The 57,671-nt window shown below is 64.8% G+C and carries 39 protein-coding genes and 1 tRNA gene (2 of these 40 only partly in view); 24 read left to right on the forward strand and 16 right to left on the reverse strand.

Annotation, left to right across the window (positions count from 1 at the left end; translation table 11 throughout):
- The 10 genes from nifJ to DVU_RS14270 form a co-directional block, all read left to right on the forward strand.
- Window positions 1-1,626: the 3' portion of a pyruvate:ferredoxin (flavodoxin) oxidoreductase gene (gene nifJ / locus DVU_RS14225; protein WP_010940284.1), read on the forward strand. Its footprint begins 2,022 nt before the window's first position; 1,626 of the gene's 3,648 nt are visible here — the last part of the coding sequence; the start codon falls outside the window, past its left edge; the stop codon is at window positions 1,624-1,626.
- A gap of 105 nt (window positions 1,627-1,731) precedes the next feature.
- Window positions 1,732-3,444 carry an L-lactate permease gene (locus DVU_RS14230; protein WP_010940285.1) on the forward strand — a complete coding sequence of 571 codons (1,713 nt, stop codon included), beginning with the start codon at window positions 1,732-1,734 and terminating at the stop codon, window positions 3,442-3,444.
- 174 nt (window positions 3,445-3,618) lie between these two features.
- On the forward strand, window positions 3,619-5,004 hold the full coding sequence (locus DVU_RS14235; RefSeq protein ID WP_010940286.1) for an FAD-binding oxidoreductase: 1,386 nt from the start codon (window positions 3,619-3,621) through the stop codon (window positions 5,002-5,004).
- Between the two features lie 4 nt (window positions 5,005-5,008).
- Window positions 5,009-6,304 (forward strand): (Fe-S)-binding protein, encoded by a 1,296-nt coding sequence (locus DVU_RS14240; RefSeq protein WP_011791554.1) that lies wholly within the window; start codon window positions 5,009-5,011, stop codon window positions 6,302-6,304.
- A 123-nt stretch (window positions 6,305-6,427) separates the two neighbouring features.
- Window positions 6,428-8,542 (forward strand): phosphate acetyltransferase, encoded by a 2,115-nt coding sequence (gene pta / locus DVU_RS14245; RefSeq protein WP_010940288.1) that lies wholly within the window; start codon window positions 6,428-6,430, stop codon window positions 8,540-8,542.
- Between the two features lie 25 nt (window positions 8,543-8,567).
- Window positions 8,568-9,776 (forward strand): acetate kinase, encoded by a 1,209-nt coding sequence (locus DVU_RS14250; protein ID WP_010940289.1) that lies wholly within the window; start codon window positions 8,568-8,570, stop codon window positions 9,774-9,776.
- Window positions 9,777-9,875: 99 nt separating this feature from the next.
- Window positions 9,876-10,967, forward strand: coding sequence for a phosphotransacetylase family protein (locus tag DVU_RS14255; protein WP_010940290.1), 1,092 nt, complete (start codon window positions 9,876-9,878; stop codon window positions 10,965-10,967).
- On the forward strand, window positions 10,964-11,593 hold the full coding sequence (locus DVU_RS14260; RefSeq protein WP_010940291.1) for a lactate utilization protein: 630 nt from the start codon (window positions 10,964-10,966) through the stop codon (window positions 11,591-11,593). Before DVU_RS14255 ends, DVU_RS14260 begins: the two co-directional genes overlap by 4 nt.
- A 3-nt stretch (window positions 11,594-11,596) precedes the next feature.
- On the forward strand, window positions 11,597-13,750 hold the full coding sequence (gene ldhH / locus DVU_RS14265; protein ID WP_010940292.1) for an L-lactate dehydrogenase (quinone) large subunit LdhH: 2,154 nt from the start codon (window positions 11,597-11,599) through the stop codon (window positions 13,748-13,750).
- A 191-nt stretch (window positions 13,751-13,941) separates the two neighbouring features.
- Entirely contained in the window at window positions 13,942-15,753 is a 1,812-nt protein-coding gene (locus tag DVU_RS14270) for a methyl-accepting chemotaxis protein (RefSeq protein WP_010940294.1), read from the forward strand.
- A gap of 182 nt (window positions 15,754-15,935) precedes the next feature.
- On the opposite strand, the gene DVU_RS14275 is transcribed toward DVU_RS14270, so the two are convergent.
- Both DVU_RS14275 and DVU_RS14280 read right to left on the reverse strand, forming a co-directional pair.
- The gene (locus DVU_RS14275) at window positions 15,936-17,015 is read right to left on the reverse strand and encodes a DUF362 domain-containing protein (protein WP_223295114.1); all 1,080 of its coding nucleotides are present in this window, start codon (window positions 17,013-17,015) and stop codon (window positions 15,936-15,938) included.
- Between the two features lie 13 nt (window positions 17,016-17,028).
- Window positions 17,029-17,901: a rhodanese-like domain-containing protein gene (locus DVU_RS14280; RefSeq protein WP_010940296.1), complete on the reverse strand. Its 873-nt coding sequence runs from the start codon at window positions 17,899-17,901 to the stop codon at window positions 17,029-17,031.
- A gap of 142 nt (window positions 17,902-18,043) precedes the next feature.
- Here DVU_RS14280 and DVU_RS14285 point away from each other — a divergent pair.
- Window positions 18,044-18,120: transfer RNA gene (locus DVU_RS14285), tRNA-Pro, on the forward strand.
- Window positions 18,121-18,354: 234 nt separating this feature from the next.
- On the opposite strand, the gene DVU_RS14290 is transcribed toward DVU_RS14285, so the two are convergent.
- Complete coding sequence (locus tag DVU_RS14290) at window positions 18,355-19,080, reverse strand: substrate-binding periplasmic protein (RefSeq protein ID WP_010940298.1); 726 nt, start codon at window positions 19,078-19,080, stop codon at window positions 18,355-18,357.
- A 354-nt stretch (window positions 19,081-19,434) separates the two neighbouring features.
- On the opposite strand from DVU_RS14290, the gene DVU_RS14295 reads away from it, so the two are divergent.
- The 5 genes from DVU_RS14295 to DVU_RS14315 all read left to right on the forward strand — a co-directional run bounded on the left by DVU_RS14295 (window position 19,435) and on the right by DVU_RS14315 (window position 25,422).
- On the forward strand, window positions 19,435-19,725 hold the full coding sequence (locus DVU_RS14295) for a c-type cytochrome (RefSeq protein ID WP_014524604.1): 291 nt from the start codon (window positions 19,435-19,437) through the stop codon (window positions 19,723-19,725).
- Between the two features lie 39 nt (window positions 19,726-19,764).
- Complete coding sequence (locus tag DVU_RS14300) at window positions 19,765-20,001, forward strand: YgdI/YgdR family lipoprotein (RefSeq protein ID WP_010940301.1); 237 nt, start codon at window positions 19,765-19,767, stop codon at window positions 19,999-20,001.
- Between the two features lie 228 nt (window positions 20,002-20,229).
- Complete coding sequence (locus DVU_RS14305; protein WP_010940302.1) at window positions 20,230-21,261, forward strand: hypothetical protein; 1,032 nt, start codon at window positions 20,230-20,232, stop codon at window positions 21,259-21,261.
- 131 nt (window positions 21,262-21,392) lie between these two features.
- The gene (locus tag DVU_RS16730; RefSeq protein ID WP_014524605.1) at window positions 21,393-22,094 is read left to right on the forward strand and encodes a tetratricopeptide repeat protein; all 702 of its coding nucleotides are present in this window, start codon (window positions 21,393-21,395) and stop codon (window positions 22,092-22,094) included.
- 466 nt (window positions 22,095-22,560) lie between these two features.
- Complete coding sequence (locus DVU_RS14315) at window positions 22,561-25,422, forward strand: ATP-binding protein (RefSeq protein ID WP_014524606.1); 2,862 nt, start codon at window positions 22,561-22,563, stop codon at window positions 25,420-25,422.
- A 216-nt stretch (window positions 25,423-25,638) separates the two neighbouring features.
- Here DVU_RS14315 and DVU_RS14320 read toward each other — a convergent pair whose 3' ends face one another.
- The 8 genes from DVU_RS14320 to DVU_RS14355 form a co-directional block, all read right to left on the reverse strand.
- Window positions 25,639-26,745, reverse strand: a complete 1,107-nt coding sequence (locus DVU_RS14320; RefSeq protein ID WP_010940305.1) for a glycosyltransferase family 4 protein — start codon at window positions 26,743-26,745, stop codon at window positions 25,639-25,641.
- Between the two features lie 469 nt (window positions 26,746-27,214).
- The gene (locus tag DVU_RS14325; protein ID WP_010940306.1) at window positions 27,215-28,162 is read right to left on the reverse strand and encodes an aminotransferase class IV; all 948 of its coding nucleotides are present in this window, start codon (window positions 28,160-28,162) and stop codon (window positions 27,215-27,217) included.
- Between the two features lie 258 nt (window positions 28,163-28,420).
- Window positions 28,421-29,470, reverse strand: coding sequence for an aspartate-semialdehyde dehydrogenase (locus tag DVU_RS14330; RefSeq protein ID WP_010940307.1), 1,050 nt, complete (start codon window positions 29,468-29,470; stop codon window positions 28,421-28,423).
- A 46-nt stretch (window positions 29,471-29,516) separates the two neighbouring features.
- The gene (locus DVU_RS14335; RefSeq protein ID WP_010940308.1) at window positions 29,517-29,930 is read right to left on the reverse strand and encodes a hemerythrin family protein; all 414 of its coding nucleotides are present in this window, start codon (window positions 29,928-29,930) and stop codon (window positions 29,517-29,519) included.
- A 123-nt stretch (window positions 29,931-30,053) separates the two neighbouring features.
- On the reverse strand, window positions 30,054-30,488 hold the full coding sequence (locus tag DVU_RS14340) for a DMT family transporter (RefSeq protein WP_010940309.1): 435 nt from the start codon (window positions 30,486-30,488) through the stop codon (window positions 30,054-30,056).
- A gap of 221 nt (window positions 30,489-30,709) precedes the next feature.
- Window positions 30,710-31,099: a (deoxy)nucleoside triphosphate pyrophosphohydrolase gene (locus DVU_RS14345; protein ID WP_010940310.1), complete on the reverse strand. Its 390-nt coding sequence runs from the start codon at window positions 31,097-31,099 to the stop codon at window positions 30,710-30,712.
- Window positions 31,099-33,078: an ABC-F family ATP-binding cassette domain-containing protein gene (locus DVU_RS14350; RefSeq protein WP_010940311.1), complete on the reverse strand. Its 1,980-nt coding sequence runs from the start codon at window positions 33,076-33,078 to the stop codon at window positions 31,099-31,101. Before DVU_RS14350 ends, DVU_RS14345 begins: the two co-directional genes overlap by 1 nt.
- A 234-nt stretch (window positions 33,079-33,312) precedes the next feature.
- Window positions 33,313-34,206, reverse strand: a complete 894-nt coding sequence (locus DVU_RS14355) for a tRNA (adenine-N1)-methyltransferase (protein ID WP_010940312.1) — start codon at window positions 34,204-34,206, stop codon at window positions 33,313-33,315.
- A 370-nt stretch (window positions 34,207-34,576) separates the two neighbouring features.
- Between DVU_RS14355 and DVU_RS14360 the strand changes: the two genes are divergently transcribed.
- The 5 genes from DVU_RS14360 to DVU_RS14380 are packed head-to-tail and all read left to right on the forward strand — an operon-like array spanning window position 34,577 to window position 43,048.
- On the forward strand, window positions 34,577-35,671 hold the full coding sequence (locus DVU_RS14360) for a radical SAM protein (RefSeq protein ID WP_010940313.1): 1,095 nt from the start codon (window positions 34,577-34,579) through the stop codon (window positions 35,669-35,671).
- Window positions 35,672-35,716: 45 nt separating this feature from the next.
- On the forward strand, window positions 35,717-37,186 hold the full coding sequence (locus tag DVU_RS14365) for an Rne/Rng family ribonuclease (protein WP_010940314.1): 1,470 nt from the start codon (window positions 35,717-35,719) through the stop codon (window positions 37,184-37,186).
- 2 nt (window positions 37,187-37,188) lie between these two features.
- Window positions 37,189-37,842: an epoxyqueuosine reductase QueH gene (locus tag DVU_RS14370; RefSeq protein ID WP_010940315.1), complete on the forward strand. Its 654-nt coding sequence runs from the start codon at window positions 37,189-37,191 to the stop codon at window positions 37,840-37,842.
- Window positions 37,843-37,886: 44 nt separating this feature from the next.
- Entirely contained in the window at window positions 37,887-39,380 is a 1,494-nt protein-coding gene (gene hemW / locus DVU_RS14375) for a radical SAM family heme chaperone HemW (protein WP_010940316.1), read from the forward strand.
- Complete coding sequence (locus DVU_RS14380) at window positions 39,377-43,048, forward strand: ATP-binding protein (protein ID WP_010940317.1); 3,672 nt, start codon at window positions 39,377-39,379, stop codon at window positions 43,046-43,048. Before hemW ends, DVU_RS14380 begins: the two co-directional genes overlap by 4 nt.
- A 184-nt stretch (window positions 43,049-43,232) precedes the next feature.
- On the opposite strand, the gene ftsY is transcribed toward DVU_RS14380, so the two are convergent.
- On the reverse strand, window positions 43,233-44,699 hold the full coding sequence (gene ftsY, locus DVU_RS14385) for a signal recognition particle-docking protein FtsY (protein WP_010940318.1): 1,467 nt from the start codon (window positions 44,697-44,699) through the stop codon (window positions 43,233-43,235).
- A 184-nt stretch (window positions 44,700-44,883) separates the two neighbouring features.
- On the opposite strand from ftsY, the gene DVU_RS14390 reads away from it, so the two are divergent.
- The gene (locus tag DVU_RS14390; protein WP_010940320.1) at window positions 44,884-47,178 is read left to right on the forward strand and encodes an ATP-binding protein; all 2,295 of its coding nucleotides are present in this window, start codon (window positions 44,884-44,886) and stop codon (window positions 47,176-47,178) included.
- Window positions 47,179-47,533: 355 nt separating this feature from the next.
- Here the strand turns inward: DVU_RS14390 and DVU_RS14395 are convergent, their stop codons facing one another.
- Together DVU_RS14395 and murJ are read right to left on the reverse strand one after the other, a co-directional pair.
- Window positions 47,534-50,776 carry an ATP-binding protein gene (locus tag DVU_RS14395; protein WP_010940321.1) on the reverse strand — a complete coding sequence of 1,081 codons (3,243 nt, stop codon included), beginning with the start codon at window positions 50,774-50,776 and terminating at the stop codon, window positions 47,534-47,536.
- A gap of 121 nt (window positions 50,777-50,897) precedes the next feature.
- Window positions 50,898-52,691 (reverse strand): murein biosynthesis integral membrane protein MurJ, encoded by a 1,794-nt coding sequence (murJ, locus tag DVU_RS14400; RefSeq protein ID WP_223295115.1) that lies wholly within the window; start codon window positions 52,689-52,691, stop codon window positions 50,898-50,900.
- Window positions 52,692-52,927: 236 nt separating this feature from the next.
- Between murJ and DVU_RS14405 the strand changes: the two genes are divergently transcribed.
- Entirely contained in the window at window positions 52,928-54,682 is a 1,755-nt protein-coding gene (locus DVU_RS14405) for a putative bifunctional diguanylate cyclase/phosphodiesterase (RefSeq protein ID WP_014524607.1), read from the forward strand.
- A gap of 127 nt (window positions 54,683-54,809) precedes the next feature.
- Here the strand turns inward: DVU_RS14405 and DVU_RS14410 are convergent, their stop codons facing one another.
- Entirely contained in the window at window positions 54,810-56,462 is a 1,653-nt protein-coding gene (locus tag DVU_RS14410; protein WP_010940324.1) for an AMP-binding protein, read from the reverse strand.
- Between the two features lie 14 nt (window positions 56,463-56,476).
- Window positions 56,477-57,046 (reverse strand): helix-turn-helix domain-containing protein, encoded by a 570-nt coding sequence (locus tag DVU_RS14415; protein WP_010940325.1) that lies wholly within the window; start codon window positions 57,044-57,046, stop codon window positions 56,477-56,479.
- A 253-nt stretch (window positions 57,047-57,299) separates the two neighbouring features.
- On the opposite strand from DVU_RS14415, the gene hypF reads away from it, so the two are divergent.
- Window positions 57,300-57,671, forward strand: the 5' end (the start) of a protein-coding gene (gene hypF, locus DVU_RS14420) for a carbamoyltransferase HypF (RefSeq protein WP_041722829.1). Its footprint extends 1,989 nt past the window's final position; 372 of the gene's 2,361 nt are visible here — the first part of the coding sequence; its start codon is at window positions 57,300-57,302; the stop codon falls past the right edge of the window.

Raw genomic sequence — 57,671 nt, forward strand, 5'->3', positions numbered from 1 at the left:
GGTGTTGCCATCAACGTGCCCGAATGGCTGTCCGAGAACTGCATCCAGTGCAACCAGTGCTCGTTCGTGTGCCCGCACGCCGCCATCCGCCCCGTGCTCGCCACCACCGAGGAACTGGAAGGCGCTCCGGCCTCTTTCGTGACCATCGACGCCAAGGGCAAGGAACTGAACGGTCTCAAGTACCGCATTCAGGTCTTCGCTCAGGACTGCCTCGGCTGCGGTTCGTGCGCCGAAGTGTGCCCCGCCAAGAACAAGGCACTGGTCATGAAGCCCATCGAGACCCAGCTCGACGCACAGGTGCCCAACCTCGCCTTCGCCGAAGAGAACATCGCCATCAAGGACGACCTGATGGGCCGCGATTCCCTCAAGGGTTCGCAGTTCCAGCAGCCCCTGATGGAGTTCTCCGGCGCCTGCGCAGGCTGCGGCGAAACCCCCTACGTCAAGCTGCTCACCCAGATGTTCGGCGAGCGCATGATCGTGGCCAACGCCACGGGCTGCTCCTCCATCTGGGGTGCCTCTGCACCGACCACGCCTTACTGCACCAACAAGGACGGCCACGGCCCCGCATGGGGTAACTCGCTGTTCGAAGACGCCGCCGAATTCGGCTACGGCATGGGCATGGCCTTCAACCAGCGCCGCGCCAAGCTCGCCGACCTCGTGAAGGAAGCCCTCGAACTCGACATCCCCGCCGAACTGCGCGCCGCCTTCGAAGGCTGGCTCGCCGGCAAGGACGACGCCGAAGCCTCGCGCAAGTACGGCGACGAGATCCTCGCCCTGCTCGGCACCGCCGACGACCATCCGGTGCTGCACGAGATGTGGCACATGAGCGACCTGTTCACCAAGAAGTCCGTCTGGATCTTCGGCGGTGACGGCTGGGCCTACGACATCGGCTACGGCGGCGTCGACCACGTGCTCGCCTCCGGCGAGGACATCAACATCCTCGTCATGGACACCGAAGTGTACTCCAACACCGGTGGCCAGTCCTCCAAGGCGACCCCGCTCGGCTCCATCGCCAAGTTCGCCGCCTCGGGCAAGAAGACCGGCAAGAAGGACCTCGGCCGCATGGCCATGACCTACGGCTACGTGTACGTCGCCTCCATCTCCATGGGCGCGAACAAGCAGCAGGTTCTCAAGGCCTTCAAGGAAGCCGAAGCCTACAAGGGTCCCTCGCTCATCATCGCCTACGCTCCCTGCATCAACCAGGGCATCCGCAAGGGCATGGGCAAGTCGATGGAAGAAGGCAAGCTGGCCGTGGAATCCGGCTACTGGCCCCTCTACCGCTTCAACCCCGAACTGGCCGACCAGGGCAAGAACCCCTTCGTGCTCGAATCCAAGGCACCCGACGGCACCATGCAGGACTTCCTTGCCGGTGAGAACCGTTACGCGCTGCTCGAGAAGATCGCGCCCGAAGAGTCCAAGCGCCTGCGCGCCCAGATCGAGAAGGAATACGTCGAGCGCTACTCCATGCTGAAGCAGATGGCTGAAGCGCCCGCCGTCACCGCCGCCCCCGGCGCCCCCGTGGCCGCCGCTGGCGAAGCCGGTGAGAACTGCACCGTCTCTGAAACCCCCGAACACGCTCGCACCAACGGCGGTTCCGCCTGCGACGACGGTCGTTCCGGGAAGTAAACGGCTTATGCGGAACCGGAGAGGCGTTGCGGCCGCCTCTCCGGTCTCCCTACCACAAGCGGGCGGATCGGGACCGCCCGCCAACCACTACTCCGAGGAGTGTCCATGTCTCTCGAACTTCTAGCTCTCGTAGCCCTGCTGCCCATCCTGGTGGCACTGGTGCTCATGGTCGGCATGCGCTGGCCCGCCACCAAAGCCATGCCCCTGTCATGGCTCGTCTGCGTTCTCGGCGCCATCGGCGTCTGGAACCTGCCCGCCGGCTATGTGACCGCCCTTACCCTGCAGGGCATCGTCACCGCCATCGGCGTTCTGATCATCGTCTTCGGCGCCATCATCATCCTGTACACGCTGCAATACAGCGGCGGCATGGAGACCATCCAGTACGGGATGCAGAACGTCAGCCGTGACAAGCGCATCCAGGCCATCATCATCGGCTACATGTTCGCCGCCTTCATCGAAGGTGCCGCGGGCTTCGGTACGCCAGCAGCCCTCGCTGCGCCGCTGCTGCTCTCGCTGGGCTTCCCCCCGCTCGCCGCAGCCGTCATCTGCCTTGTCTTCAACTCGTTCTGCGTCTCCTTCGGCGCGGTGGGCACCCCCATTCTCATCGGCCTCAAGTTCCTCGCCCCGCTGGTGAAGGACGCCGTGACCGCTGGTACCCCCGGCCTCAACTTCACCGACTTCGGCTCCTTCGCCAAGGTCATCGGCCAGTGGGCGACCATCATGCACGGTTTCATGATCGTCATCCTGCCCATCTTCATGCTCGGCTTCCTCACCCGCTTCTACGGCCAGAACAAGTCGTGGAGCGAAGGCTTCAAGGCGTGGAAGTTCTGCGTGTTCGCCGCCGTCTCCTTTGCGGTGCCCTACTTCATCTTCGCATGGTTCGTCGGCCCCGAGTTCCCCTCTCTGATCGGTGGTCTGGTGGGTCTCGGCATCATCGTCGCCGGTGCCAAGCGCGGCTTCTGCGTGCCTGAAGAGACCTGGGACTTCGGCCCCCAGTCGACCTGGGACCCCGAATGGACCGGCACCATCAAGACCGCTGCCAAGACCGAGTTCAAGGCTCACATGAGCCAGTTCAAGGCATGGCTGCCCTACATCCTCATCGGTGCCATCCTCGTGGTCACCCGCGTGCCCAGCCTCGGCCTCAAGGGCTTCCTGTCCGCCCAGAAGATTCCCTTCGACAACATCCTCGGCTTCAAGGGCGTCTCCGCCTCCATCGACTACCTGTACCTGCCCGGCACCATTCCCTTCACCCTCGTGGCGCTGCTCACCATCCTGCTGCACGGCATGAGCGGTGACGCGGTGAAGCGTGCGTGGAGCGAATCGTTCGCCAAGATGAAGGCCCCCACCATCGCGCTCTTCTTCGCCGTGGCGCTGGTCTCCATCTTCCGCGGTTCGGGCGTCGCCGACGTGGCCCTCAACCCCAACAACTACCCGTCCATGCCGCTGGCCATGGCCAAGGCCGTCGCCGCGCTCGCCGGCAACGCGTGGCCCATGCTGGCCTCGTACGTGGGCGGTCTCGGTGCGTTCATCACCGGTTCCAACACCGTCTCCGACCTGCTCTTCGCCGAATTCCAGTGGGGTGTTGCGGCTCAGCTCGAGTTGCCCCGCCAGATCATCGTCGCTGCGCAGGTCGTGGGTGGCGCCATGGGCAACATGGTGTGCATCCACAACATCGTGGCAGTGTGCGCCGTGGTCGGCCTTGCCGGCCGCGAGGGCATGATCCTCAAGCGCACCTTCTGGCCCTTCATGCTGTACGGTCTGGTTGTGGGCATCATCGCGTCGCTCATGTGCTTCGTGTTCCTGCCCAACCTGTTCTAGTACACACATCGCCTGACATGGGGGGCGGCAGCCGCGGCCGCCCCCCATTTGCATATTGCTGTATGGCTGTGTAACCAGCCAGCAAGACACGGAGCACGGCTCCGGAACATACCTCCGCCACTGCGCCCCTTGACGGCTCCGGGGCGGAGCAACCCGAGACGCGAGGAACGAACCATGCCCAGCGCATCGCTCATCAAGGAATTCGAAGCCATCATCGGCAAAGAGAACGTCTTCACCAGCGAACCCGACCGCCAGAGCTACGCCTACGACTCGGCCGTGCTCGATCAGGTCGTGCCCGCACTCGTGCTGCGTCCCACCGAGACCGAACAGCTCGGCAAGCTCGTGAAGCTCTGCTACGAGAACGACCACCCCATCACCGTGCGCGGTGCTGGCACCAATCTTTCCGGCGGCACCATCCCCGACAAGCGCGAAGGTATCGTCATCCTCACCAACAGCCTGAACAAGATCATCGAGATCAACGAGCAGGACCTGTACGCCGTTGTCGAACCCGGTGTGGTCACCGCCAAGTTCGCCGCCGAAGTCGCCAAGCGCGGCCTCTTCTACCCCCCCGACCCGGGTTCACAGGCCGTCTCCACCCTCGGCGGCAACGTTGCCGAGAACGCCGGTGGCCTTCGCGGTCTGAAGTACGGGGTGACCAAGGACTACGTCATGGGCATCGAGTTCTTCGATGTGAACGGCGGTCTGGTGAAGACCGGTTCGCGCACCGTCAAGTGCGTCACCGGCTACAACCTCGCCGGTCTCATGGCCGCCTCCGAAGGCACGCTCGGCGTGTTCAGCCAGATCACCCTCAAGCTCGTGCCGCCGCCCAAGGCCTCCAAGGCCATGATGGCCGTGTTCGACGACGTCAACAAGGCGTCCGAGGCCGTTGCCGCCATCATCGCCGCCCACGTGGTTCCCTGCACCCTCGAATTCATGGACAAGTCGTCCATCAACTACGTGGAAGACTTCACCAAGGCAGGCCTGCCGCGTGAAGCCGCCGCCATCCTGCTCATCGAAGTGGACGGCCACCCGGCACAGGTCGAAGACGACGCCGCCACCGTGGTGAAGGCCCTCAACGCCTCCGGCGCCACCGAAGTGCACGTGGCCAAGGACGCCGCAGAGAAGTTCAAGCTGTGGGAAGCCCGCCGCAACGCCCTGCCCGCCCTTGCCCGCGCCCGCGCCACCACCGTGCTTGAAGACGCCACCGTGCCGCGCTCGCAGATTCCTGCCATGGTCAAGGCCATCAACGACATCGCCAAGAAGCACAACATCGCCATCGGCACCTTCGGTCACGCGGGCGACGGCAACCTGCACCCGACCATCCTGTGCGACCGCCGCGACAAGCACGAGTTCGAGCGCGTCGAGAGCGCCGTCGACGAGATCTTCGACGTGGCCCTTTCGCTGCACGGCACCCTCTCCGGCGAGCACGGCATCGGCCTCGCCAAGTCCAAGTGGATGGAGAAGGAGACCTCGAAGGCCACCATCGAGTACTCGCGCAACATGAAGCGCGCCATCGACCCGAAGTACATCCTCAACCCCGGCAAGATCATCGGAGCCTAGAGACATGGCCGACCTTACCAAGCTCGCAAAGATGCTTCAGGAGCTGGACGACCACATGGTCGCCTGCATGAAGTGCGGCATGTGTCAGGCAGTCTGCCCGGTGTTCGCCGAGACCATGAAGGAAGCGGACGTCACCCGCGGCAAGATCGCCCTGCTCGAGAACCTCGCCAAGGAGATGGTCTCCGACCCCGAAGGCGTTCAGGAGAAGCTGAACAAGTGCCTCCTGTGCGGTTCGTGCGGCGCCAACTGTCCCTCCGGCGTCAAGATCATGGACATCTTCCTGCGCGCACGCTGCATCGTGAACTCCTACATGGGCCTTTCGCCCGTGAAGAAGGCCATCCTGCGCGGGATGCTGACCAACCCCAAGCTGTTCAACGCCCTGCTCGACATGGGCTCGGTGTTCCAGGGGCTGTTCACCACCAAGGTGAACGACCTGCTCGGCTCGTCCTGCTCGAAGATACTCTCGCCCATCATCGGCGACCGTCACTTCGTGGGTCTGGCCTCCAAGTCGCTGCACAGCCGCATCAAGTCGCTGGACACCCCGGCTGGCAAGAGCGGCGTGAAGGTGGCCTTCTTCCCCGGCTGCCTCGGCGACAAGATGTTCACCAGCGTGGCCGACGCCTGCCTCAAGGTGTTCAGCCACCACGGCGTGGGCGTCTACATGCCCGAGGGAATGGCCTGCTGCGGCATTCCTTCGCTGGCTTCCGGCGACAGGGTCTCGTATGATAAGCTGGTGAAGCTGAACCTCGACCTCTTCGCCAAGGGCAAGTTCGACTACCTGGTGACGCCGTGCGCGACCTGCACCGCCACCATCAAGGAGATCTGGCCCAAGATGATGGGCGACTACCCCTTCGAGATGCGCAAGCAGATCGAGGAACTGGAGAAGAAGACCATGGACGTGAACGCCTTCGTGGTGGATGTGCTGGGTGTGACCCCGGCCGCCGACGCGCCGAAGGGCAACGTCAAGGTCACGTTCCACGACTCGTGCCACATGAAGAAGTCGCTCGGCGTCACGGCCCAGCCGCGCAACCTCATCCGCATGAACCCCAAGTACGACCTTGTGGAGATGGCGGAATGCGACCGCTGCTGCGGTTCGGGTGGCAGCTTCAACCTGTACCACTACGACCTGTCGAAGCAGATTGGCGAGCGCAAGCGTCAGAACATCGTGGACTCGGGCGCACAGGTGGTATCCACCGGTTGCCCCGCCTGCATGCTCCAGATGACCGACATGCTCTCGCAGCACGGCGACCGCGTGGCGGTGAAGCACTGCATCGAGATATACGCCGATTCGCTCGGTTAGGATTAGCGCAGCACACGTAGCATCCATCGTCCCGCGAGGGACGTGAAGACTGCCGCCGGAGACGGTCCGGCGGCAGTCCATAGAGACCGGTGTCACCGGTACCCAAGGGAAAAGGAGACAGGTATGTCCAACAATCTGTACATCACCGCGACAGAGTCGAAGAGCGGCAAGTCCGCGGTGGTGCTAGGCATGATGCAACTGCTGCTGCGCGACGTCCGCAAGGTGGCCTTCTTCAGGCCCATCATCAATCAGGCGTCCACCGACGTCCGCGACCACGACATCAATCTCATCCTGCGTCACTTCGGGCTCGACATCGCCTACGAGGACACCTACGCGTACTCGCTGCAGGACGCCCGCGAACTGATCAACAACGGTCAGCACGCCACCCTTCTGGACAACATCCTCAAGAAGTACAAGAAGCTCGAAGACGCCTACGATTTCGTGCTCTGCGAGGGCACCGACTTTCTCGGCAAGGATGCCGCGTTCGAGTTCGAACTCAACGCCGACATCGCCGCCAACCTCGGCTGCCCCGTCATGGTGGTGGCCAACGGCCAGCAGAAGGCCGCCCGTGAGCTCATCGCCTCGACGCAGCTGACCATCGACCTTCTCGACGAGAAGGGCCTCGACGTGGTCACGGCGGTCATCAACCGCGCCACCGTCACCGAAGCCGAGCGCGAAGAGATCATCAAGAGCCTCGAGTGCAAGGTCAACTGCTCGAACCCGCTCGCCGTGTACGTGCTCCCCGAAGAGTCCACCCTCGGCAAGCCCACCATGAACGACGTCAAGAAGTGGCTCGGCGCACAGGTGCTCTACGGGCACGGTCGCCTCGACACGCTGGTGGACGACTACATCATCGCCGCCATGCAGATCGGCAACTTCCTCGACTACGTCTCGCAGGGCTGCCTCGTCATCACTCCCGGCGACCGTTCCGACATCATCCTCTCGAGCCTCGCCTCGCGTCTTTCCACGGCCTATCCCGACATCTCGGGCCTGCTGCTCACCGGCGGCCTCGAGCCCGCAGCCAACGTCCATCGCCTCATCGAAGGCTGGACGGGCGTGCCCATCCCCATCCTGTCGGTGAAGGACCACACCTACAAGACCATCCAGACGCTGAACGAACTGTACGGCAAGATCGAGCCGGACAACGACCGCAAGATCAACACGGCCCTCGCCCTGTTCGAGCGTCATATCGACAGCAGCGAACTCGGCTCGCGCCTGATCAACCGCAAGTCCAGCCGCATCACGCCCAAGATGTTCGAATTCAACCTCATCGAGAAGGCCAAGCGCAACCGTATGCGCATCGTCCTTCCCGAAGGGGCCGAAGAGCGCATCCTGCGTGCCGCCGACATCCTCGTGCGCCGCGAAGTGGCCGACATCATCCTGCTGGGCGATGCCAACACCGTAGGCTCGCGCATCGGCGACCTCGGCCTCGACATGGACGGCGTGCAGATTGTCCAGCCGAACCTCTCGCCCAAGTTCGACGAGTACGTCGCAGCCTACCACGAGTGCCGCAAGAAGAAGGGCATCAGCATGGAGCAGGCGCGCGACATGATGAACGACCCCACCTACTTCGGCACTATGATGGTGCACAAGGGCGATGCCGACGGCATGGTCTCCGGCGCCATCAACACCACCGCACACACCATCCGCCCGGCCTTCGAGTTCATCAAGACCAAGCCCGGCGTGTCCATCGTGTCGAGCGTGTTCCTGATGTGCCTCAAGGACCGCGTGCTGGTCTTCGGCGACTGCGCAGTGAACCCCAACCCCACTGCCGAACAGCTGGCCGAAATCGCCATCAGCGCCTCGCACACCGCCCGTATCTTCGGCGTCGACCCGCGCGTGGCCATGCTCTCGTACTCCACCGGCAGTTCCGGCAAGGGTGCCGACGTGGAGAAGGTCATCGAGGCCACCCGCATCGCCAAGGAGCGCGCCCCCGAACTGCTGCTGGAAGGCCCGCTGCAGTACGACGCCGCCATCGACATGGATGTGGCACGCACCAAGCTGCCCGGCAGCACTGTCGCCGGTCAGGCCACCGTGTTCATCTTCCCCGACCTGAACACCGGCAACAACACCTACAAGGCGGTGCAGCGCGCCGCCGGTGCCGTGGCCATCGGCCCGGTGCTCCAGGGCCTCAACAAGCCCGTCAACGACCTCTCCCGCGGCTGCACGGTGGCTGACATCGTGAACACCGTCGCGATCACGGCCATACAGGCCCAGGCCGAAAAGGGCCTGATCTAAAGCCTTCGCAAGGACAAGGACTACCATGAACGTACTGGTCATCAATTCCGGCAGCTCGTCCATCAAGTACCAGCTCATCGACATGGAGCGCGAGGTACCTCTGTGCTCCGGTCTCGTCGAGCGCATCGGCGAGCCCATGGGCAAGCTCACCCACAAGATACGCCCCGATGCCGAAGGTGAGGAGAAGCTGACCTTCGAGCAGCCCTTCACCAACCATGTGGAAGGCATGAAGCGCGTCGTGGAACTGATCACCGACGCCGACAAGGGCGTGATCAAGGACAAGTCCGAGATCGGTGCCATCGGACACCGCGTGCTGCTCGGCGGCGAGGAGATCAAGCAGTCGGTGCGCATCGACGACTGGGCCAAGGGCGTCATCCGCGACTACATTCCGCTGGGTCCGCTGCACAACCCCGCCAACCTCGCCGGCATCGAAGTGGCTGAAGAACTCTTCCCCGGTCTGCCCAACGTGGGCGTGTTCGACACCGAGTTCCACCAGTCCATGCCCGCCAAGGCATACCTGTACCCGCTGCCCATCGAGCTGTACGAAGAGCTGAAGATCCGTCGCTACGGCTTCCACGGCACCTCGCACCGCTACATCACCAAGCGTACGGCGCAGTACCTCGGCAAGCCCCTCGACGAGCTGAACATCATCACCTGTCACCTTGGCAACGGCTGTTCCATGGCCGCCGTCAAGAACGGCAAGTGCGTGGACACCACCATGGGCATCACGCCTCTCGAAGGCCTGATGATGGGTACCCGTTGCGGCGACATCGACCCCGCCATCGTGCCCTTCCTCATGGAGAAGAAGAACCTCTCGCCCGCCGAAGCCGACACGCTGATGAACAAGCAGTCGGGTCTCAAGGGCATGTGCGGCATGAACGACATGCGCGACCTGCACGCCGCCCGTGAGAACGGCAACGAACGCGCGCAGCTTGCCTTCGAGATGTTCACCTACCGCATCAAGAAGTACATCGGTGCCTACTACGCCGTTCTCGGTCGTGTCGACGCCGTGGTCTTCACCGCCGGCATCGGCGAGAACGACGACTTCGTGCGCGCCGAAGTGTGCGCCGGTCTCGACTCGCTGGGCATCGCCGTCGACCCCGCACGCAACGCCGTGCGCAACGGTCAGCCCCGCCACATCAGCCCCGACGGCAGCCGCGTCGCCGTTCTCGTGGTCCCCACCAACGAAGAACTGGAAATCGCACAGGCGACCCTCGACGTGCTCAAGGGCTAGGTTCACACAGGCTAACGCATCAGCCACGGACGGGGCGCGGCAACGCCGCGCCCCGCACCGTGCTTTCCGGGCGCGACGCGTCCGGCAACGGGAGACGGCATGGTCGGCATCTACATAGGCTCCACGGCAGCGGCAGCAGGCAAGAACCTCGCCTGCATGGCCCTCGGGCTCGTACTCGGGCGCGACGGACGTTCCGTGGGCTACATGAAGCCCTACGGTCAGCGCCCCCGCATGGTCGACGACCGCACGGGCGACATCGACGCCATGCTCGTCCAGGAGGTGCTGGGCCAGAACGCCGACCCCGAAGTGGTCACCCCCGTCGTCGAACCCGCCAACATCCGCGCCATGTCGCTACGCGGCGGCAACGCGCTCGAACGTGTGGGCGCAGCCTACACCGCACTCGCCCGAGGGCGCGACGTCATGCTCGTCGGCGGTACAGGTTCGCTGTTCCACACCGGACGCGCCCGCGGGCTTGACGGCCTCGCACTGGTGCGCCGTCTCGACCTGCGGGTGGTGCTCGTCGAACGTTACCACCCGCACCCCGAAGGCGGAGGCATCGACCACGACGCCATCCTCTACGCCGCCGACGTGCTCGGTGACAGGCTGGCGGGCGTGCTGCTGAACGACCTTCCCGAATCGTACCAGCGCGACGCCGAAGAGGTGCTCGTGCCCTATCTCGCGGAACACGGCGTCCGCGTACTCGGCCTTGTGCCGCACGACCCGTTGCTGCACGCCATTCGTGCCTCCGACCTCGCCGTGAGGCTCGGGGGCAGGCTCGTGTGCGGCGGCAAGGGCTCGCAACGCCTCGTGGAAGGCTTTCTCATCGGCACCATGCAGGTCGAGAACTTCATGAGCCACTTCCGCCGTCACGCAAACACCGCCACCATCGTCGGCGGCGACCGCACGGACCTGCAACTCGTGGCCCTGGAAGGACAGTGCCCGTGTCTCGTCCTCACCGGGAACATGCCGCCCGATGAACTCATACGACAGCGATCGGAACAACACGGGGCTCCGGTGATCGTGGTCCGCGAAGACACGTACACCGTCGCCCGCAAGATGGAAGAAATCCTCAACAGCCAGAAGCTGCGCGACCTTGTCACCATACGTCGCGGCGCGGACATCGTCGCGGGTGCGCTCGATCGTGCGGCACTGCTGGCGCAAACTGGCATCCCCAAGGGAGAGAACCGATGAGTGGTAACCAGGACCTCGCCCGGCTCATGCGTGAGAAAGCCGAGGCGATCGCCGCGACCGTCGTAGAACTGAAGGACATCAACGAAGCCTTCGCCTACGCCCTGGACATCTGTGAGAAGAAGGAAGCCTGCCAGTTGCTCATCTCCGGCTGTGAAGAGAAGCTTTCGGACAACGCCGAAGCCCTCTGCGAGATGAAGCAGAAGAAGATCATCGCCGCGCCCAACCTCAGCGACAAGGAATACGATGCCTTCGCGAAGCTCTGCGAAGAGCGTGGCATCGCCTGCGTGCGCGAAGGTCTGCGCAAGCACCTTGCGGGCATCGACATCGGCTTCACCCATGTGACCATGGGCATCGCCGAGACCGGCACCTGCGTGGTCAGCTCCAACAGCGAAGAACTGCGCCTTGCCTCCATGATCAGCGAGTTCCATGTGGCCGTGCTGCCCAAGTCGAAGATCGTCGCCACCTCGTACGATGCCGAGGCGACCCTCAACGAGTTGATGGGCACCGGCAAGCCCCACTACACCGCCTTCATCTCCGGCCCCAGCCGTACCGCCGACATCGAGCGCGTGCTCTCACTCGGCGTACACGGGCCCCTCGAACTGCATCTCATCCTGGTGGAGGGCTAAACCATGCAGAACAGCAAGACGCTGAAGGAATACCGCAAGGAACTGCAGGAGTCGCTGGACAACGAATTCCTGCGCAACGCCATGGACAAGTTCGCCGTGGCCTACCGCGCCAGCCGCGCCAACGCCTTCAAGGACATCGACGAGAAGGCCATCATCGCCGAAGTGGCCGACGCGAAGGACCACGCCGCCAAGAACATGGACACCCTCTACGCCCAGTTCAAGGCCGAGGCCGAGAAGCGCGGCGTGAAGGTGCACCTTGCACGCACCGCCGCCGAAGCCAACGAGATCATCGCCCGCATCGCGCGTGACAACAACTGCAAGAAGGCCATCAAGTCCAAGTCGATGACGGCGGAAGAGACCCACCTCAACCACCGCCTCGAAGAGGACAACGTCGAAGTCATCGAGACCGACCTTGGCGAATGGATCATCCAGATGCGCCATGAAGGCCCCTCGCACATGGTCATGCCCGCCATCCACCTGTCGCGTTATCAGGTGGCCGACCTGTTCAGCGAAGTGACCAAGCAGAAGCAGGAAGTCGACATCCAGCGTCTGGTGAAGGTGGCACGCCGTGAACTGCGCACCCACTTCGCCACCGCCGACATGGGCATCTCCGGCGCCAATTTCGCCGTGGCAGAGACCGGCACCATCGGCCTCGTCACCAACGAAGGCAACGCCCGTCTCGTCACCACCCTGCCCCGCGTGCACGTGGCCCTTGCCGGTCTCGACAAGCTGGTGCCCACCCTGCACGACGCCCTGCGCTCGCTGAAGGTGCTGCCCCGCAACGCCACCGGTCAGGCCATCACCTCCTATGTGACGTGGATCGGCGGCGCCAACGAGTGCGAAGCCTGTGTCGACGGTCGCAAGGAGATGCACATCGTGTTCCTCGACAACGGTCGCCGTGCCCTCGCCGAAGACCCGTTGTTCTCGCAGGTACTGCGCTGCGTGCGCTGCGGCGCATGCGCCAACGTGTGCCCGGTCTACCGTCTGGTTGGCGGCCACAAGATGGGCCACATCTACATCGGCGCCATCGGCCTCATCCTCACCTACTTCTTCCATGGTCGCGACAAGGCCCGCAACCTGGTGCAGAACTGCATCAACTGCGAGTCGTGCAAGCACATCTGCGCCGGTGGCATCGACCTGCCGCGCCTGATCAAGGAAATCCGCGCCCGCCTGAACGAAGAGGAGGGCATGCCCGTCGAGACCACGTTGATGGGCAAGATGCTGAAGAACCGCAAGCTGTTCCACACCTTGCTGCGCTTCGCCAAGTGGGCGCAGAAGCCCGTCACGGGCGGTACCCCCTACATCCGCCACCTGCCGCAGATATTCGCCAAGGACCATGGCTTCAAGGCGCTGCCCGCCATCGCCGACAAGCCCTTCCGTGACGAATGGGAGACCGTGCGCCCGCGCATCGCCAAGCCCAAGCTGCGCATCGCGCTGTTCTCGGGTTGCGTGCAGGACTTCGTCTACCCCGAGCAGATGAAGGCCGCCGTGAAGGTCATCGCCAGCCAGAACGTGGACATCGACTTCCCCATGGACCAGAGCTGCTGCGGCCTGCCCGTGCAGATGATGGGCGAGCGCGAAGCCACCATCGAAGTGGCCCGCCAGAACGTCATGGCCTTCGACGCGGCACGGTACGACTACATCGTCACCCTGTGCGCCTCGTGTGCCTCGCACCTGAAGGAGACCTACCCCAAGCTGCTCACAGGGCATCCCGAGATGACCACCCGCGTGCGCCAGTTCTCCAACAAGATCATCGACTTCAGCTCGTTCGTCCATGACGTGCTCGGCATGAAGTCCGATGCCTTCAAGGGCGGCTCCAACGAGAAGGTCGCCTACCACAGCTCGTGCCACCTGTGCCGTGGTCTTGGTGTGGTGGAACAGCCCCGCAACCTCATCGCCGCCTCCGGCGCGACCTACTGCAAGGCCGAAGAAGAGGACGTGTGCTGCGGCTTCGGCGGGACGTTCTCCGCCAAGTTCCCCGAACTCTCGGCGGAACTCCTGCGCAAGAAACTCGACAACGTCGAAGCCACAGGCGCAGGTCGCCTCGTGGCCGACTGCCCCGGGTGCATCATGCAGCTTCGCGGCGGCATGGAGAAGCGCGGCGGCAAGGTCAAGGTCGGCCACGTTGCCGAACTGCTGGCCGAGAACCTGAAATAGCACGACATCGACCAACGGGGGGCCGTCGCGACGGCCCCCTTTTTTTTCGTCATGCGCCAGCAGCCCTCAACTTCATCGCCTATGTGACGAATGACAGACTAACGGCCTTGCATCCATACGCCGTTGTGTCAGGCTGGTCATGAGGGCATCATGTCCTGCACTATCAACATGCATACCACCCCGGGGTACCCATGCTGCGTAACTATTCCATCGCCACGCGCGTCATTGCGCTACTGGTATTCATGGTCCTGTTCGTCGGCGGCGTCATGGCCGCCTACCATCACACCATCGACAAGGTCTCGGGCCTGGGCGTCGAAGAGACGCAGAAGGTCATGCTCGAACAGGAGAAGATGAAACTCCAGGTGGCCACGCATTCCGCCAGCCTCGCCCTTGGCGAACTCACGGCGCACCTCACCGATGACGAGGCGAAGGTGGCGGCCATCCGCAAGGCCATCGACGGCATCCGCTTCGAGAAGGACAAGTCGGGCTACTTCTTCGTCTACAGGGGCACGGTCAACGTCGCGCTACCGACCAAGAAGGAAGTGCAGGGCAAGGACCTTGGCGGTGCCAAGGACAAGAACAACGTGTTCTACGTCCGCGAACTTTCCCAGCGCGCCGCACAGGGCGGCGGATTCGTCGAGTACGTCTTCGACAAGCCCGGCAAGGGCGACCAGCCCAAGCTTGCCTACGCCGAAGCCATTCCCGGCACCGACTACTGGATAGGCACGGGCGTCTACATCGACAACATCGACGCCACCAAGACCGCCATCAGCAAGGACATGGGCGACGTGGTCGCAGACGAAGTCACGCGCCTGTTCCTCATCATCGCAGCCGTCCTCGTGCTTGGCGTCATTCCGCTGTGTGTGCTCATCATCACTGGTATCGTGCGCCCGTTGCGCGAGGCCACGGGCGCGGCGCAGGGGGTCGCCGCCGGCAACCTCGACATCCGCATCGTGGAACAGGGTCGCGACGAAGTGGCCCAACTTCAGAAGGCCCTCAACAGCATGGTCGCCACACTGCGCACCAACATGGACGACATCAAGGCCAAGGAGGCCGAAGCCAACAGGCAGGCCGATGTCGCCCGTGACGCGGCCCGTCAGGCCGACGAGGCGCGCATGAAGGCCGCAGCAGCCACCAGAGAGGGCATGCTGACAGCGGCGTCACGTCTCGAAGGTGTTGTGAAGCGCATCAACGGTGCAACCAGCGACCTCGAACGCAGGGCCGGAGACATCGACCGCGGCACGGACAACCAGCTTGCCCGCATCGGCGAGACGGCCACCGCCATGGAAGAGATGAACGCCACCGTGCTTGAAGTGGCCCGCAACGCAGGCCGCGCCGCCGAACAGACCGACTCTTCGCGTGCACAGGCCGAGAACGGCGCCGAGATGGTGAGCCGCACCGTGAAGGCCATGGAGGACCTGAAGCAGCTTGCCACGGGGCTGAAGGACAACATGCACCGCCTCGGGCAGCAGTCGGAGGCCATCGGGCATGTCATGAACGTCATCAACGACATCGCCGACCAGACCAACCTGCTGGCCCTCAACGCCGCCATCGAAGCGGCCCGTGCGGGTGAAGCGGGACGCGGCTTCGCCGTCGTGGCCGATGAAGTCCGCAAGCTTGCCGAAAAGACCATGGGTGCGACCAAGGAGGTGGGCGACTCCATCCGCGCCATACAGGGACTGGCCCGCACCAACGTCGACTCCATGGACGAAGCCGTCTCCGCCATCGACGGGGCAGCGCGCCTGTCTTCCTCCTCCGGCGACCTGCTGAAGGAAATCGTCCGCACGGCCCATGACGCCGCAGGGCAGGTACAGGCCATCGTCGCCGCCGCTGAAGAGCAGTCCGCCGCCAGCGAGGAAATCACCCGCAGCGTGGAGGACATCAACCGCATCGCCCGTGACAGCGGCGAACTCATACGCGCCGCCAACAACGACATCCGCGACCTTGCGGAACAGGCCGAAGAGTTGCATCAGCTCATCAACGCACTCAAGAACGACGCATGACGGAACGGCGCACGGCTTGCCGGGGGGTGGCCGTACGCCAGCATGGGGGACGGGGTGAGGCGCACGCCATGCCCACACTCCGGAATGATGAAGAACAGGCGGCGAGGGTGGCGACACCTTCGCCGCCTTCTCGTGTCAGGGGAACGAGGGAGGGACGGGACACGCACCCCGCGCCGATGCCGTCACCCGCGCAACGACGACAGGACACGGCGGCACAGGCTGCGCAGCAGCACGCCGGGGGCGAAGCTCACATCCTTGAGCACACCGGGCACCACGAAGCCCCTCCCGTCGAACGCAGAAGGCCCCTCAAGCGGATAGTCCATGTCGGCGGGGTCTGTACCGGGAAACCCTCTGCGGCGCATCTCGCCCCACAGGGGCACCACAGACGGGTCGAGGCCGATGACCGAACAGCACACGGCATCCAGTGCCGCAGGCGACACCGAGGCCCCCATAAGGCCCAGGCCGAAGGGTTCGCCCCCCGCAGGGCCGGTGACATGCATGCAGGTGACAGCATCGCACAAGGCCGCCACAGGGGGCAATGCCGCGAAGATGTCCGCCACAAGGCCGCCGAAGACCCGCGTATCCGCACCGTGGGTGGTATGCGCCAACGCCTTGCGCACGCCGCACACGCAACCGAAGAGGTTCTTCACCGCGCATGTCACGCGCATCTGGCAATGGGCCTTGAGGCGAGGGACCGAAAGGATGGCGTCTGCGTCCAGTGCGTGTCGCGAGACGCCTATGGTGGTCGTTCCTCCGCCGCCGTCCGCCACCTCGACCTGTCGCGGCCCATCAAGCTGGATGACGGCAAGCCCGAGGGGGGCCAGCGCGTCAGCAAGGCCGATGCGCGCCGCAACGCCCTGCGCCGTCCCGAAGGCCGGAGAATCGCCCACGGTCACGTGCACGCCATGGGCCTGCAACCAGACACAGGCGGCGCGCACCACTTCAGGATGCGTGCAACACAGCCCGCTGGGCTGAAACCGCAACAGATTGGGCTTGACCAGCACCCGGGCACCGCAGGCCGGTCGCCATCCCGATGCGTCGAGCACGGCACTCACGGCAGCCTCGACCGCGAGGCGGTCATAGCCTGAACACCGGGCAAGGGCGACCACGGCACGGGCAGCATCCCCTTGCAGTCCGCGTGTCCCCGGCGATGCATCCTGCACGCCGTCTGTCACGCCCTCCGCCGGAGGGCATGAACCCGTGGGGGCAGCCGTCGCCGCCTCCGCCCGTCGCCCGTCATCGGGTCGGACTCCACTTGCCATGGGATGACTGCAATCAGGCCGTGGCATCCGCCCCTTCCTCACCGAAACGGGCCATGGCGGCGACGATCATGCGGGCGTGGGCCTTCTCTTGCGAGGCGAGGTCGAGAAAGACGCGCGCGGCATCCTCGCCCAGCCCGCTGCCCTGCACCGCCTCGTCCGCGAGGGTGCGGTAGAGGTCGTATGCGGCGAACTCCAGTTCAAGCGCGAGGTCGGCCACTTCATGGCAATCGCCCGTCGAGGCGGAACGTATCCACGGTTCCAGTTCATCCACGCTGCGTCCGCCTTCGAGGACTCGTCCTTCCAGTGTCTCGAAGAGCGTCTCGAAGGGAGGCAACTCACCGTCTGCGGCAGCCCACCACTTGCGCAATTCGCGGTAGATGACACGGGCGTGTGCCACCTCGACGCCCACCAGCCTGTCCATGAGTTCGCACACCACGGGCCTGCCGCTGGCGGCGCGCACCCGCGTGTAAAGGCCGTGGACAGCCTTCTCCATGTCGATGGCACGCAGCAGCAGACTGCGCATGTCGCTGACGTGGGCGAAGGTCGCAAGGCGTGGTTCGTCGGGCACGGTATGGCCGTCCCAAGCCAGAATCCCCCCCGCAAGGTCGTACAACGGGCCGAGGGTGAGGCCCGATTCCACCGCGAAGGTCAACGCCGCGCGTGAACGCGCCCCGCTTCGGCAGTAGAAGATATGCGTCCTGCCGGGAACAAGCTCATCGAGACGCGCCTCGACCTCGCCCACAGGAATATGTTTTGCCCCGGGCAGATGCCCCTGACGGTATTCGGCCGGTTCGCGCACGTCGACGATCTCATAGTCCGCCTCGTCATGCGTTGCCGTAAGACGCCGTAATTCCTCCGGCGTCATGGTCTCGTAGCCTGCTTTCATGGCTCCCCCCTTCGGGCATCAGCCCATTATGGAACTATGGCGCAACTGGGCGGTCATCGCAATATTCCATCTTTTTTTCGGGGGCAGTGTTTTTTCATGTTGACACCATCGGGCCATAGGGCTAAACACCCTTCTCGCACGTCGGGATGTAGCGCAGCCTGGGAGCGCACTTGAATGGGGTTCAAGGGGTCGAAGGTTCAAATCCTTTCATCCCGACCATTTTGCAAAAAGCACGAGATTACCCCAAGGGGACCAACGCAAGTTGGTCCCCTTTCTCGTTGATGAAGCGAAATGCAAACGGGCAGCCGGGGCTACCCGTTCCGAAACGACTGTTCTGCCAGAATAACGCCTGCCGCCCCTGCACCGGTGCATCTTGCACCATGGTACAGGACGTCAACCGCCCGTCTCCCCCGCAGCAGCCTGCCGCGCTGCCGGATTTCAGTCCCTGCCCCTCTACAATCGGTCAGATGCCATGCCCAATCGGCCCTTCTGCCCGACAATGACGCGGTGCAACGTGCCGTCGCGGCGCATCCTGTCGATGATGGCGTCGACCCGCGGAAGCAGGTGCGCATACCGCCGGTGCAGCACAAGACTCACCGGCACCTTGCGCTTGAAGGTATAGACCACTTCGAACGCATCGCGGGGCAAGTTCAGACGCTCCCCCCAGTACCGGGCTTCAAGGATGTTGACGATGGCGGCGTCCAGCCTCCCGGCAGACAGCTTGCGAAGCATGAGGTCGGTACCGGGCGTGTCCTCGCGCTGCATGTTGCCGTGCGCGAAGGCATCGTCGAAGCCATCGGCGTAGACGTAACCCGGCAGCGTTCCCACCCGGCAACCGGCCACGCAGTCGGGCCCTCCGGGCCTTCGCACCGCGCCCTTGCGCGCCAGCACCACATTCTCCATTTCGAGGATGGGCTTGGAGAAGACCACATGGTCACGCACAGGGCTCATCCATTCGGCCGAAGAGCACGGCAGCATATCCGCACTGCCACGCTCGAACTCCAGCAGGAAACGGGGCTTGCTCCGTTCGACCACCGTGGGATGCCTGCCAAGTTCGCGAGCGACATGCAGTGCCACCTCCATGCACATCCCCTGAGGCGTCCCAAGCACATCGAGCGAAGAGAAAGGGGGCATCGCACTGGTCACGATACGGAATTCCCCCGACATTCCGTCGGGCATGGAACCTGCGCCGCCGCCCGACTCGGCAGTGAGGCCGGGTTGGCGTTCGGCATGGGGTGTTTTGAAACCGGTGTCACCGGCACGATGCCCCTCGTCACTCCGTGCCACACCCGATAAAGATGTCACCAGCGCCAGACAGAAGAGACAGGCCGCCAGCAGTAGGCGCACTTGCGACGCGCGGCCACCGGGAATGCGGCTTGCGCACCCCCCGTTCCGTCGGCGTGTACCGCCTCCGCCACGACGCTCCGTGATTTTTGAAACCATAGAAAAATGCATGGGAGTACGGTATAGCAACCACAGAGTGTGAGCAACGGCTTGCGCCAAGTACGCCGCCCATCGACAAGGAGGCCCACCATGCGTTTCATGCGCCTCATCATTGCAGCATCATTGATCCTTCTCGCCGCCTCGCCCGGTATGGCCGCCGACGGCAAGGCGCTCTTCAATGCCGTGTGTGCCCGCTGCCATGGAACCGACGGCAGCTTCAAACTCAAGGGCAAGACGGCAGTGCAGGTAGAGACGGCCCTTGAGGGCTACAGGCAGGGCACCTACGGAGGGCCGCAGAAGGCGACCATGCAACAGCAGGCCGCCCGCCTCTCTCCCGAGGACATCAAGGCCCTCGCAGCCCATATCGCCACCTTCCAGTGACATAGAACGCTCCCTCATACTCAAGACAAGGAGTCGACCATGATGCAACGTCACCTTTGCCTCACCTTCCTCGTCCTCATCCTGTGCTCAACCCTGCTGGCTGGCTGCGGCTCGAACCGCTACGTTCTCGTGACGAGCGACTATGGCATCCATGTCGCGTCGGGCAAGCCTCGCCTCGACCCCAAGAACGACACGTATTCCTTCCGTGACGAGACCGGCAGCGAAGTGGTCATCCCGCGCGCCGACCTCAAGCAGATGCGCGAGATTCGCGACTGACACCCCCGGCAGGCACGCGCCTTCTGCACTCGGCCGCTGCGTTCACGCCTGACTGAAGGCACCAGCCGGACGCCGCAAGATGCCGTGACGACACCGCACGAGACCCTCCGCACGACGGAGGGTCTTGCCTTCCACCACAGAGGCTTGCCTCCTGTCCGTGCCGCACCGAACCGATTCCGGCACCGCACATACCGGAGGGGTTCCGTTCGGCTTGGCAGGCGTGGCACCATGCCGTACACATCCCGCATGACCACAACCGCCATGACGCCGCCCTCCGCCCCTGCCGCCTGCACGCACGATTCAGGCACACAGCCCATCCATGCAGTGCCCGCCGCTGACAAGCCCGCCGCTGACACGCCCGCACACCCCGCGACTGACGGGGCGTACCGCCTGCTGGTCATGGGTCTTGCCGCAGGATACCACTACGGCGATGTGCGCCCTTTCGTCGCCTCGCTACGCGAAACGGGCTTCGCGGGGGACTGTACCCTTTTCGTCAGTCCCACCACCCGCGACCTTGACCGCATCGCCGCGCATGATGTGGACTGCCGCACCATCGACCGGCAGACCGACTACGAAGCCTTGTCCCATCTGCCTTGGAACGCCTTGCGGTTCTTCATCTACAGGGACCATCTACGGCGTCTGCCCTCCCTTCCGGATGCCGTATTGCTCTGTGATGTGCGCGACATCATCTTCCAGTCCGACCCGGCTGCCCGGTTGTGGGGTACCGGTCTCTGCTGCACGCTGGAAGACAGACGCATGACCGTGGGCGACTGCCCCTACATGCGGCGCTGGATGTGCGGACACCTTGGCGAACCTGCATGGAACGCCATCGCGCACCACAACATCTCGTGTTCCGGCACGGTCGCCGGGGGTGCCAGCGCGGTGCTGTGCTACCTTGACGCCATGTGCGACGCGCTGCTTCCCTTCATGCCCGGCCCCGGCATGGCGGGGTATGACCAGGGGGTGCACAATCACCTGCTGCGCAATGGCGCACTCGGCATCGCACGCCTCACCGACAACAGCAGCGGGCCCATCCTCACCCTCGGGTACAAGACGACCATGCCGGAACGGGACAACGACGGCCGCATTCTGTGCGACGACGGCACGCCCGCGGTCATCGTGCACCAGTACGACAGAATGCCCGGACTCTTCGCAGACGTACGCGCACGCTATGCGCCGCCGCGACGCCCGCGCGAGACCCGGCGACCGCGCAAGACCGACCGGCAACGCCGCAGCGCACACGGCGACACCTCGGCCTGACGCCCCCCGGACGAAAGCCCCCTGTCATCTGTCAACCCCTTGTCACCGGACAGGCATTCTGCTGCAATGCCGCCAAGCCATGATGCAGCGCCCTTGCATCATGGCAGGGACACATTCGGGGGACACACTCAATGGGCACACTCACTGACCGCCTTGCCACGTTGCGCGTGGCGGGCATCTTTTCGACGTCCGGCAACAAGGTGAACAGCCGGGGGACGTCGCGACATCAGGCCGGACGCATCTATCACGGCGCCCGTACCGTCGCTGCCGGGGTTCTTGAGATATGCACCCTTGTGGACGACATGCCCTACTCGGGCCCCATGCTCGAGGCACGGCGCATGGAGGCTCAACGGTTTCTCGCCGTGGCCATGCCCGAACCAGCCTACCTGCTGCACCGCACCCTCCCGCGCCTTGACGACAGGCCCGAAGTGCAGGGCTATCCACGCACACGCGAGGACGTGGTGCGCGGTGCCTGCGGTCAGGCCCTGCTGTTCCTTGCCCACGGACGGGCGGATGCGGCACTGGCCCTGTATGATTTCCTGCTTGCCGAAGGCTGCGCCATCGAAGGCCAGAAGAGAATCATCAACGCCCTCGCCATGGAACTCCGCAAAGACGGCGAACCAGCCAAGGCACTGGCCTGTTTCGAGACATTGCGCGACATCTTCGGCACCGACGAGAATCTGCACTGCAACATGGCACGCTGCTGCCTCGAAACGGGAGACCGGGCCGCCTGTTCCGTCCATGTGGCAGAGGCTTTGCGCATCAACCCCTACTGCGTGCCGGCCCTCCGTTTTGCGGAGTACCTGCGCACGCAGCGGTTCAGACAGGGCTGAACAGGTCCCCGCAACGCCCTGCGGACTCCTTGCCGCAAAGGCAAAGTGCCGTAGGCCCCGGCCTGAAGGGCGGTCTGCATCAAGATGCAGACGCCGCGCCCCCTCACATATCGTGCATGGTTGATGACACGCACAGAAAGGGCACCGCAAAGCGGTGCCCTTTCTGGCGGTTGCCAATACCCGGCAGCCATTCTTCCCAACTGACGGTGCCCACTCCCCAGCCCTACTCGAATATGCTGAAAAGCCCGGTCGCTACCATTCACGCGAGGCCGCGATGAGCACAAGCGCAAGCGCGAATGCCACAAAAAACCACAACATGCTTCCCCCCTCCATAAAAACACGATAGAACATCGCACTGTCGCGTGGAATGGGGGTTTTCCCTACCATCGGCTTCGCACAGGGCTGAATATTTTCATCGTGCCTCTGGCGCTCGAATCGCGGGCGATGTATTCTGGACGGTATGGAGATGCGCACCCCGAAAAACCCCGGCGAAGGCCTCGCCCACCAGTCGTTGCTTCGTCTCGCACCGGGTGGCCCCATACTGGGCCCGGTGCTTTCGGCAATACGTATCCCGGCTTTCACGCTCGACAGCGACGGACTGGTCGTCTTCATGAACGACCCCTTCCTCGACCTTGTGCTACGCCCTGCGGCAGACCTTCTCGGCAAGCCACTCTCCGTCGTCGTGCCCGCCATACATGCCCCTCTCGTGGCTCGGGCCGCGGCAGACATCCTTGCGGGAACGTGCGACGACCTTCTCCTGCCCGTCTCGGGGCAAGGCGGCACCGCCCTGCCCGTCCGTTTCAGGACGGTTCACGCCGTCGATGCCGAAGGGGCCCCTGTCTGCCACGCATTCGCCACCCATGCGCTGCCCAGACGGCATGACGAGAGCCTCCGCTATGCCGAATTGTTCCATCTCTGCCCCGTACCACTGTGGCAACAGGACGTGACAGAGGCACAGCAGGCCATCGACACACTGCGCACATCGGGCGTCCACGACCTGCGGGCCTATTTCGAGGCCCACCCCCACGTGCTTGCCGAATTCGCGCGGCGCATCCGCATCGTCGATGCCAACGAAACCGCCTCCGGGCTCTTCGCCGGATGCCGTGAAGACCTGCTCGACCCCGACCTTTTCATGCGCCTCGGCATGCGCCAGTTCGTCATGGAACTACTTGTGATGCTCGCCTCGGGGGCTGACAGGCTTTCTGTGGAAGCGGCTTGCCGCGCCCTCGACGGTGGAGAACGCGCCCTGCAAATCGAAGCCCGCCTCATGCCCGGCTTCGGCCTGACTGGCATGAGAGTCATCGCCTGCGGCACCGACATCACCGAACGCAACCGCTCGCAGGCGGCCCTTGCCGACTTCCGCAACCTCGTCGAGGCCATGTCGGACAACATGATCGACATGCTCTGGGCCAAGGACACGGAATGCCGCTATATCTTCGCCAACCGTGCCATCCGTGAGAACCTGCTGCACAGCGATGACGAAAGGGTGCTCGGCAGGACCGACCTCCACTTCGCCGAACGCCAGAGGCATCTCGGGCACGAGCACACCTTCGGCGAACTCTGCATCGACAGCGACAGGGTGGTTCTGCAGACCCGCACCTCCGGAAGGTTTCGTGAGGACGGCAAGGTGCAGGGGCGCTACCTCATGCTCGACGTGCAGAAATCGCCACTCTACGACAGGCAGGGCAAACTGTTGGGCACCGTGGGCACGGGACGCGACATCACCCTGCTCAAGGCGCAGGAAGACGCCTTGCTACGCAGCCAGCAACTGCTCAAGTGGACGGTGGAGGCATCCACCGACACCATCTGGCAGTACGACGTGGTGCACGACCGGTTCCTGTGCAACAACAGGTGCCCCGGTCTGCTGGCGCTCTCCGACGCGGAAGATGAGTGCCACTGTCGCCACAGGGCCGACCCGGCCGACGCGGAACTGCTGCTGCACAACCTGCGTAACGGGCAGGGCGGGGACAAGGGTTTCAGCATGGAACTACGCCTTCGCGACGACGAAGGCGTGTGGCACTGGATGTATTGCCGTGGCAAGGTGGTGGAATACGATGAGGAAGGCAGGCCCACGCTGGTCGTGGGAGCCAACACCGACATCACGGAGCGCAAACGGTTCGAGACCGAATTGCGACAGGCCCGCGATGATGCCGAAGCCGCCAACAAGGCCAAGAGCATCTTCCTCGCCAACATGAGCCACGAGATTCGCACTCCGCTGAACGGCGTGCTGGGCATGCTCCAGCTTCTTGAGGACGCCCCGCTCACTTCCGACCAGCAGGAGTTGCTGCATGTGGCAAGCCAGTCCAGCCGCAACCTGCTCACCGTCATCAACGACATTCTCGACTTCACCCGCCTTGGTTCGGTGGCCCCCTCCTTCGCCTCCGACCCCTTCGACGCAGCTGGCGCCCTGTACACCGTGCGCGACACCCTCGCCACGGGCGCGAAGGACAAGGACATCCGGATTGAGACAGACATATCGCCCAATGTGCCCCCCCTGCTCATCGGCGATGTGACCCGCTTCAGGCAGATTCTCTTCAATCTTGTGGGCAATGCGGTGAAATTCACCCAGCAGGGAACCGTGCGCATCTCGCTGCACGGTCTCGAACGGCACAGCCCCGCCGGGGCGTTGCGAATGCTGCTCATGGTGGAGGATTCGGGGATAGGCATCCCGCAAGACATGCTGGGCAACGTCTTCGAACCGTTCTTCCAGGTCGACGGCTCATACCGCCGCCGCTACCCCGGTACCGGTCTGGGCCTTGGCATCGTCCGCAGCCTCGTGCACGGCATGGGTGGCACCATCGCCATCGACAGCGAAGAGGGGGCGGGTACGACCATCGCCTGTACGCTCATGTTCGGACGTATCGAGAAGACGCCGGAAGGTGTGACAGAGGGATTCGAGACCGGGGCTGGACTGAAGGTGCTTGTCGTCGAAGACGACCACATCAGCAGGGTCGCCGCCAGCCGGATGCTCGAACGGCTGGGACATTACCCCGTCGTGGCATCATCGGCGGTGGAAGGCATCGCCATGCTGCGACAGCAGACGTTCGACTGCGTCCTCATGGACATCCAGATGCCGGAGATGGACGGCCTCGAACTGACTGAAGCCCTGCGTTCGGGGCTCGTGCCGGGAGTGGAGGACATCCCCGTGCTGGCGCTCACCGCCCACGTTCTCACCGAGGAACGGCGCGACTTCATGAGTCGGGGGATTTCGGGCTATCTGGCGAAGCCGCTGGAGATGGACATCCTCGCCAAGGCGCTGACGCAGATACCCCCCGGCGGCAAGGGACACGCCGCCATCATAGCAAGGGCCGACACATCGCCCATCTGACGTCTCCGGACACGCGACCCTGAGCGCACAACCACCTCGCATGTCGAGACGGACGCGCTGACGTATGGTCACACGCGCGTGGCGCATGGCCTTCCTTTCGCCCGCATGTTCCGGGGCTGGTGCCCGTCTCAGGTGTGCCGCAGCAGGCGTCCGCCCTGCGCGCTCTTCTGCAGGGTTGCGACCGGCATACACCACGGCCCGAAGTCGGCGCGGTGTTCAGACCCCGGCAGATTGCAGGCTACGACGCACCGCCCCCGCCTGCTCACGATAGATGTCGAGGTGGGCAGCCGCCAGCCGTTCCGGTGTACGCCGCAGGACCTCGGCACGACCTCCCGCCACAAGCCCCGCAGCCATCGCGCCGTCTCCGGCGACATCACGCGCAAGACGCGCCATGACCGCAGCCAGTGCATCGGCGTCCCCCACGGGAACCAGCAAGCCGGTCTCGTCATGCCGCACCATGCCCGTATGCACATCAAGAGACGAGGCGACGGCAGGAAGCCCCACACACCATGCGGCACGTATGGCATCGGCCCCATGCTCACCGTCCAGCGACGGGGCCAGCAGCACGTCGGCATCAGGCAGGATGCGCCGTTCGTCCTGCGTTCCCAGCATGGCGAGATGCGTGTCCACCCCCGTCTGCCGTGCCGTAGCGAGCAGGGACGCAAAGTCGGGGCCATCGCCCACCAGCCTCACCTCCCACTCCGGCAAGCCCGGCATGGTCGCAAGCAGACGCATGGCCGCAAGCACGATGCCGTGGCCCGATGACGCCGCAAGCGGCGCATCGACCACGAAGACGCAACGACCATCGCCCCTCGGACGTCGAGGGGCGTAGTGCCCGGCGTCCACGGCAGGGGAGACGGCAAACAGACGCGAACGTGGCACACCGTGCCGTTCGAGGCGGTCGCAGACCATCTCGCCGTGGCACAGCACGGCGTCAGCATGACGGCAGACCCGTTCGACATGACGCGCCGCATCCCCGCCCACCACGCGCCATGTCTGCACCGTGCGGCAACGCCCCCCGGACAGCCGTTTCAGTTGACGAACCAGTGCGGCAGACGCGGTGTCGCAGCAGTGCAGCACAAAGGCCTCGCGACTCCGGACGGCACGCACGAGACGCATCAGCGTCAGGGGCTTGCCCGTCAGGCCGCCCACGGGCAACACGGGCACATCGACACTCCGGGCCTCGCGTTCGAGAAATCCCCCGGCGGTGCAGACGAGCGTCACATCTCCGGCCGTCCCTGCAGAGAGATCACGGGCCAGAAGGAACGTCTGCCGCACACTGGCGGGGCAGGATTCGTCGAAATGGAACAACAGGATGTGCATTGGGATGCCACCGCCTCAAGAACTTCATTGCGCCGACGATACGGTGCTGCCCGTCGCCAAGCGTTACACGGCGTACGCAGGCCCGACCGGCAGACCCGGCAGTCACGGCCGACAAGCATCACTGACCGGCCCATGTCACAGGCCGGCGAACATCGGCACGAACACCCCATGCCGCCCATATGCCACAGGGATTCCGCCAGCCTTTGCTCCATCTCCGACACCCTTCACAGGGCACACCACACATGAACGCCCCCAAGGCCGCCTCTTTCGGGACAGGCGAAGCAGCCCTGGAGTTGCCCCCCCCGGAATGATACGACCGGGAAGCGCAGCCCCATGATGGAGCCCCCCGGCTAACAGGTGTCGGCCCACGGGCCCGCGGGTACAGAGCCCCGTATTACGGCCCCGGACGATGGTTCCGGGTACGACCAGCCGGGGCACCCGGCGGCATCCCGGACGCATTCCCACCCCTTCAGCCGAGGAACGGTGTGCCGCTGGCCAGAAGGTCGGCCTGCAACAGCGCTCGCAACCGGGCCGAAACCGGGCCGGGTCTGCCGTCGCCCACCGGTCGCCCTTCGAACGCCACCACACCCACGCAATCGCTGCTGGTTCCAAGCACCAGCACCTCACGTGCAGCGTACAGGTCGTCTTCGCGCACCTTGCGAAACGTCACGGGCATCTCGCCCTGTGCCAGTTCCATGGCCCGCAGTACCGTCGTACCAGCGAGCGCGTTGCTGAACTCCGGCACCACCAGCGCGCCCTGCGCGTCGACCAGCGCCACGTTGGCGATGGCGGCCTCGGCGAGGAACCCCTCCTCGTCGAAGCTGAACGCCACATCCATGCCGCGCTGATGCGCCTCGCGGGTCATGAACACGTTGGGCAGATAGTTGGCGTTCTTGATGCGGGCCAGATACCCCTGCTTGGCCGGAATGGCGCTACGGAAGGCAGTGAGCCCCTTGGCGTACCATGCCTCGTCCTTGGGGGTGAACTTGTAGGCCGCCACATACAGGCTGGCTTCGGGACACTCGGCAGGGTCGATGCCGAAGCCGCCCGGCCCGCGCCCCACCAGAACCCGCAACATGCCACATTCGCACCCCGAGGCCCGTGCCACGTCGATGACGACCTCACGGAGGGCATCCCATGTGCAGGGTGGTTCCAGATACAGCCCCTCGGCGGAACGGGCCATGCGCTCAAGGTGCGCCTCAAGCTGGTAGATGCGCCCGTGTTCGTACTTCATGCTCTCGAAGATACCGTCGCCCCGGTGGGCGAGGTGGTCGTCGAGGGGCATGAGCATCAGCTTCGGGTCATGGCAGATGGCCCCTACCCGGTGCTCGTAGAAGGCGAGAATGCTGCCCGAACCCGGGCGGTCGACGGAGAGAAGGCGTTCGAGGTAGGCGGTACGGTCGAGAACGGGTGGCATGAGGCACGCTCCTGCCCGCCGGAGGCGGGCCAGTGAACCGGCGCGTCGCGCCGTCCCGGGAGTCGGCTGACCGGGTGCGCCTCCCGCATCATCGGGCAGCAGCCACGAGGGTACGAGGGATACGGCACCGCCGGTGCTGACCACGGGGGGTGGCGCGTCGGACTGTCCATGCCCCGCGCGGCGACCTCGGCAGAAGAGCCGAAGGGCCAGCCTCGCGGGACGGGGAGGCCGGGGGACCGCAGTCCCCCGGCCCGGTCATCACTTCAAGAAGACCGTGGTGTCGCGCACGGCGACGAGGTCGCGGTCGATGAGCTCTTCGGCTATCTGCACGGCATTGAGGGCCGCACCCTTGCGGATGTTGTCCGCCACGATCCAGAGGTTGAGGCCGTTCTCGATGGTCTCGTCCTCGCGGATGCGTCCCACGAAGGTGGCGTCCTCGCCTGCGGCGTCGATGGGCATGGGGTACATCTTCTGGCCGGGGTTGTCGTACACCTGCACACCGGGGGCCTGACTGAGGATGGCGCGGGCGTCGCGGGCGGTGAGCTTCTTCTCCGTCTCGATGTTCACCGATTCGGAATGGCCGTAGAAGACGGGCACACGCACGCAGGTGGCGGTGACCTTCACGGACGGGTCGTCCATGATCTTCACCGTCTCGTGCACCATCTTCATCTCTTCCTTGGTGTAGTCGTTGTCGAGGAAGACATCGATGTGCGGCAGGCAGTTGAAGGCGATGCGGTGCGGGTAGACCTGCACCTCGGGCTCCATCATGTTGAACATCTGCCGTACCTGACGGTCGAGTTCGTCGATGGCCTTCTGCCCCGTGCCGGATACGGCCTGATAGGTGGATACGATCACGCGCTTGATGCGGGCGGCGTCGTGCAGGGGCTTGAGGGCCACCACCATCTGGATGGTCGAGCAGTTGGGGTTGGCGATGATACCGTTGTGCGCTTCGAGATGATGGGGGTTCACCTCGGGCACGACCAGCGGGCACCGGGCGTCCATGCGCCATGCGCTGGAGTTGTCGATGACCACGCACCCGGCCTTGGCGGCATGGGGGGCGAACTTCTCGGAGGTGGAACCACCTGCCGAGAAGAGGGCGATGTCGATGCCCGTGAAACAGTCTTCGGTGAGTTCGCGCACGGTGAGCTCACCATCACGGAACGGAACCTTGCTCCCGGCGGAACGTGCAGAGGCGAAGGGAATCACCTCGGCAGCCGGAAAATCGCGCCCTTCGAGGGTCTTGAGCATCTCGCGTCCCACCGCGCCGGTGGCTCCGACGACGGCGACGACCAGTCTTTCCTTGGACATCTCTTACTCCTTGTGATGCGTCGCGGCCCGCGAGTCGCGCCGCCCGTTATACGATGCCCTTCTCCCTGAGAACACGGCCCATCACCTGATCGGTGCCCCGTATGTGCCTGAACCACCACTCGGCGAGGTAGTCCAGAAGCTCCGGGGTGATGGTCGCGCCATTGTCGAGATACCGCAGCAGAAAACCGATGGCGTCCGAAAAGAACTCGCGGTGTTCCTGCATGTGCTTCTCGTAGTTGGGAATGGCATCGGCCACGGGTTCCATGTAACGCCGCTCCGTGGCGAAGTGCATCTGGGCGTATTCGTTGATGCGGTTGATGAGCTCCGCCAGAACATCCCGCTCGCGTCCGGCCCGGTACGCCTCATGCAGCGTCGCGATGATATCGGTCATCTCGCGATGCTGTGCGTCTATCTCCGGTATGCCGACGTCCAGACTTGCATCCCACGTAAAGGTCGCCATGCTGCCTCCGTACAAACGATTCCCTGCTCCTCCCGACACCCGCCCGGTGACGCGGAAGGCGCAACCGCATCACAATAGGCCAAGCGCGGGCCAAACTCAAACATCCGTTACGCCCCTGCGCCATCAACGGCGCACGAGAAACACCCCGACGAGCACAAAGGCCACGCCCAGTGCCCGCATGAGGTCGAAACTGCGCTGCCTGTAGCCCAGAAGCCCGAAATGGTCGAGCAGCGAAGCCACCACAAGCTGCCCCGCGATGACCAGCACCACCGTGGTCACTGCCCCGAGGCGAGGCGCGAGAAAGGTGACGGCCGCCACGAAGAACGCCCCCAGAAGCCCGCCCGTCCAGTGCCACCACGACGTACCGGCAGGCGAGGCCACGGGCAGACGCGCCACGAAGACCCAGCCCGCCAGCGCCACCGTGCCCACGGCGAACGAAGCGCAGGCCGTCAGCACCGGATGACGCGCCCACTGTTCGGTGAGCATGGCGTTGATGCCCGCCTGCGTGGGCAGTACCGCCCCGGCAAGCAACCCCATCAGCAGCAGAACCGTCTGCATGGTCTCTCTCCTGTTCGATGCGCGGGCAGCATTGCCGCTACACGAGCGAACGCGACTGTGAAACGCCTGATCACACCGGGTCTTCAAGCCACCGTGCCCGGCCCGAAGACACGGCACATGTGCCGGACTGGACGCCTGCACCGTACGGCCTTTCGAGGCATTGAAGGCCGGGCAGCCCCCGCCTGTAGGCCGGGCGCTTCGTTCAGCCCGGGCAGCCCTCTTTACGGTCGGTCAGGCAAGTCGGCCACCAGCTCGAGGTCGGCCTCGAGGAACGGCAAGGCCAGCGCCTCCGTGCGTGTCATCCACGCAAGGCCATGCCCCTCGTGCGGGAAGGGTTCCCCCTCGAAGCGGGTCACATGGTAGAAGCGCAAGGCGACCGAAAGTTCGGGGTAGTCGTGCCGCACCTCACGCCACAGCGATGCCGTCAGGGGGCGCACGCCCAACTCCTCGCCCAGTTCACGGGCAAGGGCCTCTTCCGGGGTCTCGCCCGGTTCGACCTTGCCCCCCGGGAACTCCCATGCGCCAGCGCGCGGCTTGCCCTCGGGCCTGCACACGGCGAGAAAACGGTCGCCGCGCCACAGGATGCCCGCCACGACGGGAACCACACGCATCACAGCGCCTCCGTCGACAGGGCGGCGCGTTGCGCCTCTAGTTCTGCGATGACCGGCTCAAGCTCGCCCATGCGTTCGAGCAGCTTCTCGGAGGCGGCCTGCAATTCGCCGAACCGTTGCAGCAGGGCCGAAGCCCGTGCACCATCGGCATAGACGTCGGGGTCGGCGAGTTCGGCCTCTACCGTGCCCTGTTCGTCAAGCAGCTTCTCAAGGTCGGCTTCAAGCTTGGCGTAGGCATCCTGCCGGGGCTTCAGTTCCTTGTACAGGCGGTTGCGGGCCTCTGCCTGCTCGCGCTTGAGACGCTTGAGCTCCTCGCGGTTGAGGTTGCCGCCGCCACGCTGGGCGTCGGTCTCGCCGTCCGAGAGGCTTCCGCCACCGGCGGCACGGCGCGCCTCGTCGTAGGCTTCGAAACCCTGATCGAAGACGGTGATGCCATCACCCCCCAGTGCCCACACCTCGTCGGCGACGCTGGAGAGCAGATGCCGGTCGTGCGCCACCATGAGGATGGTGCCCTCATACGCGTCGAGCGCTTCGACGAGGGCCTCGCGGCTTTCGAGGTCGAGGTGGTTGGTGGGTTCGTCGAGCACGAGGAAGTTCGCGCGCGAAAGAAAGAGCGTTGCCAGCACGAGACGGCTCTTCTCGCCGCCCGAGAGCGAACGGACGAAGCGTTCGAAATAGCCCTGCCCCAGCATGAAGAGGCCGAGCACGCTCATGAGTTCCTCTTCGGTGGTGCGCGGGTCGGAAAGGCGCCGTATCTCGCCGAGCACTGTCCCGTCGGGGTTGAGCGTCTCGAGCTGGTGCTGGCTGAAGTAGCCCATGCGCACCAGCGACCCCGCCGCCACCGTACCGCCCGAGCGTTCGAGCCTGCCGCCGATGATCTTCAGCAGTGTGGACTTGCCGCACCCGTTGGGCCCTACGAGGGCGATCTTCTGCCCCCGGTAGAGGTTGAACGAGAGCCGGGGCCACAGGCGTGTGCCGTCGGGGAAGGCATAGTCGAGGTCGACCACGCCAAGCACGGTCTTGTCGGCACGGGCGGGTTCGGGCCACTTGAAGGCCAGCGACTTGCGCCGCGCCTCGGGCTGGAAGTTCTCCAGCTCCTTCTCGAGCTTCTTCGCCATCTTCTGCCGCGAACCGGCCTGCCGTGCTTTGGTGGCCTTGGCGCGGAACCGCTCCACGAAGGCCATCTTGCGGCCTATCTCGTCGGCAAGACGTTGCGCCTCGCGCTCGCGCTGGGCCTCGATCTCCTCCTGCGTCTCCACGAACTGGCTGAACGAACCGCGCCTGTAGAGCGGCTTGCTGCCGCCCAGATACAGCACATGCGTACCCACCTTGTTCATGAACACGAGGTCGTGCGCCACGAAGAGCAACGCACCCTTGTATTCCATGAGAAAGGTCTCGAGCCATTCCACGGCTTCGAGGTCGAGGTGGTTGGTGGGTTCGTCGAGCAGCAGCACGTCCGCCCCGGCGGTGAGCACGCGGGCGAGCTTCGCCCTCTCGCGCCAGCCGCCCGAGAGTTGACGCAACGGCAGCAGCCACTTGCGCTCCGAGAAGCCGAGACCGGAGAGCACGGCGCGGGCGCGATGCTCCGGGTTGTAGCCGTACACCTGTTCCAGTTCGGCCTGACGCGCACCAAGGCGCTTCAGGGCCGCCTCGTCGCCGCTGGCGGAGGCCGCTTCCCAGTCCTCCCAGAAGTCGTTCCAGTCGGGCAGCACGTCTTGCACCCAGTGCAACAGTTGCGTGTCGAGCACCGACTCGTCCAGTTCCTGCTCGACATAGCCGAGACGGCACCCCTTGGGGAGGATGATGCGCCCGCCGTCGGGGTGGTCGACACCCGCCACGAGACGCAACAGGGTCGACTTGCCGCATCCGTTGGGGCCGCAGATGCACAGGCGCACCCCGGACTGCACCTCGAGGGAGAAGTCGGAGAGGATGTCGCGGCCACCGAAGGTCTTGCTGAGATTCTGTATGGTGAAGTTCATGGCTCTATGCTGCTTTGCCCGTCGCCCGGCCCGGGTGACGGGAAGGATGCTGTCTTGCGACCGGGGTGTTCCGTGGAGTACCCCGGCGGACGAATCGCGTCATCGTGCGGCCCGTGTAGCGTCAGGCGGCGGTCGAAACGACAGGGAGATGACGGGACAGGGCGTCGGCTGACGGTCGGGAGGCGCGTGTACGACATGGCGGGGCACCCGGAAGGAATGCCCCGCCCTTGTGTGCTATTCCACGAAGTCGGCGTCGTCGACGCCACCCGCCTCGCCGTCACCGCCAAGGCCGAGGCGTTCCTGACGGGCGGCCTCCTGCTTGCGCTCGCGGGTGCCCAGCTTGCGGAACGAATCCCAGTCGGCCGAGCGTTCCTGATGCCGCGCGAAGACCAGAAAGCCCGTGTGGGCGATCATGCGGTCTTCGGGGCGCAGCCTGTCGGCCACGGGCTTCCAGCGGCGGACGAGAATCTCGCTCACCTCGATCTCGTCGAAGGGGCCGCGTTCGAGACCATGCAGCAACTGGCTCACCTGTGCCACCGTGGGCAGCAAAAAGCCCAGCATGGCGCCGGACTTGACGGCCTTCACCGCGTTGTCGAGGTATTCCCACGGGGTGCGCACGTCGAGGAACAGGGCATCGGCCCCGGTCACATCGAAACCCTCGGCGATGTCTCGATGGATGAGCGTGACGTTCTCGCCAAGCCCCGCCCAGTCGAGGTTGCGCCGGGCGAGCTTCATGAACTCCTCGCGGGCCTCATGGGTGTAGATGCGCCCGGTGGGCCCGGCGAACCACGACAACGCAAGCGTCAGGCTGCCCGACCCCGAACCGGCCTCAACGATGGTACGACCCGGCCCGACCCCGAGGCGCATGCAGATGTACCCGATGTCCTTGGGGTAGATGACCTGCGTCTGGCGCTTCACGCCGCGCACGAGGTCGTGGATGGTGGGTTCGAGGACGCGGTAGGGCACCCCCTTGGTGGACCGCACCTCGGTGCCGAAGTCGGCGGCGGCGATGTCGCTCATGGCGATGATGCCATCGTTGCCGTGCATGTCCTGCCCTTCGACGACGCGACGCAGGTAGCGCTTGCCGCGGGGGTTGATGAGAATGACAAGTTTTCCGTACTCGGGCATTGGTTCCTCCGGTATGTTCGGGCCGCGAAGCGCATCCTGCACGTCTCACGGCAGGCCGGCGGGCTTGGTATCGGGATGGAGGCCCCGAAGGGCGTACACGGGAAGCGACCACGAAGGCATGAATGTGGTGCATCCCCGTTCCGTGCGAGGCGCGGCATGGCCGCAGTATCTGTTATGGCACCTGTGCCGTACAGACAGCCGCGCCCGCTGTCAAGAACGCTCGCGGCACACGGTGTCAGCCGATTATCACCGCATCCTTTGCGCCTCTTCCCGGTTTCTGTTGCATTTTTCCGTAAAACCCGTTTTGATACGCTCTCGGCACGTCTTCCACGACGCGCCCCGAAGAGTTTTCGAGCAGGATTTCCGCCCCATGACCTATGCCTACGTGTTCGGCCCCGTCGCGTCGAGCCGCCTTGGACGTTCCCTTGGCCTCGACCTGCTGGGCAGACGCATCTGCTCCATGGACTGTCTCTACTGTGAGGTAGGCAGTACCGATACGCTCACCACCGAACGCGCACCGTGGGTGCCTGCCGACGTGCTGCTGGGCGAGCTTGCACAATGGGCAGCTGAACATCCTGAACGTCCCGACCACCTCACGCTGGGCGGTTCGGGAGAACCCTGCCTGAACAGCGACCTCGCGACCATCATCGCGGGGTGCCGCCGCATCATGCCGGGTGTGCCCGTGGCCGTGCTCACCAATGCCACCCTGCTGGACAGGGCCGACGTGCGGGCCGACCTTGCCAGCGCAGACGTGGTGCTGCCGTCGCTCGACTCGCTCGTGGAGAGCGAATTCCGGCGCATCAACCGCACCTGTGGGGGCATCACGGCCCATGCCGTCGCCGGGGGCATACTCGATTTCGCGAGAGACTTCAGCGGACGCATCTGGCTGGAGGTGCTACTTCTGCAGGGCGTGAACGACACGCCCGAGAACCTTGCACTGCTCACCGATTTTGTCCGTGAACTCGCACCGGACAGGGTGGACGTGACCACCCTCTCACGCCCCGGCACTTGGCCGGGGGCCCGCCCCGCCGACCGGGAGACGCTGGCCGCATGGCGCACGGCGCTGAACGCCGCCGCAAGGCCCGCAGGTGGACACGCGGCCCCCGCTGCCGCAGCCCCATCCCTGACCGGAAGGGCTGCGCCCGATGCGCCATCCACGGGGCCGTCGTCTGCGGATGCAGGTCATGCCGGGGGGCTGACGCCCGATGGCATGCCCCGCATCACGAACGGTGCCACAACGGGTACCGGGCCTGATGTCGCGACGGACGTGGTCGAATCGCTACGCCGCCGCCCGCAGACAGTGGGCCAGCTGGCGCAGGCCCTCGCCCGGCCCGAAGACGCTCTTCGCGCCGAGGTGGAGACACTGGCACGGGCAGGACGCATCCGCCCCGTGACAGACGGTCTCACCCACTCCGCATCCGGCGAGGTCTTCTGGACCGCCCGCCACGCGGAAACCGGGGAATAGCCCCGCAAATTTCAGACATTTCTTACAACTTTCTTCGAGGAACGCATGACAACAGCAAAGAAGGGCAAGCGCAAGATGTACATCAGCGTGCTGCCGGGAGAACAGGTCGAAGTGGCCCTCTCCGAGGACGGCGCCGTCACGGAATACTACGTGGAGATGCTGCATCAGGCCAAGACCAAGGGTAACATCTACAAGGGTGTCATCAACAACATCGACACCAACCTGCAAGCCGCCTTCGTCAACTACGGGGCCGAAAAGAACGGCTTTCTCCAGATAGACGAGGTGCACCCCGAATACTACATCTCGCCGCACGACCCCACCAAGGGCAAGAAGTACCCGCTCATGCAGAAGGTTCTGAAGGCGGGTCAGGAAGTGCTTGTGCAGGTTGTGAAAGAACCCACCGGGAACAAGGGCGCCTTTCTCACTTCGTATCTTTCGCTGCCGGGCCGCTTTCTCGTGCTCACGCCGGGGCGCGAACAGATTGGCGTCTCCCGCAAGGTCGAGGACGACGAGGAACGCAGCCGCCTGCGCGAGATGCTTGAGGGCCTCAGCGCCGGGCCGGGCCTTGGCGTCATCGTCCGCACCGTGAGTGCCGGTACCAGCAAGACGACCCTGCAGCGCGACCTGCAATTCCTCAAGCGCCTGTGGAAAGACGTCCGCAAGAAGGGCACCACCGAGCAGACCCCTTGCCAGATTTATCAGGAGCCCGACCTCGCCACCCGTTCGGTGCGCGACTACCTCACCGACGACGTGTCCGAGGTATGGGTCGACGACGCGGCCACGGCCGAACTCATCCGCGAATTCGTCACGCTGGTGTTCCCCCGCAAGGCCAGCCTCGTGAAACTGCATACCGACCCCGAACGCACCCTGTGGGAACGGTTCGGCATCCGGAAGCAACTCGACCAGATCTACTCGCGCGAGGTCATCCTGCCTTCGGGCGGGCGTCTCGTCTTCGACCAGACCGAAGCGCTCATGGCCATCGACATCAACTCCGGCAAGATCGCGGGCAAGACCAACTTCGAGTCCATGGCCCTCAAGACCAATACCGAAGCCGCAGAATCCATCGCCCAGCAGTTGCGCCTGCGCGACATCGGCGGGCAGGTGGTGATCGACTTCATCGAGATGCGCGACCACAACCACTGGCGCGAGGTGGAAAAGACCCTGCGCAACGCCATGAAGGGCGACCGCGCCCGGCATGACGTGGGCAAGATGAGCCGCTTCGGCCTGCTGCAGGTGGTGCGCCAGCGCACGGGCTCGTCGGCGCTCTCCATCACCATGGAGGCGTGCCCCTGCTGCCGCGGGTCGGGCCTGCGCCGCAACATGGAGTGGCAGTCGCTTCAGGCATTGCGCGAACTGCACCGCCAGTTGCGTGCCCTGCCTCAGGGACAGTGCGTGCATGTGTTCGAGACATCACCGGAACTGGCCTTCTACCTCCTCAACCACAAGCGCGAACGGCTGCTCGAACTCGAGCGCCGCTTCAACCTGCGTCTTGAGGTGAGGCCCACCGGAAAGTAGCCATGTCCCGCCTTCTCCTGCATGTGTGCTGCGGCCCGTGCAGCATCGCCACCGTGCGTATGCTGCGTGACGAGGGGTATGAGGTGACGGGGCTTTTCGTGAACCCCAACATCCATCCGCTACAGGAATACCTGAAGCGGCGCGAAGCCATGCAGGAGACGGCGGCACGTCTCGACCTGCCCATGATATGGCGGGACGACGTCTACGATGTGCCCGCATGGCTGCGCGGCATGGCATGGCGTGAAGCCCCGGAGACGCGCTGCCGCATCTGCTACGCGACCCGCATCGAGACCACCCTTGCCGTTGCGCGGCACGGGGGCTTCGATGCCTTCTCCACCACCCTTCTCTATTCGCGGCATCAGCGCCACGAAACCATCCGCGAGGTATGCGAGGGTGCGGCGGCAGACGGCCCCGTGTCTTTCGTGTACCGCGACTTCCGTACCGGATGGCAGGAGGGCATAGACACCTCGCGCGGGTGGGGCATATACCGGCAACAGTGGTGCGGTTGCATCTACAGCGAGAATGAACGCCATGCCGCCGACTTCTCGAAGGCCACGGGCAGAAGGCCCGACTCCCGGCGCCGTGCCGAAGGCCCGGTGTCGTCGCCGCCCTCCGGTGGCGGCAGGACCGGGCGAAGCCCGGCACAGCGCGGGTAGACACCCGTGAAAGCCCCGCCAGGGCGGGCCCAACCGGGGGCACAGTGCTGCTCTACATCCATGTGCCTTTCTGCCGCCGCAAGTGCCGCTACTGCGCCTTCCACTCGCTTCCCCTCATCGGTGAAGGCGGCACTTCCCCTGCGCCCGAGGCACTCCAGACGCCCCATGCCGACACGGCCATTACCGCAGGGCCGACAGCAGCCAGTACCGCCCTTGCCGGTGTTGCCCCTGTAACGCCTTCCGCGCAAGCCATCTCCGGGCAGGACGGGCACACGTCCACGAAGGGACATGGCGTCCCGCCCGAGTCCCCACCCGGCCCCACGGCCAATGCCGCTGGCATGTCAGGCGGCATCGCGGGCATCGTCGACCGTGCGGGCGGTGCCATGCGCTCATGCACGCCCGCCGAAGCGCTTCCGGCCTATGTCGAAACGCTGTTCTCCGAACTTGCCCTGTGGGGTGACAGACTCGGCAACGCCACGGTGGAGACCATCTTCTTCGGGGGCGGCACGCCCAGCCTGCTGCCGCCCCATGTCGTCGCCGCCATCCTCGACCGGGTGCACCGCACCTTTTCGGTGGCACCGGGGGCGGAAATCAGCCTCGAAGCCAACCCCGAATCGCTGTCGAACAGACAACAGGCCCGGGGCCTGTACGACGCGGGGGTCAACCGTCTGTCTCTCGGGGTTCAGGCCCTCGATGACGCGTTGCTCCACCTCATGGGCCGTCCGCACCGGGCGCGCGACGCCATCCGTGCCTTCAACGCCGCACGCGACGCAGGGTTCACCAACATCAGCCTCGACTTCATCTGGGGGCTTCCGGGGCAACGCCTGCGCCAGTGGCTCGACCAGCTGCGCGAGGTCGTCCGCCTGCGGCCTGAACACCTGTCATGCTATGGACTCACCCTCGAAGAGGGGACGCCGCTCACTGCCGACGTGGAGTCGGGCAGCATCGCCCTGCCCGTGGAGCGCGAGCAGGCAGCCATGTTCATGCAAGGGGCAGAACGGCTTGAAGAGGCCGGCTACCTGCAATACGAGATTTCCAACTTCGCGCGCATGGGCTTCCAGTGCCACCACAACCTCGGCTACTGGGAAGGACGCGACTATCTGGGCCTCGGGCCCTCGGCCACATCGACCATCGACGGCCTGCGCTGGACGAATCCCTACGACCATGGCGCATGGCACGAGTCCGTGCGCACCGGGCGCATAGGTGCCGACGCGGAACGCCTCGACCTCACCGTGCGGGTGCTCGAACTCGTCATGCTGCGGTTGCGCACGACCCGCGGCCTGCGCGTGAAGGCCTACCGCGAGCTCACGGGCCGCGACTTTCTGCGCGACCACAAGCCGCTGGTGCATCTGCTGCACCGCAACGGGCTTGTCCGCATCCGTGACGGCTACCTGCGCCTCACCCGCAACGGCATGCTCGTCTCCAACAGCATCCTCGAACGGTTCTTCGAGCGCTCCGAGACATTGCTCACGCTCGAATCCACAGAGAAGACGCACGAGACGCGGATGGCAGGCCCCATCAGCGGGGACACCCCATGATAGGGCAGGCGGACAAGGCCCATGGCCGACAGGGCCGGGCATCATCGCTGGCGCAAGGGCTGGCCTCCCTGCGCGCCCTCGGTCTGCTGCCCTTCGCCATCGCGCTTTCCATCCTGCTGCTGGGCATCAGCACGGCACGGCATATCCATGTCCGCTACATCGAAAACCTCGAGACGCAACACCGCAGGCTTGAATCCACGGCTACCCTTTTCTCGGAACGCCTGACCGCCATCCTGCGCGGCCCCGAGACGACGCTCGCGTTCTACGCAGCCTCGCACATAGCCCACCCCGACATGATGCCTCCCGGCTTCGGAGAGGACATCCCCCTCTGGCTGGAAGGGTTCGACGGCTTCATGCTGCTTGACGCCTCCTGCACGACCATCGCAACGCCCACACGACCGTTCCCCGACGCCGTCCGTCTCAAGACGATGCACCTGTGCCGCACCCTGCTCAACGACAAGGACAGCCCGGCCCTCATCAGACCGGATGCGGAAGCCACGGAAGGCCGGCTCATCCTCGCGCGGCGTCTCGTCAACGCCGACGGGGTGTTCGATGGCATCATCACCGCCATCATGACCCCCGGGCACATGCGCAGCCCCCTTGCCACGGGCGGCGGCCCCCCCGTCAAGACCGTGGCGGACGTGCTGTCCCTCGTGGACATCGACGACACGCCCCTTGCCACCTGGCAACGGGCAGGCGGCCCCGAAGTCCAAGGCGTCCTGCCCGCCCGCGTCTCCCGTCAGGGCACCAGCGGGCCCGGACCATCGCGTCAGCCCCTCATCACGCATCGGCATGACATCCCCGGCTATCCACTTCGCATCGTCGTGGGGGTGACCACCGACAGGGCTCTCGCCGAATGGCGCGAACAGAGTCTGCGTCAGGGCCTCGCGGCGGCAGCCATCTCCTTCGCCATCGCCGCCCTCGGCCTGCTGGCACTGCGCCAGAAGCGTCGCAGGCTTGTGACAGAACGCGCCCTCGCCGAGAGCGAACGTCGCTATCGCGTGCTCGTCGAGAACTTTCCGGAAAGCGCCGTCATGCTCTTCAGCGACGACAAGCGCTGCATGCTCGCCGACGGTGCGGGGCTTGCCGCCATGGGCATCACCGCCAACAGTGCGATCGGGCGCAGCCCACAGGAGTTGCTGCCGACCCATGCCGCGCCCCCGCTTGCGGAAGCCATCGACAACGCGCTGGCGGGAGACGTCTGGCGAGGTTCGTTCATTCTCGGCGAACGCCTCATCGAACTGCATGTATCGCCGATGCCGCCCCTCACCGAAGAGGAGTCCTCTTACTGTCTCGCCGTCCTGCGCGACGCCACCGAAGCCGAACGCATACGCCGCGAGTTGCGTGACAGCGCATACCGGCTCAACGAGGCGCAACGAATCGCCAGACTGGGCTCGTTCGAAGCCAACTTCGTCACCGGAGACTGCGTTTGGTCACACGAGTTGCTTCGCCTCGTCGGCCTCTCCCCGGACGACGCACCGGCTTCGCTGGAATCGTTCTTCGAGCGCTTCGCACCGGAGCAACGTGCATGGCTCGAGACGCTCCTGCACGGCCCCATGCAAGGCCCGCTTGCCGTCATCGAGCACAGCTTCCCGTTTCGCACGGCGGACGACAGAAACCGCCATGGGCGACTGCACCTGCATTTCCATCGCGGCGAAAGCGGGATGCCCGCCATCGGTTACGGGACCATGCAGGACATCACGGAACTGCATGAGGCGACCATCGCGCTCAAACGAAGCGAGGCCGACCTCAACGAGGCTCTGCACATCGCGCAGATGGCCTCCATCACGCACGAACACGGCACGGGAACCACGCGCATCTCATCCACCCTGCTCCATCTTCTCCACGCAGAGGGAACAGGCCGCCCCACCGTCGAGCTCCTTCGCCAATACATGCCGTCTCTCCTCCCACTCGTACGCGACGGCGTCGCCCCTCCACAGCATCACCAGCCACCTGCCGGGGACGGCTATCGCACCGTCATCCCCTTCACGACAGTCAGCGGCGAACAACGGCACGGCCAGTTGCACCTGCGCACCCTGCGTGACGTGTCGGGCAACGCCGTCGTCACCCGTGGCGCCATGCAGGACGTAACCTACCGGGTCAGCATCGAGAACGCCCTGCGCAGGAGCGAGTCGTCATACCGGGCGCTTGCCGACAACCTCCCCAACGGCGTCGTTCTGCTCGTCGACCCCGCAGACATCCTGCGGGTCGCGGCCGGGCAGGGACTGCACTCGCTGCTGGACTCCGGGGCCCCTTGCATACCGGCACCGTACACGACCATCCTCCCGTCGCCCCTTGCCACCGAACTGATGCCGCTCATCATGTCGGCCCGTCACGGGACGACCGCCCACAGGGAGATTCCCTACGGGGCCGCCGTCTTCGATGTGGTCGCCCTGCCGCTGCCCGGCGAGACCCACCGCACGGAAGGAGTGGCCCACGATGTCATGCTGCTTCTTCAGGATGTGACCAGCCGGAAACAGTGGGAGGAGCAGATGCGGGCTTCACGCGACGAGGCCGCAGCCATGAGCGAACTGAAATCGCAGTTCGTCGCCAACATCAGCCACGAGATGCGCACGCCGCTTTCAGGCATCCTCGGCATCGCCGACGTGGCCCTCACCACCGAGGGCAACCCCGCGTTGCTGCGCAACTATTTCAGCATGGTGCAGAACGTCGCGGAAGGCCTTCTGGGCGTCATCAACGACCTGCTGGACTTCTCACGGCTTGAAGCGGGCCGGATGCCGCTCGACAAGGTCGAATACGACCTGCACACCACCGTGCGGGACGCGCTGGCGCCTCTTGCCATGCAAGCCGAACGCAAGGGGCTGGCGCTTGAACTGCATATGCAGAACGGACTTCCGCTCACCCTGCGCGGCGACCCGCTTCGGCTACGCCAGATACTGGTCAACCTTGTGGGCAACGCGGTGAAGTTCACGCCGCAGGGCACGGTGCACGTGGATGTCAGCACCGGAGACGGGGTGACCCATGACCGGGAATGCCTCGTCTTCACCATAGAGGACACCGGCCCCGGCATCCCGCACGAGAAGCTGGCCCACATCTTCGAGAGCTTCGCACAGGCCGACGGGTCGTATTCCCGCCAGCACACGGGTAGCGGTCTGGGCCTTGCCATCTCGCGTCATCTCGTCGAACTGCAGGGCGGGGATATCGGAGTGCAGAGCACACCGGGTGAAGGGAGCGTCTTCTGGTTCACACTGCCGCTTGGCGACATCCACCCGGCACGTCGCACACAACGGCAACGTGTCGACCTCGACACCCGCACGCCGACGACGCCGTTGCGCATCCTTCTTGCGGAAGACAACGAGTTGAACCGCGAATTCCTCACCATCTTCCTCGAAGAAGGCGGTCACTCGGTCGTCACCGCCTGCGACGGGTATGAAGTGCTCGACATCCTCCACCGCGAACACGTGGACCTCGTGCTCATGGACATCCAGATGCCGCGCATGAACGGCATGGAGGCGACACGCAGCATCCGCTCCTCGGGCGAGGCATGGAGCACTGTGCCCGTCATCGCCCTGACGGCGCACAGCATGGCGGGAGACAGGGACCGCTTCATCGCGGAGGGCATGAGCGACTTCGTGGGCAAGCCCGTCGACCGCAACGAACTCCATGCCGCCATCGCGCGCAACACACGGCACATGGCAGACAAATGAAGCTGCCCATTCAAGGGGGCACAACTTCTGACGTGCAGTGCTCCTTGCAGCCCTTCACGCATGCACGGCCAACGCCAAACATGAACGGCGCGGAACACAGTCCCGCGCCGTTCGTCTTCTGCGAATGTCCTTGGGCAACCGTCCTTCCGTGACAGGCCCGTCGGAGATGACACCCTGAAAACGGCTAGGCGGCGGGCTTCTCCTCCACCCCCAGAAGAGCCATGGCGAAATCACTGCCATTGAAAGGACGCATGTCCTCCATCTTCTCGCCAAGCCCCACATAGGTGATGGGAATGCCGAACTGCATGGCCACAGCCACCACGATACCACCCTTGGCGGTACCGTCGAGCTTCGTCAGGACGATCTCGTCCACGCCACACGCCTCATTGAAGAGTTTCGTCTGCGAAAGGGCGTTCTGCCCCGTGGTTGCGTCGATGACGAGAATGGAACGATGCGGTGCCCCAGGATGCTTGCGACCGAGCACCTTGCGGATCTTGTGCAGTTCTTCCATGAGGTTGGCCTTGGTGTGCAGACGTCCTGCCGTATCGACCAGCAAGAGGTCGTAGCCCTCGCTCACGGCCTTGTCCATGGCCTCATAGGCGACGGCAGCCGGGTCGGCCCCCGCCGTCTTGGCATAGAATCCGGCCCCGACGCGCTTTGCCCATATCTCGAGCTGTTCGATGGCGGCGGCGCGGAAGGTGTCGCCAGCGGCGATGAGCACCTTGCGCCCCTGCAACTGCGCCCTGTAGGCAAGCTTGGCGATGGTGGTGGTCTTGCCCACGCCGTTGACGCCGATAAGCAGGACGACCTCGGGCGGGTTCACGGCCGCGATGCGGCGCGGGGCACGGAAGATGACCTCAAGCTCTTCGCGCAGCAACTCACGGAAGCGCGCGGGGTCATCGGTTCCCGCCTTGCGTGCACGCTCGCGCAGACGCCCTATCAACTGTGTCGTGGGTTCGAAACCCACGTCGGCCATGATGAGAATCTCTTCGAGCTCTTCCCAGAACCCTTCGTCGATGCGACCGTGCGACGCCAGCAGCCCGTCGATGCGGCGGCCTATCTGTTCACGGGTGCGCGCCAGCCCCTCGGTGAGTTTGAGCATCAGACGGCTGCGTTCGTCCTCCTCGTCTTCGAGGTCGAGGGCGAGGGCCAGCCTGTACTGAAGTTCCGACCTGAAGTCCGCCACGTAGCGGTATTCCATGGCCTCAAGCCAGCGACCGAAATCGCGGACGAACGTCTCGGCCTCGTCAGCCGGCACTTCAAGGGAGGAGAAAAAGAAACGGAGACGTTCCCACAGGATGGGTCCGGCCTCGTCCACGCCGTCCAGCACGTGCCCGAGCCAGACGGAAAGACGGGGTTCGGCCTGACGCAGGGCCAGCGTGAGCTCTGTCTTCCATGGTGCCTCGCCCCCATGCACGGCATCATCAGGTACGGCATCATCAGGTACGGCATCATCAGGCGTGGCTATGGCGTGGGGGGCGGCAGGCGATGGCGCGTCCTGTGCCGCAGGCATCGCCGCACCGGTCCCGACCGGCGACCCGGTCGAAGAGGTGCCGACGATGGCGGAGCCTTCGGCCTCCACAGGCTTGCTGACATCTTCCGGGGCGGTGTCGCCCTTCCACAATCGCTTTATGGCAGAGAAGAAACCCATGCATACTTCCCGGTGCTGACGTTCATTGACAGGCGCCCATAGACATGGACGCGAGGGCAGTCATAGTTCCGTATCTGCAAGAGGACGTCAAGCATACCCGAGTTGTCACTTTTCATATATCTGCTCATGGTGTACAGGACCATTTACTCTGAACACTCCGCACACATTGACCCGGGGGGGTACGATGTCGGGTCCGGAACAAAGCAGGTCTCTCGCCCGGGAACTCACCTTCAGCCTCGTGACCCTCGTGGCGGCTGTGGTGGTGGCCCTCTCCTCATCCCTCTACCTGCAACTGTCGCAGGACATGCTTGAGGATATCGAGCGCAAGGCCGACGAGTACAGCACAAGGCTCACCGACATCCTCTCCATCCCCATGTGGAACTTCGACGCCCGCACCCTTGAACAGATAGGTGCGGTCTTTGCCCAGTACGACCTCGTCAACGAACTCTCCATACGCGACGTCCAGGGCCGCACCCTGTTCATGCTGCGCAAGGCCGACGACCCCGACGCCACCATCATGCGACAGCACGATGTGCACTTCGAGGGCGAAGTCATCGGCCATGTGTCCATGGCCTTCACGCTCAAGGCCTACCGGGCCTCGTTGCGTGACCTTGCCAAGGCGGCGGCCGCCATCGTCGGCGTGGTCGTGGTGGTGCTCTTCACCGCCACGGGTATTCTGCTGCGCGTGTTGCTGCGACGCCCGCTCGACGCCTTGCAGACAGGCATGGACCGCATCGCGCAAGGCGATTTCTCGTATGATGTTCGTTCGATCCCCCATGTGGAACTGTCACACATCGCCGAGAACTTCGCGCGCATGGCCCATGAGGTAGAACTGCGCGAACGTGAACTGCATGCCATCAACGACAGGCTGCAACAGGAGATAGCCGTCCGCCGCAGCGCCGAAGAGGCCCTGCGCACCAGCGAGGAACGCTACGCCCTCGCCGTGCGGGGAACCAGCGACGGCATATGGGACTGGGACCTTCGTACCGGGGACGTCTATTTCGCGCCCCGCTGGAAGAGCATCATCGGCTACGAAGACCACGAACTGCCCAACGCCATCTCCACGTGGAAGGACAACGTCCACCCCGATGACATGCCACGGGTCATCGAGGCCAACGAAAGCTGCATGCGTCGCGAGGTTCCCGAGTTCCAGGTGGAATACCGGATGCGCCACAAGGACGGTTCATGGTGCTGGGTGCTGGGCCGCGGTGCCGCCATATGGGACGAACAGGGCAATGCGCTTCGCATGGCCGGGGCGCACACCGACATCACGGGCTGGAAGGCCACCGAACAGGCCCTGCGCGAGGCCAAGAACACCCTCGACAACGTCATCAACGCCATGCCCTCGACCATCGTGGGACTCGACCAGCACGGACGTGTGACACTCTGGAACCTCACCGCCGCCAACGACACGGGGCTGGCGCGTGAGCAGGTGATGGGCCATGGACTGGAAGAGGTGCTGCCTCGCTTCGCCTTCCTTTCCCCCGACGTGACCCGCTGCATGAACGAAGGGCGCACCATCGCCATGCAGAAGGTTTCGCTGCCCCAAGGCGTGGGGCAACGCCACTACGACATCGTCATCCTCCCTGTCGTCACGCGCGGGGCCTACGGCGCTGTGCTGCGTATCGACGATGTCACCGCCCGCATGCGTATCGAAGAGATCATGGTCCAGACCGAAAAGATGCTCTCGGTGGGCGGGCTGGCAGCAGGCATGGCCCATGAGATAAACAACCCCCTCGGGGGCATACTGCAAGGCGCGCAGAACATCATGCGCCGCATCGACCCCACCCTGCCCGCCAACCGCAAGGCTGCGGAAGAATCGGGATGCGACCTTGAGAACCTGCACACCTACATGACATCACGGGGCATCATCCGCTTTCTCGAGGGCATCCGCGAATCGGGACAGCGCGCGGCATCCATCGTCAGCAACATGCTGGAGTTCAGCCGCAGCAGCGATTCGCGCTGGAGTCGCGTTGCCATTCCCCACCTTGTCGAACGCACGCTCGAACTGGCCGCCAACGACTACGACCTCAAAAAGAAATATGACTTCAGGCACATCGAGATCGTGCAGGACTTCGCGCCCGACCTGCCGGAGGTGCTGTGCATGCCTACGGAGATCGAGCAGGTGCTGCTCAACCTGTTCAAGAACGCCGCACAGGCCATGCCGGAACGGGGGCAGCGCGCCGACGCGCCACGCATCACCGTACGTGGGGCCCTCGAAGGTGACAGGATACGTCTCGATGTGGCCGACAACGGGCCGGGCATGGTGGAAGATGTGCGGCGCAGGGTGTTCGAACCCTTCTACACGACCAAGAACGTGGGAGAGGGCACCGGGCTTGGCCTTTCCGTCTCCTACTTCATCATCACCACGAATCATGGCGGTTCGTTCAGCGTACAGTCCGAACCCGGGTCGGGGACGATGTTCTCCATCCGTCTTCCGCTCACCCAGCCCGGAATGCCCCGTAACGAAGCCGCGTGACACCCCCGTCAACGGCAAATGGGGCATCCACGGCGCGTGGTCCCCGTGTCATGGCGGACCGCCTCGCTGAACTCCCCTCTCACCACGCCGCCACGGCGACGCCCACGCCACCAGACAGGCTCTTCTGACACCTACACCCTCGCTGCAAGGGCACACCACCGCATGACACCCCGCAAGCTCACCGGGTGTATGGGCACGTCCCCCTGTGGTGACACCCTGCTGGCAGGATGCGCACGGTCACCGGGACGGGCGGGGTACAGGACAAGACAGCCTGACGAGAACACCCGCCACCCGCGGCCCGTCTCCTGTCGTCGGGGCCACCGGAGAGCGCCCGCCATTCTGGAAGGATGTGTACCTAGGGCTCTTCGTAACGTGCAAGCATTTCGCGGATGGAGGTGACGACCCGGTCGAGTTCACCCCTGAACGCAGCCACAAGCGACTGTTGTGTCGACTTGTCACCGCCCATTTCAAGAGCGAGGCAGATGGCCCGCAGTTCATGGGCCGAAATATTGCCCGCCGCCCCGGCGAGTGTATGCCCCCGCAGCTTGACCGCTTCATCGTCGCCGGCTTCGACCATGGCGGCAAGTCCGTCCGCAGCATCGGCGTACGCCGTGACGAAACTCCGCAGCACCTTGAGCAGCAGCCATTCCTTTCCCCCCACGCGTGTGAGCACCTCGCCGATGTCCACCCCTTCAAGGGCGGTGGGGAGTGGAGGTCCGGCGAGACGGCGCGGGGCACGGGAACGGGAAGTTGTCGTTGCGGCGACGGCAGAGACGTCCGCCACGCCCGCAGGGACAGACGACGCTTCGGCATCCGGCATGTGCGACGACGCCCCGTCGCCCGGTATGGACGAGGGCGTAGCAGCGCCCGATTCGAACGACGACGCGTTCGCGTCCGATGTGGACGACGACGTTTCCGTCTCGTGCCCGCCGGATGCAATCACCTCCGCTACGGCTGCCATCCCGGGTACACCGACGCCCCTGGTGGCAGCCCCATCGGCAGTCCCCCCAAGAACAAGGGTCTCGCCCGAGATCAGGGTAGCGGCGTTCGGCGACAGCGTAGCGTCAGTGACAGCACTCTCTCCGTGTTCCTGCCCCGCCATGCGTGGTGCCGCGTCCGCCCCTGCGACATCGTGCCGCCCTTGCCCCTTCACGGCCCGCAAGCCACGCAAGAACGCCACCAGAGTCTCCATCTCGAGGGGCTTCTCCACGACTCCGGCAACGCGAATGCCGCGTTCGGCAAGTTCGGCAACCGACAGCTTCTGGGCCGTGAAAAGCGCCACAGGCACGGTATCCCCGTCCGGCAATGCCCGCAGGCGTTCAAGCGTTGCAAATCCGTCCAGTACTGGCATCTGCACATCGATGAGCACGACATCGTAAGGGGCAGCGGCAAAATGCGCGAGCATGGTCGCGCCATCTGCTGTTTCATTCACCTGCACGCCAAAACCGGTGAGCATCTCCCGCAAGACCAGACGACTCACGTCATCATCCTCGGCGACGAGGACGCGCATCCCCTCCAGCCCCGAACCCCCCTCATGGACGGATTGGTCGGCATCATGCCCATCCCCCGACGCGCCCACGGACGGCATAGCCCCCGGCTGCGTCATGGGTCCGGTGACAGCCTGCCCTTCGACTACCCGTGCCGCAGAGGACGCACCACCACTCCCGTCTCGCGAAGATGGGATGTGGAGCCCTGCCCTCATGTCGCCCTTCATGGCTGTCGCCTGCGCGCCATCAGGCATCCCCGGGGCAAAGACCGCGTCTAGTGCGGCGCGCAGGGTGGCCGCGCGCACCGGGCGCCCCACGAACGCAACGACACCGGCACCGGCACAGAGCGAAGGTTCGGGTTCCTCTCCATAGGGGACAAGCAACAGTACAGGAGGCCCCGGCTGCCCCGGACGGGACAAGGCGGCAAGCCCCCCCTGCAGGTGCGACGACAGCACGCACACGTCGGCATCGGCGGCGGCGTCCTTCAGGGCGGCAGCGCCAGACACCGCCACGACCTCGGCCCCCCACCGCCGCAACAACCCGCTCAGCACACGCTGTAGCGAGGCATGACTCTCGCCGAGAACCACCCGCACGCCCTGCGGCAGGGGCAGAGGGTCAGACGGCCCTTCGACGAAGCCGCAGTGCACCGTGAACCGGAACACGGTGCCACGCCCCGGTGTGCTGTCCACCTCGATGCTTCCCCCCATGAGCCGCACAAGCTCACGTGCGATGGCAAGCCCCAGACCGCTTCCACCGAATCGTCGTGCGACGCTGGCATCGGCCTGACTAAACATCTCGAACAGGCGCTTGCGGGCCTCTGCGGGTATCCCCACCCCGGTATCCCGCACGGCGAACCGGAGCAGAACGCTGCCGTCGCCCTGCCGCTCGTGGGATATACGCACCACGATCTCGCCTTGCTCCGTGAACTTGAAGGCGTTGCCCACGATATTGACCAGCACCTGTCGCAAACGGGTGGGGTCTCCCGCGACCTTGCACGGCAGGTCGGAGGCCATATCCAGCACAAGGGCGACATCGCGTTCCGCAAGATGGGCGCGGAACAGGTCGAGCACATCCTCCACAGACTCGCGCAAGGCGAAGGGAATGCGCTCGATACGCAACTTGCCGGCCTCGATGCGCGAGAAGTCGAGAACACCATTGATGACATCGAGCAGGGCATGGCTCGACGAGCGCACGATCTCAAGATGCTCGCGCAGCCGGGGTTCGAGCTGGCCGCGCAGTGAAATGTCCAGAAGCCCTATGATACCGGTCATGGGCGTGCGTACCTCGTGGGTGATGGCGGCAAGGAAATCGGCCATGGCCTTGCTCTCGCGCTCGGCACGTTCGCGTGCCCCCACGAACTCGGCGGTACGTTCGCTCACCTCCATCTCAAGACGCCTGCGTTGCTCACCAAGCAGCCGGTTGCGCTGTTCGATGCGCTCCAGCATGGCATTGAAGCTGTCCACAAGCTCACCTATCTCATCATCGGCCCCCTTGGGGGCACGCAGCGCGAAATTCTCCTCACTGGTGACACGACGCGCCACCCCGCCAAGACGGCCCAGCGGCGCAATGAGCACCGACCGCACCAGCAGCATCAACCCCACCGCCAGAATCCCCGCCAGAAGGGTGTAACGCCACACGGCCTGCTGAAAACGCTCGGCAAGGCGCGCCGCAAGAAAGCGCGGCGACACCATGATGGATAGCGACCCGACCTGCGTGCCTTCCACGACGAGGTCGCGACGCTCCTCTACGACATCCGGCGGCGCGCTGCCGACCCACGGCACCACACGCCACGACGCGTCGCGCTGCATCCCCTCGAACAGCTGGCGCCCCTGTTCGAACACGGCGATGCCGTAGACGCGGGGGTCGTCCATCTCGGCCTGGATGATGGCTCGCGCCGAAGGGCCGTCGAGGTTCCATAGCGGAAGGGCGAGAAGCCGTGCCGCCCTGTCGGCCAGCAGCCGGGTCTCCTGACGCAGTTGCATCTCTTCGGCCTCGCGCAGCAGCGTGTGCTCCCAGAAGGCGAATCCGGCAAGCAACACCATGGTGACCATGAGCACCAGCAGGCTGACGCGCACTTGCAGACCGATAGCTGACCGTGATGAATGGGGCATGACTTCCTCGTGCGGAAGGGGGTTCCGACCATAATGCGCCATCAGGCGGTTCATGGCAACGGCGGGGTTGCCTCACCGTCCATACGGCGTCGTGCGGTCCGGGGCACATCGGGTCATGCGCTCAAGGCCCCGGTTCATCACGACGGCGCAAGGCGGCAAGGCACTCACGCCATTCGGGAAGACGGAAGACCACGGCACCGAGGGCATAAAAAAGGCAGCCCGCAGCCACACCGCATACCAGCACAAGCGTCCACCCCGCCCCGAGACCGACCAGTCGTTCCATCAGGCCCCCCACCAGCCAGAACAACGCCACACTGAGCAGTCCCTGCGTGGCCAGCCCCCACGACATCAGCGGGCAGCGCGTCCCCGTCCGTACGATGGAAAGATGCAGCAGCAGCGTGTTGCACCACGCCCCCAGAGACGCCGCCAGAGGCGGTCCGGCAACGCCTAGGGGGCCGGAAAGGGCCAGCCCCGCGACCAGCACCACGGCCAGCGAAACAAGGGCCGCCAGCACCGGTGTCCGGGTATCGCCCCGCGCATGCGTGGCGGCAAGCAGGGTCCGCCCCAGCGCGAAAGCGGGCAACCCTGGCGCGTAGGCGCACAGTGCCGTCACCGTCCCTGCCACCGCTGCGGCATCGAATGCACCGTGCCCGAACAGGACTTGCACCAGCGGATGGGCCACGGCCATGAGTCCGGCAGCGGCGGGCAATGTCACAAAAAGCGAGAGACGAACCCCCTGCCTGAGCAACGTCTCGAAATGCTCCCGCCGCCCTGCAGCATGGAGAGAAGCCAGCACGGGAAGCGAAGCCGTCCCGATGGCGACCCCGAAGACTCCCAGCGGGAACTCGACCAGCCGTTCGGCGTAGTAGAGCGAGGCGACGCCGCCATCACCGAGGAACGACGCCACCATGGTGCTCAGAAGCACCCCGGCCTGATGGGCCGAAGCCCCGAAGACGCCACCAAGGGCCGACAGCATGCGCAAGGGGGCTGTGCGCCCATCCATCACAGGCCCGGATGGCGTCTCTGCCGACGTCTGCGTCGCGCCCGCCGCGTCCGGAACCTTTTGCCCCACCGCCGCACCATGCATGACGGGGCCTTCCCGTACTGTGCTCGCCTGCTGCGCCGGAACCTCCTTCGTCGAGGTGCGAAACGCCCCGGCCCGCAGCAGTGGCACGGCCTGCACGAGCAACTGCGCGAAGCCGCCTGCGACCACGCCACAGGCCAGCATGTACTCGGGACGCCATGGTCCGAACGCTGCAAGAGCGGCCCCGACAAGCATGGCGACATTGAAGGCCACGGGCGCACAGGCCGGAATGAACAGTTCGCCGCGGCTGTGGAGAAGCCCCATGCACACTCCGGCGAGTCCCACCCACAGGACATAGAAGGCGCACACCCGAAGCAACGACGCCGCAAGCCCTCCTACCTCCGGCGCCAACCCCGGTGCCAGCAAAGCCACCACCGGCGGGGCGAAGACCACAAGCCCCAAGCACAGGGCCGTCAGCCAGCAGGCCACCCTGAACATCATGCCCCGAAAGGCCCTGAAGGCTGCTGCGTCCCCGCCACGACGACGTACCGAGGTGAAGACCGGAACAAGGGCCATCGACATCGACCCCTCGCCGAACATGCGGCGAAGAAAGGTCGGAAGACGCGATGCCACGATGAAGGCGTCGGCCCCGACGCCCGCACCAAGGACGTAGGCCGTGGCAGCATCCCGCGCGAAACCCATGATGCGCGAGACGAGCGTCGTTCCGGCTATCAGGGCCGCCCCCCGCATCGACGAGGTGATGCCCGCCGCCTCTTCCGTGCACACCCGGTCGGGTCGCGGTGCCAGAGGCCCGTCCTCCCCGCGGGTACAGCCCGGATTGCCGCCCCGCGCCAAGGGCCGGTCACTGTCTGGATGAGGATGCTGCGTCATGTCGGCATCATAGCGTATGCCCACGGCGCAGGGAAGCGGTGCAGCCCCGCACTGCCCGCCCCATTGGACGGTCTCCCGAGGCCCGTCATGGCGGTCATGTGACGCGCCGTCCCGGACGTCGGTGGCACTGCACCCCGAGCCCCTAGTGCTGCAAGGATTCTAACGCCTGTTGAGCTTTTGCCCGCGCTGTATTAGCCAAGAGCATTATTTCGGAAGTGACCACTCTTGGGGGAGACGTGCAGAAGACAACTTCCGGGGAGATGCCCGACGGCGTGCCGGGGGCCGTTTCAGCTGTGGCCTCTGCCACACCGGGAACGGAGTCCCTACCGTCACCCTTCGACATCCTCGCCGACCATCTTGCCGACTGGGAATGCTGGGAATCGCCCGAAGGACGGGTGCATTTCGTAACACCCGCCTGCCAGCGCATATCGGGTTTCGGCATCGACAACTTCCGCGCCCACCATCTCTTCATCGAAGGTCTCATCCACCCCGATGACCTGCCGGCATGGCGCAGGCATCGCGAGATGCTCACAGCCAGTCTGCCCAAGGCCGAAGTCGAAATCCGCATCCGCACGGCCGAAGGGGGCGAGAAGTGGCTTGCCGTCACCAGTCGCAACCTGACCGACGGCCACGGTGAACCGCTAGGCATCCGTTCCAGCCTGCGCGACATCACCGACCGCAAGATGGTGCTCTCCCAGTTGCGGCATCAGGCGTGGCACGACCCCCTCACCGGGTTGCCCAACCGTGCCCTGTGCCTCGACCGCCTCGACCGGGCACTCGGCAGGCTGGCGCGGGGCAACGGCGAACTCTGCGCCGTGGTCTTCCTCGACCTCGACCGCTTCAAGCTGGTCAACGACACGCTGGGCAACGCGGCTGGCGACAGGGTGCTGCGCGAGACCGCCCGCAGACTGGGCACGGCGACCCGCAGCACCGACACGGTCTCTCGCCTCGGCAGCGACGAGTTCATCATCCTCATCGAAGACCTGCGGGGAGAGGACGAGGCCCGCGCCACCCTCGGCAGACTGCGCGAGGCGCAACGCGCCCCCTTCGACATCGACGGCAGGCATCTTCGGGTGACCGCCAGCATGGGCGTGGTGCTCGCACGCGGCGGCAACGCCGACGAGGTGCTGCGCAACGCCAACATCGCCATGCACCACGCCAAGGAACATGGCGGCGACGCGGCGTCGTTCTTCCATGCCTCCATGCTCGAAGAGGCCCTCGACCTGATGCAGCTCGAAATCGACCTGCACCGCGCCCTCGAGAATGACGAGTTCTTCCTCGTGTACCAGCCCATCGTCTCGGTGGTCGACCGGCGCATCACCGGCTTCGAGGCACTGCTGCGCTGGCGCCACCCCGAACGTGGCGTCGTGGGGCCGGACGCCTTCATCGCGCTGGCAGAGCACTCCGGGCTCATCCACCTGCTCGGGCGCAAGGCCCTTGATGAGGCGTGCCGCACGCTCGCCAAGTGGCGCAGGGTCGACCAGCTGTTCGACGGCCTCACCATGCACGTGAACCTCTCCGCCCGACAGCTTTCGCAGACCCACATCGTGGAACAGGTGGCAGAGGCCCTGCGCGACTCGTGCCTGCCGCCGCACCTGCTCAAGCTTGAAGTGACCGAGACCATGCTCATGGAGAACCCCGACTACGCCAACGCTGTCCTCTGCCGCCTGCGCGACATCGGCGTGGGTGTCTGTGTCGACGACTTCGGCACCGGGTACTCGTCTCTCAGCTACCTGCAACGATTCCCCATCGACACGCTCAAGGTCGACCGCAGCTTCGTCAGCCGCATGACGCGCGAACCCGGTCAGTTCAAGATCGTGCAGGCGGTCATCGCGCTGGCGCACAGCCTCGGCCTTGAAGTGGTGGCCGAAGGCGTCGAGGATGAAGAGCAGCGCATCATGCTGCTGGGCCTCGCCTGCCGCTACGCACAGGGCTTCCTGTTCGCGAAGCCGCTTGCCGCAGAGGACGTGCCCGCCCACGTGACAGGCTAGGCAGCCACTCCAGAGCATATTGCAAAACGACAAGCCCCCGTGCATGGCACGGGGGCTTTCACATGCAAACGCCCCCGGATGACTCCGGGGGCGTGGCATTGCCGTTGCGGCGCGCGTTACGCAGCACCTACTTCATGGCGTCGGGGAACAACTCCGCAGCCATCTCGCGCAGCTTGTACTTCTGTATCTTGGCGCTGGCGGTCATGGGGAATTCGGAGACGAACGCGATGTGGCGAGGCACCTTGTACCACGAGATGCGCCCGCGGCAGTGGTCACGGACATCCTCGGGGGCGAGGTCGTACCCCTCCTTGGGGATGATGAACGCTCCCACCTCCTCGCCGTACTTGCGGCTGGGCACGCCGACCACCTGTACGTCCTGAACGCCCTCCATGCCATAGAGGAACTCTTCGATTTCCCGTGGGTAGATGTTCTCGCCGCCACGGATGATCATGTCCTTGATGCGCCCTGTGATGCGCACGTAGCCATGCTCGTCCATGATGCCGAGGTCGCCCGAATGAAGCCACCCGTCGCCGTCCACGGCCTTGGCCGTGGCCTCGGGCATGTTGTAGTAGCCCTTCATCACGTTGTAGCCGCGGCAGACCACCTCTCCGGGGGTACCGTGCGGCACCTCCTCGTTGGTCTCGGGGTCGACGATGCGCACCTCGATGCCGGGCATGGCGCGCCCCACGGTCTGCACACGCCGTTCGAGTGAATCGTCCACCAGCGTCTGGGTCATGACGGGCGACCCCTCGGTAAGGCCGTAGCAGATGGTGATTTCACGCATGTTCATCTTCTCGATGACCCGGCGCATGAGCGGTTCGGGGCATACCGAACCCGCCATGATGCCCGTGCGCAGCGAACTGAAGTCGAAGCGGTCGAAGAGCTTGTGCTCCAGCACGGCAAGGAACATGGTCGGCACGCCGTACAGGGCGGTGCACTTCTCCTGGTCGACCGACGCCATGACATGCATGGGGTTGAAGTTCTCAAGGATGACCAGCGCGGCACCGTGGTTGATGGCGGCCATGACACCCAGAACACACCCGAAGCAGTGGAACAGCGGCACGGGCAGGCAGACCCTGTCCTTTTCGGTGAAGCCCTGATTGCGGCCTATCCAGTAACCGTTGTTGCCGATGCCCACATGGGTGAGCATCACGCCCTTGGGAAAGCCCGTCGTGCCCGAGGTGTACTGCATGTTCACCACGTCGTAGGGGTCGAGCTCATCCTGCCGCTGGCGGAACTCCTCATCGGAGACCATGACGCCAAGGCTGACGATCTCGGGCACGGAGTACATGCCCCGGTGCTTCTCCGCACCGAGGAACATCACGCGCTTGAGGTGCGGCAGCCCCTCGCAGCGCAACTGGCCGCGGGGCTGCATCCTGAGTTCGGGAATGACCTGATAGATGGTCTGCACGAAGTCGTGGTCGCGGAAGCCGTCCATGATGAACAGGTTCTCGCACTCGGACTGCTCGAGCAGGTAGCGCAGTTCACTCTCGCGATAGTTGGTGTTGACCGTGAGCAGCACCGCGCCGATTTTCGCCGTGGCGAACTGCAGCGCCACCCAGTACGGCACGTTGGTGGCCCAGAGCGCCACCTTGTCGCCCCGCTTCACGCCAAGGGCCATGAGCCCGCGCGCGAGGTCGTCCACCACCGAGACGAACTCGCGGTAGGTCTGCCGGTAGTCGCGGTCGACATAGACCACGGCGTCGTTATCGGGAAACTTCGCGGCGGTCTCATCCAGTATGCGGCCGAGTGTCATCTCGCGTATGGCGAACGTATCCATGCTGACGCTCCGGCCTAGCGCGGGTAGTAGATGACGGCGTAGATCTCTGCAGGATCATCGCCCTCGGCACCGACGTAATGCGGCACGATGGAGTTGTAGTAGATGGTGTCGCCCGGCTCCAGCACCTGCTCCTCCTTGCCGTAGACCACGCGCACACGCCCCTTGGTGACAAGGATGAACTCCTCGCCCTGATGCGACGAAAGTTTGCGGTCCTCTTCCGGTTCGGGGCATATCTCGATGAAGAACGGCTCCATGTTGCGGTCGCTCTTGCCCTTGCCCAGCGAATGGAAGCGGAAGGCGGCGCGCTTGTTGCGCGCCTTCTGCATGGTGAGGTCGGCCTCGCGGTCTCCCCGTCTGGCGACGATGGGGTCCTTGGTCACCTCGTCATCCATGAAGGTCCCAAGCCGCACGTTGAGGGCTCGGGCCACCTTCTGTAGGGGGCCGATGGAGGGGTAGAGGTTGTCTTCTTCAAGGGCGGCGATGAATTCCACCGTGAGGCCCGCGGCCTCCGACAACTGCTCGCGGCTCATGCCCCTGTCTTCCCTGTACTTGCGCACACGCGCGCCAAGCTTTTCAGCGGCCATGATTCCTCCTTGGAAATCGTCCGATTCGATGACGAACCTCTGCAAGTAGCCCACCCCGCCGCGTCTGGCAAGAACGCAACAGCCTGTAGGAAGGATGCCGCTTTCGACGGGGCGGACGCTCCCCCGTTACGGGGCCGGACACACGGGCGAACCGGAACGTCCAATGATTCGCCGCAACAACCTACAAGAGCGACACTCTCTTTGCAATCCCGCACCGCTTCCCCACCGCCGAATGATGCGTTATGCTGCACAAATGCCGCCAACACCGCTTCGCCGCCGCTTTGTCGTCTCGGGACAGGTACAGGGAGTGGGCTTTCGCCCCTTCGTCTTTCGCATTGCCACCGGCCATGCCTTGACGGGTACGGTGAGCAACACCTCTGAAGGCGTGTTCATCGAGGTGCAGGGGCCGCATGAGGCCGTCGAGGCATTCGGCGACGACCTTGTCGGCAAGCTGCCGCCGCTGGCGCAGGTGGTCTCGTGTGAACACGAGGACCTGCCCCTCGTCGCAGGCGAGACGGACTTCATCATCGTGGCCAGCAGCGGCGGGCATGGGCATCAGGTGCTCATCAGCCCCGACATGGCGGTGTGCGACGATTGCCTCGCCGACATGCGCGACCCTGCGGGA

The sequence above is a fragment of the Nitratidesulfovibrio vulgaris str. Hildenborough genome (assembly GCF_000195755.1).
Taxonomy (GTDB): domain Bacteria; phylum Desulfobacterota; class Desulfovibrionia; order Desulfovibrionales; family Desulfovibrionaceae; genus Nitratidesulfovibrio; species Nitratidesulfovibrio vulgaris.

Coding starts and splice junctions, on each gene's coding strand:
- ftsY (WP_010940318.1), bottom strand. CDS start 44,699: ATGGGTTTCTTCTCTGCCATAAAGCGATTGTGGAAGGGCGACACCGCC.
- murJ (WP_223295115.1), bottom strand. CDS start 52,691: ATGACGCAGCATCCTCATCCAGACAGTGACCGGCCCTTGGCGCGGGGC.
- DVU_RS14330 (WP_010940307.1), bottom strand. CDS start 29,470: ATGTCCAAGGAAAGACTGGTCGTCGCCGTCGTCGGAGCCACCGGCGCG.
- ldhH (WP_010940292.1), top strand. CDS start 11,597: ATGCAGAACAGCAAGACGCTGAAGGAATACCGCAAGGAACTGCAGGAG.
- DVU_RS14255 (WP_010940290.1), top strand. CDS start 9,876: ATGGTCGGCATCTACATAGGCTCCACGGCAGCGGCAGCAGGCAAGAAC.
- DVU_RS14370 (WP_010940315.1), top strand. CDS start 37,189: ATGTCCCGCCTTCTCCTGCATGTGTGCTGCGGCCCGTGCAGCATCGCC.
- DVU_RS14390 (WP_010940320.1), top strand. CDS start 44,884: ATGTCGGGTCCGGAACAAAGCAGGTCTCTCGCCCGGGAACTCACCTTC.
- DVU_RS14345 (WP_010940310.1), bottom strand. CDS start 31,099: ATGCGTGTGGTTCCCGTCGTGGCGGGCATCCTGTGGCGCGGCGACCGT.
- DVU_RS14355 (WP_010940312.1), bottom strand. CDS start 34,206: ATGCCCGAGTACGGAAAACTTGTCATTCTCATCAACCCCCGCGGCAAG.
- DVU_RS14395 (WP_010940321.1), bottom strand. CDS start 50,776: ATGCCCCATTCATCACGGTCAGCTATCGGTCTGCAAGTGCGCGTCAGC.
- DVU_RS14415 (WP_010940325.1), bottom strand. CDS start 57,046: ATGGCCGCTGAAAAGCTTGGCGCGCGTGTGCGCAAGTACAGGGAAGAC.
- DVU_RS14250 (WP_010940289.1), top strand. CDS start 8,568: ATGAACGTACTGGTCATCAATTCCGGCAGCTCGTCCATCAAGTACCAG.
- DVU_RS14230 (WP_010940285.1), top strand. CDS start 1,732: ATGTCTCTCGAACTTCTAGCTCTCGTAGCCCTGCTGCCCATCCTGGTG.
- DVU_RS14300 (WP_010940301.1), top strand. CDS start 19,765: ATGATGCAACGTCACCTTTGCCTCACCTTCCTCGTCCTCATCCTGTGC.
- DVU_RS14235 (WP_010940286.1), top strand. CDS start 3,619: ATGCCCAGCGCATCGCTCATCAAGGAATTCGAAGCCATCATCGGCAAA.
- pta (WP_010940288.1), top strand. CDS start 6,428: ATGTCCAACAATCTGTACATCACCGCGACAGAGTCGAAGAGCGGCAAG.
- DVU_RS14380 (WP_010940317.1), top strand. CDS start 39,377: ATGATAGGGCAGGCGGACAAGGCCCATGGCCGACAGGGCCGGGCATCA.
- DVU_RS14350 (WP_010940311.1), bottom strand. CDS start 33,078: ATGAACTTCACCATACAGAATCTCAGCAAGACCTTCGGTGGCCGCGAC.
- DVU_RS14365 (WP_010940314.1), top strand. CDS start 35,717: ATGACAACAGCAAAGAAGGGCAAGCGCAAGATGTACATCAGCGTGCTG.
- DVU_RS14305 (WP_010940302.1), top strand. CDS start 20,230: ATGCCGTACACATCCCGCATGACCACAACCGCCATGACGCCGCCCTCC.
- DVU_RS14290 (WP_010940298.1), bottom strand. CDS start 19,080: ATGCCCGACGGAATGTCGGGGGAATTCCGTATCGTGACCAGTGCGATG.
- DVU_RS14325 (WP_010940306.1), bottom strand. CDS start 28,162: ATGCCACCCGTTCTCGACCGTACCGCCTACCTCGAACGCCTTCTCTCC.
- DVU_RS14295 (WP_014524604.1), top strand. CDS start 19,435: ATGCGTTTCATGCGCCTCATCATTGCAGCATCATTGATCCTTCTCGCC.
- DVU_RS14275 (WP_223295114.1), bottom strand. CDS start 17,015: ATGGCAAGTGGAGTCCGACCCGATGACGGGCGACGGGCGGAGGCGGCG.
- DVU_RS14270 (WP_010940294.1), top strand. CDS start 13,942: ATGCTGCGTAACTATTCCATCGCCACGCGCGTCATTGCGCTACTGGTA.
- DVU_RS14340 (WP_010940309.1), bottom strand. CDS start 30,488: ATGCAGACGGTTCTGCTGCTGATGGGGTTGCTTGCCGGGGCGGTACTG.
- DVU_RS14410 (WP_010940324.1), bottom strand. CDS start 56,462: ATGGATACGTTCGCCATACGCGAGATGACACTCGGCCGCATACTGGAT.
- DVU_RS14360 (WP_010940313.1), top strand. CDS start 34,577: ATGACCTATGCCTACGTGTTCGGCCCCGTCGCGTCGAGCCGCCTTGGA.
- DVU_RS14320 (WP_010940305.1), bottom strand. CDS start 26,745: ATGCACATCCTGTTGTTCCATTTCGACGAATCCTGCCCCGCCAGTGTG.
- DVU_RS14240 (WP_011791554.1), top strand. CDS start 5,009: ATGGCCGACCTTACCAAGCTCGCAAAGATGCTTCAGGAGCTGGACGAC.
- DVU_RS16730 (WP_014524605.1), top strand. CDS start 21,393: ATGGGCACACTCACTGACCGCCTTGCCACGTTGCGCGTGGCGGGCATC.
- DVU_RS14335 (WP_010940308.1), bottom strand. CDS start 29,930: ATGGCGACCTTTACGTGGGATGCAAGTCTGGACGTCGGCATACCGGAG.
- DVU_RS14260 (WP_010940291.1), top strand. CDS start 10,964: ATGAGTGGTAACCAGGACCTCGCCCGGCTCATGCGTGAGAAAGCCGAG.
- DVU_RS14280 (WP_010940296.1), bottom strand. CDS start 17,901: ATGAAAGCAGGCTACGAGACCATGACGCCGGAGGAATTACGGCGTCTT.
- DVU_RS14315 (WP_014524606.1), top strand. CDS start 22,561: ATGCGCACCCCGAAAAACCCCGGCGAAGGCCTCGCCCACCAGTCGTTG.